The 41,765-nt window shown below is 71.4% G+C and carries 35 protein-coding genes and 1 pseudogene (1 of these 36 running past the window's edge); 13 read left to right on the top strand and 23 right to left on the bottom strand.

Translation table 11 applies throughout. The features are described from left to right. The first annotated feature begins 323 nt into the window (after positions 1–323). On the top strand, positions 324–1,664 hold the full coding sequence (locus ACFY2B_RS23515; protein WP_390765039.1) for a UDP-glucose dehydrogenase family protein: 1,341 nt from the start codon (positions 324–326) through the stop codon (positions 1,662–1,664). A gap of 91 nt (positions 1,665–1,755) precedes the next feature. Here the strand turns inward: ACFY2B_RS23515 and ACFY2B_RS23510 are convergent, their stop codons facing one another. From ACFY2B_RS23510 to ACFY2B_RS23500, 3 genes and pseudogenes are all read right to left on the bottom strand, one after another. Beyond that, complete coding sequence (locus ACFY2B_RS23510) at positions 1,756–3,021, bottom strand: hypothetical protein (RefSeq protein WP_390765038.1); 1,266 nt, start codon at positions 3,019–3,021, stop codon at positions 1,756–1,758. 350 nt (positions 3,022–3,371) lie between these two features. Beyond that, positions 3,372–3,440: pseudogene (locus ACFY2B_RS23505) on the bottom strand (CGNR zinc finger domain-containing protein); the annotation flags it as partial. 1,477 nt (positions 3,441–4,917) lie between these two features. Continuing rightward, positions 4,918–5,556 carry a hypothetical protein gene (locus ACFY2B_RS23500; protein ID WP_390765037.1) on the bottom strand — a complete coding sequence of 213 codons (639 nt, stop codon included), beginning with the start codon at positions 5,554–5,556 and terminating at the stop codon, positions 4,918–4,920. Between the two features lie 895 nt (positions 5,557–6,451). Here ACFY2B_RS23500 and ACFY2B_RS23495 point away from each other — a divergent pair. The 3 genes from ACFY2B_RS23495 (at position 6,452) to ACFY2B_RS23485 (ending at position 8,056) form a co-directional block, all read left to right on the top strand. Next, positions 6,452–7,288, top strand: a complete 837-nt coding sequence (locus ACFY2B_RS23495) for a Scr1 family TA system antitoxin-like transcriptional regulator (RefSeq protein ID WP_390765036.1) — start codon at positions 6,452–6,454, stop codon at positions 7,286–7,288. Then, complete coding sequence (locus ACFY2B_RS23490) at positions 7,285–7,494, top strand: DUF397 domain-containing protein (RefSeq protein ID WP_390765035.1); 210 nt, start codon at positions 7,285–7,287, stop codon at positions 7,492–7,494. Before ACFY2B_RS23495 ends, ACFY2B_RS23490 begins: the two co-directional genes overlap by 4 nt. A 142-nt stretch (positions 7,495–7,636) precedes the next feature. Further along, positions 7,637–8,056, top strand: a complete 420-nt coding sequence (locus ACFY2B_RS23485) for a VOC family protein (protein WP_390765034.1) — start codon at positions 7,637–7,639, stop codon at positions 8,054–8,056. Positions 8,057–8,165: 109 nt separating this feature from the next. Here ACFY2B_RS23485 and ACFY2B_RS23480 read toward each other — a convergent pair whose 3' ends face one another. Genes ACFY2B_RS23480 through ACFY2B_RS23470 form a run of 3 tightly spaced genes read right to left on the bottom strand, consistent with a single transcriptional unit; the run spans position 8,166 to position 11,034 of the window. Then, on the bottom strand, positions 8,166–9,344 hold the full coding sequence (locus ACFY2B_RS23480; RefSeq protein ID WP_390765052.1) for a dipeptidase: 1,179 nt from the start codon (positions 9,342–9,344) through the stop codon (positions 8,166–8,168). Between the two features lie 32 nt (positions 9,345–9,376). Further along, entirely contained in the window at positions 9,377–9,874 is a 498-nt protein-coding gene (gene purE, locus ACFY2B_RS23475; RefSeq protein WP_376537400.1) for a 5-(carboxyamino)imidazole ribonucleotide mutase, read from the bottom strand. Positions 9,875–9,894: 20 nt separating this feature from the next. Then, a complete protein-coding gene (locus ACFY2B_RS23470; RefSeq protein WP_390765033.1) occupies positions 9,895–11,034 on the bottom strand; it encodes a 5-(carboxyamino)imidazole ribonucleotide synthase in 1,140 nt (379 codons plus the stop codon). 175 nt (positions 11,035–11,209) lie between these two features. Here ACFY2B_RS23470 and ACFY2B_RS23465 point away from each other — a divergent pair, with 175 nt between their 5' ends. Further along, the gene (locus ACFY2B_RS23465; RefSeq protein WP_376537378.1) at positions 11,210–11,713 is read left to right on the top strand and encodes a GtrA family protein; all 504 of its coding nucleotides are present in this window, start codon (positions 11,210–11,212) and stop codon (positions 11,711–11,713) included. Between the two features lie 230 nt (positions 11,714–11,943). Here the strand turns inward: ACFY2B_RS23465 and ACFY2B_RS23460 are convergent, their stop codons facing one another. Both ACFY2B_RS23460 and ACFY2B_RS23455 read right to left on the bottom strand, forming a co-directional pair. Further along, positions 11,944–13,221: an ATP-binding protein gene (locus tag ACFY2B_RS23460; protein ID WP_390765032.1), complete on the bottom strand. Its 1,278-nt coding sequence runs from the start codon at positions 13,219–13,221 to the stop codon at positions 11,944–11,946. 31 nt (positions 13,222–13,252) lie between these two features. Continuing rightward, complete coding sequence (locus tag ACFY2B_RS23455) at positions 13,253–13,930, bottom strand: response regulator transcription factor (protein ID WP_018566970.1); 678 nt, start codon at positions 13,928–13,930, stop codon at positions 13,253–13,255. Positions 13,931–14,353: 423 nt separating this feature from the next. On the opposite strand from ACFY2B_RS23455, the gene ACFY2B_RS23450 reads away from it, so the two are divergent. Further along, on the top strand, positions 14,354–15,850 hold the full coding sequence (locus ACFY2B_RS23450) for an oligopeptide:H+ symporter (protein ID WP_390765031.1): 1,497 nt from the start codon (positions 14,354–14,356) through the stop codon (positions 15,848–15,850). 247 nt (positions 15,851–16,097) lie between these two features. Here the strand turns inward: ACFY2B_RS23450 and ACFY2B_RS23445 are convergent, their stop codons facing one another. From ACFY2B_RS23445 to ACFY2B_RS23415, 7 genes are all read right to left on the bottom strand, one after another. After that, entirely contained in the window at positions 16,098–17,405 is a 1,308-nt protein-coding gene (locus ACFY2B_RS23445) for a hypothetical protein (protein WP_390765030.1), read from the bottom strand. Positions 17,406–17,407: 2 nt separating this feature from the next. Then, positions 17,408–18,505, bottom strand: a complete 1,098-nt coding sequence (locus ACFY2B_RS23440) for a hypothetical protein (protein ID WP_390765029.1) — start codon at positions 18,503–18,505, stop codon at positions 17,408–17,410. Next, the gene (locus tag ACFY2B_RS23435) at positions 18,502–19,410 is read right to left on the bottom strand and encodes a hypothetical protein (protein WP_390765028.1); all 909 of its coding nucleotides are present in this window, start codon (positions 19,408–19,410) and stop codon (positions 18,502–18,504) included. The genes ACFY2B_RS23440 and ACFY2B_RS23435 overlap by 4 nt, the downstream gene beginning before the upstream one ends. Positions 19,411–19,607: 197 nt before the next feature. Beyond that, the gene (locus ACFY2B_RS23430; protein ID WP_390765027.1) at positions 19,608–20,330 is read right to left on the bottom strand and encodes an LPXTG cell wall anchor domain-containing protein; all 723 of its coding nucleotides are present in this window, start codon (positions 20,328–20,330) and stop codon (positions 19,608–19,610) included. 305 nt (positions 20,331–20,635) lie between these two features. Further along, entirely contained in the window at positions 20,636–21,217 is a 582-nt protein-coding gene (locus ACFY2B_RS23425; protein ID WP_390765026.1) for a hypothetical protein, read from the bottom strand. Positions 21,218–21,457: 240 nt separating this feature from the next. Further along, the gene (locus tag ACFY2B_RS23420; RefSeq protein WP_390765025.1) at positions 21,458–21,994 is read right to left on the bottom strand and encodes an ATP-binding protein; all 537 of its coding nucleotides are present in this window, start codon (positions 21,992–21,994) and stop codon (positions 21,458–21,460) included. A 215-nt stretch (positions 21,995–22,209) separates the two neighbouring features. Continuing rightward, positions 22,210–22,587, bottom strand: a complete 378-nt coding sequence (locus ACFY2B_RS23415) for an STAS domain-containing protein (protein ID WP_376537360.1) — start codon at positions 22,585–22,587, stop codon at positions 22,210–22,212. Positions 22,588–22,890: 303 nt separating this feature from the next. Here ACFY2B_RS23415 and ACFY2B_RS23410 point away from each other — a divergent pair, with 303 nt between their 5' ends. Beyond that, a complete protein-coding gene (locus tag ACFY2B_RS23410) occupies positions 22,891–23,766 on the top strand; it encodes an RNA polymerase sigma factor SigF (RefSeq protein ID WP_390765024.1) in 876 nt (291 codons plus the stop codon). Between the two features lie 203 nt (positions 23,767–23,969). Here ACFY2B_RS23410 and hutI read toward each other — a convergent pair whose 3' ends face one another. From hutI to hutU, 4 genes are all read right to left on the bottom strand, one after another. Further along, complete coding sequence (gene hutI / locus ACFY2B_RS23405) at positions 23,970–25,142, bottom strand: imidazolonepropionase (RefSeq protein WP_390765023.1); 1,173 nt, start codon at positions 25,140–25,142, stop codon at positions 23,970–23,972. Between the two features lie 155 nt (positions 25,143–25,297). Then, positions 25,298–26,671, bottom strand: coding sequence for a formimidoylglutamate deiminase (locus tag ACFY2B_RS23400; protein WP_390765022.1), 1,374 nt, complete (start codon positions 26,669–26,671; stop codon positions 25,298–25,300). Continuing rightward, positions 26,668–27,870, bottom strand: a complete 1,203-nt coding sequence (locus tag ACFY2B_RS23395; RefSeq protein ID WP_390765021.1) for an allantoate amidohydrolase — start codon at positions 27,868–27,870, stop codon at positions 26,668–26,670. Before ACFY2B_RS23395 ends, ACFY2B_RS23400 begins: the two co-directional genes overlap by 4 nt. A 221-nt stretch (positions 27,871–28,091) precedes the next feature. Further along, entirely contained in the window at positions 28,092–29,756 is a 1,665-nt protein-coding gene (hutU, locus tag ACFY2B_RS23390) for a urocanate hydratase (protein WP_390765020.1), read from the bottom strand. Positions 29,757–29,895: 139 nt separating this feature from the next. Here hutU and ACFY2B_RS23385 point away from each other — a divergent pair, with 139 nt between their 5' ends. Beyond that, a complete protein-coding gene (locus tag ACFY2B_RS23385) occupies positions 29,896–31,443 on the top strand; it encodes a diaminopimelate decarboxylase (RefSeq protein ID WP_390765019.1) in 1,548 nt (515 codons plus the stop codon). 315 nt (positions 31,444–31,758) lie between these two features. Here the strand turns inward: ACFY2B_RS23385 and ACFY2B_RS23380 are convergent, their stop codons facing one another. The 3 genes from ACFY2B_RS23380 to ACFY2B_RS23370 all read right to left on the bottom strand — a co-directional run bounded on the left by ACFY2B_RS23380 (position 31,759) and on the right by ACFY2B_RS23370 (position 34,915). Continuing rightward, positions 31,759–32,352, bottom strand: a complete 594-nt coding sequence (locus ACFY2B_RS23380) for a hypothetical protein (RefSeq protein ID WP_390765018.1) — start codon at positions 32,350–32,352, stop codon at positions 31,759–31,761. 215 nt (positions 32,353–32,567) lie between these two features. After that, positions 32,568–33,410, bottom strand: a complete 843-nt coding sequence (locus ACFY2B_RS23375) for a MurR/RpiR family transcriptional regulator (protein WP_390765017.1) — start codon at positions 33,408–33,410, stop codon at positions 32,568–32,570. Next, a complete protein-coding gene (locus tag ACFY2B_RS23370) occupies positions 33,410–34,915 on the bottom strand; it encodes an aromatic amino acid ammonia-lyase (RefSeq protein ID WP_390765016.1) in 1,506 nt (501 codons plus the stop codon). Before ACFY2B_RS23370 ends, ACFY2B_RS23375 begins: the two co-directional genes overlap by 1 nt. A gap of 434 nt (positions 34,916–35,349) precedes the next feature. Between ACFY2B_RS23370 and ACFY2B_RS23365 the strand changes: the two genes are divergently transcribed. Next, positions 35,350–36,033 carry a carbonic anhydrase gene (locus tag ACFY2B_RS23365; RefSeq protein ID WP_390765015.1) on the top strand — a complete coding sequence of 228 codons (684 nt, stop codon included), beginning with the start codon at positions 35,350–35,352 and terminating at the stop codon, positions 36,031–36,033. Between the two features lie 211 nt (positions 36,034–36,244). Beyond that, positions 36,245–36,676: a hypothetical protein gene (locus ACFY2B_RS23360; protein WP_390765051.1), complete on the top strand. Its 432-nt coding sequence runs from the start codon at positions 36,245–36,247 to the stop codon at positions 36,674–36,676. A gap of 576 nt (positions 36,677–37,252) precedes the next feature. On the opposite strand, the gene ACFY2B_RS23355 is transcribed toward ACFY2B_RS23360, so the two are convergent. Further along, on the bottom strand, positions 37,253–38,644 hold the full coding sequence (locus ACFY2B_RS23355; RefSeq protein ID WP_390765014.1) for a cystathionine beta-synthase: 1,392 nt from the start codon (positions 38,642–38,644) through the stop codon (positions 37,253–37,255). 160 nt (positions 38,645–38,804) lie between these two features. On the opposite strand from ACFY2B_RS23355, the gene ACFY2B_RS23350 reads away from it, so the two are divergent. The 3 genes from ACFY2B_RS23350 to ACFY2B_RS23340 form a co-directional block, all read left to right on the top strand. Beyond that, positions 38,805–39,842 carry an SGNH/GDSL hydrolase family protein gene (locus ACFY2B_RS23350; protein WP_390765013.1) on the top strand — a complete coding sequence of 346 codons (1,038 nt, stop codon included), beginning with the start codon at positions 38,805–38,807 and terminating at the stop codon, positions 39,840–39,842. Between the two features lie 191 nt (positions 39,843–40,033). After that, positions 40,034–41,254, top strand: a complete 1,221-nt coding sequence (locus tag ACFY2B_RS23345; RefSeq protein WP_390765012.1) for an acetyl-CoA C-acetyltransferase — start codon at positions 40,034–40,036, stop codon at positions 41,252–41,254. A 390-nt stretch (positions 41,255–41,644) separates the two neighbouring features. Beyond that, positions 41,645–41,765: the beginning of a hypothetical protein gene (locus tag ACFY2B_RS23340; RefSeq protein ID WP_390765011.1), read on the top strand. It continues 677 nt past the right edge of the window; 121 of the gene's 798 nt are visible here — the first part of the coding sequence; the start codon lies at positions 41,645–41,647; its stop codon lies beyond the right edge, outside the window.

Raw genomic sequence — 41,765 nt, 5'->3', positions numbered from 1 at the left:
ACCGCCGCGAACGGCGCGATCTTCGCCTCCACCAGCGAACGCACGGAATCACGGAGCATCCCATGCTCCTCGGACGGGCGGTACAGGTCGAAGTCAGCGGATCCGGCCACGGGCTCTCACGCTCCAAGGACGCAGGGGGTACGACGCGGGCGATGACGCTAATTACCGTTAAGTAACACAGATTTTAGGGGCTCGCCCACGGCACGCCCACGGCACGCCCACGTGAGCTTGACGACAGCGGGAAAGTTGCCCGCGTGAGCGCGCGAACGGCCCCCGGCTATGCTCGGCCCTCGCATCGCATCCGTACCCTTCTGGAGTCCCCCATGAGCCTGAAGATCACCGTGATCGGCACCGGCTATCTCGGCGCCACGCACGCCGCGGCCATGGCCGAGCTGGGCTTCGAGGTGCTGGCGCTCGACATCGTGCCGGAGAAGATCGATCTGCTGCGGCGCGGCGAGGTCCCGATGTACGAGCCCGGACTCCGGGAGTTGCTGCGCCGGCACGTGGCCGGCATCGAGGGCGCCACCGGGCGGCTGCGCTTCACCATGGACTGGGCCGAGGTCGCGGAGTTCGGCGATGTGCACTTCGTCTGCGTGAACACCCCGCAGAAGTACGGCGAGTACGCGGCGGACATGTCGTACGTCGACGCGGCGGTCGCCTCCCTGGCGCCCCATCTCACCCGCCCCGTCCTCGTCGTCGGCAAGTCCACCGTGCCCGTCGGCTCCGCGGAGCGTCTGGCCGCCTATCTGGCCGAGCACGCGCCCGCCGGGGCCGATGCCGAACTGGCCTGGAACCCGGAGTTCCTGCGGGAGGGCTTCGCCGTCGAGGACACCCTGCACCCGGACCGGATCGTGGTGGGCGTGCGCAGCGAGCGGGCGGAGAAGGTGCTGCGGGAGGTGTACGCGACGCCGGTCGGCGAGGGCAGCCCGTTCGTGGTGACCGACTTCCCGACCGCCGAGCTGGTGAAGACCGCGGCCAACTCCTTCCTGGCCACCAAGATCTCGTTCATCAACGCGATGGCGGAGGTGTGCGAGGCCGCGGGCGGCGACGTGGCCAGGCTGGCCGAGGCCATCGGCCACGACGACCGGATCGGCAAGAAGTACCTGCGCGCCGGGATCGGTTTCGGCGGCGGCTGCCTGCCCAAGGACATCCGGGCGTTCATGGCGCGGGCGGGCGAGCTGGGCGCGGACCAGGCGCTGACCTTCCTGCGCGAGATCGACTCCATCAACATGCGCCGCCGCGGCCAGATGGTCGAGATGGCCCGGGAGGCGCTGGACGGCTCGTTCCTGGGCAGGCGGATCGCGGTGCTCGGCGCCGCTTTCAAGCCCGACTCGGACGACGTCCGGGACTCCCCCGCACTCAATGTGGCGGGCCAGATCCACCTCCAGGGCGGCCAGGTGACGGTGTACGACCCGAAGGGCATGGGCAACGCCCGCCGCCTCTTCCCGACACTCGGCTACGCGGACTCGGCGCTGGAGGCGGTCCGGGGCGCGGACGTCGTCCTGCACCTCACCGAGTGGCGGGAGTTCCGCGAGCTGGACCCGGCCGCGCTGGGTGAGGTCGCGTCCACGCGGCTGCTCCTCGACGGCCGCAACGCCCTGGACCCCCAGGTGTGGCGCCGGGCCGGCTGGACGTACCGCGCGATGGGGCGCCCGACCGCGTAGCGCGACCGCCGTGGGCGGCCTGCCCGGCCCAACCGCCGTACACGTACGCCGTGGGGGCCGCATCCGGGCGTGCTCCGACCTCTGCGGTCCGTCAACGCGTCCGCTTGCTCCCCCGCGGTTGCGTCGGCCCCGGCTGGTATCCCGGCCGGGGCTGCGGTTGCGTCTGCCGCCGCTCCCACAGCCCGTGCACCTGCCGCTCCAGCACGGCCATCCGCCGCTCCTCCGCCGTCACATCAGACGCACCCGACCCTGCCCCCTGAGACCCCTGCCACTGCTGCTGTGGCACCCCCTGCTGCTCCTGCAGCCCGGCCACCCGCTGCTCCAGCTGCGCCATCCGCCGCTGGTACAGAGCCGCTATGCCCTGCTCCAATCGCTCCACCCTCACCTCGTCGGGCGTGCGCCGACCCGGCGCCGGAGTGCCGGGCCGGCTGGCCGAACTGAGCGGAGATGGATTTTCAGAGGCGGCATCGCCAATGAGGTCGTGAGACAGACTGCTTGGGCCGTATACGTCAGCGGGTTGGCCATACTCCATACTGGTTGGCGGTTGACCGAAGTTGCGGGACGAATCGCTTTGGCCGTGGTCCACAGGGGACGGGCCGTAGTCCATTCCGTTGAAACCTTGCTGAGGTGAGTAGCCCTGTGCGGTAGGGCCGTAGAGGATTTTCCGCCAATCGGGGTTTTCCATCATGAAATTCTCGACACCGATCGCGATCTGAGATTCCTCCGGAATGGCGTGGCCTGAAACGCCGATTCCCGCCTGACGGCCGGGCCCGGTGTTCATGCCTGCATCGACCCCATCCGGGAAGGCAACGTAATCCTCGATACTACGGGTCGAATTGACGGAAACAACCGGAACTTCCTGCACGAAACTATTGGGCGTGCCGGGGAGCACAGCCAAACCTTCATGCCCCAAATTTTCCTGCGCTACGCCCGGGCCGAAAAAATCCATTGGATCGCCGAAATCCTGATTCAAGGCTGCGAAATCAAGCCCCTGGAGATAACTAACCTGGTCGTCGGCCATCCCGGAGGCGGGGGTCATTACGTGGTCCTGTGTGCTGATTTCCGCCCAATAGCCGGACGCGGGGTTCAGATCTGCACCGGCCAAGCCGGACGAGTCAGGGATGCTCTCCGGTTCCACCCGAGCCCCCGAAGCCCGAGAGCTTTCCCCTCGCCCGTGGAAATTACCGAGTTGATCCGGGCCCCTTTGCTCTCCTGACTCGATGGGTACGATGCGATACCCTTCACCCAATTTTTCGGGTGTGTAGCCATGCTTCTTAAAACCTTCAACCAGGTCCTCCGAGTATTTAGGAAACCTCCCCCATGTCTTCTGTTCATCAAACCAGCGACCGAAATCCACAGCTCTGACTTCTTTACCTCCCCTCGCTCTACGTATCTCCAATGGGACGAGTTTACCCGATGGGGGCAAATTCCCTTTCTCCCTGCTCATGAGCATCCCAAAATAAGCGTCGTCGGGAATTCCCCGTGGCACAGAGCACCTCCTACAGGAACCGGCAGACCTGTCCCTGGTAACGGCTCCCGCTTTCCGATGGTTCACCAGAATGAGAGCGGGTTGCCGGGAGAAGGAAATAATCACCAGGCAAGCAGGGGAACGTGACGCCGGTTCGGCCGAGGCTCAGTCGGCCGAACCGGCGCCCATCCGCATTCTGCCCCGTCGTTCCGCGGCACGAGCGGCGAACCGCCCACGGCTCACGCTCCCTTGGCCCGATACCGGCGCATCTTCGCGCGCGCCCCGCACACCTGCATCGAGCACCAGCGTCACTTCCCCCCTCCCCTGAGTCCCCTTCAGCTGCCGAAGCTCCGCCTGCAGTCGCGCCAGCTCCTGCTCCTTCTCCGCCCGCTCCTGCGCCGTCATGGGCTGGTTCGCCGCATTGCTGCCCGCTCCGTAATTCCCGGATTGACCGACCGACCCGACCTGACCGGCCTGTCCGAGATCAGGCTGAGTTCCCCAGACGGAACCAGCGACAGAATTGTAAAGCGACGTGTTCTGGCCGTCACCCCCAGCGTATTGACCGTAGTCCATGCTGATCAGGGCTTGGTCGAAGTAGCCGTAAGGCTGGGCCGGAAAGGCGAGTGTGCTGAATCCCGCCTGGTTCCCGAAACCGGAGGCATGGCCGAAGGACACACCCTGAAATTCCTGGCTCTCGAAACCATAGGCCGAATCAGACACACCCATGGCCCCCTGGATCCCGAAATTCGGGGGGTGCAAGAGTTTCGTCGGATCATCCATCCCATAGATCCATTCCACGAAATCAGGATCCTGGTACTCATTTCCTTGGCCGTGGGCCGTAGAGGACGCCAGGGAGGGGATCGCGGAGGGGTACATGGCCTGGCTCTGTGCGCCGGTTCCCGCCTGATTGCCGGGGGTCACGCTCGCATCGGCCGATCCCGACCAGCCAGGGAAGCCGCCCGGTGCCCCCGGAGCGCGAGAACTTTCCCTCTCTCGCCCGCGGAAGTTGCCGGATTGATCGCGGTCCCTTTGTTCTCCTGGCTTGATGGGTACGATGCGATAACCCTCGCCATACATTTCGGGTTCGAAGCCGTGCTTCTTAAAACCTTCGACCAGGTACGCCGGGTATTTAATACGCCTCCCTTGCTCTTGCTGGGTCTCAAACCAATAACCGAACTCCACATCTATGGGCTTTTTACCTCCCTCCGCTTTTTTATCATTCACCTCCACCGGGACCCGAATTCCCAGTCTGGGCAATTGCCCTTTCTCCCTGCCCTTCAGTATCGCAGCATAAGCTTCGTCGGGAACTCTTCCCACGGAGGATCTCCTTCAGGAACTGGCAGACTTTTCCCTCGGTAACGGCTCCCGCCTGCCGATGGTTCACCAGGATGAGAGCGGGTTGCCGGGAGAAGGTCGCGGTCAGGCAGTCGGGGTGCATTCCTGCTGGCCGTGTGTGGCGGGGGTGGAGGCGGGGGCCGGAGGTCTGTCGTCCGCGGACGCTCCGTGGGTCATACCGTCACCTCTCCGCCACCGTGAACGCGGACAGGGGGAACGGGGCACCCGTCGTACGTGTACGGGTGGTCCACGCCCAGTGCGGCGAGGGCCGCCGCGCGTCGCACTCACACCCTCATCGATCAACGGCTCGGCGGCCTCCCCTGCTGCCCGTTCCCGCTTCCGTTCCAGTTCCCTGTGGTGAGACCTGCCGCGGCTGATCCGTCCCTTGGGTCCAGGATCGGCAGGGAATGCCCCGCTCGTTCAGCCGTTCCGCGACGCAGGCGCGGTCCATCAACGCCTCGGCGTCTTCCCCTTCCCGTTCCTCATCTCCCGCAGGTCCGCCTGCAGTTGCGGCAGCACCTCCCGCGCCAGCGCCCTCCGGTCATCGGCCGTCATGCCTCGGCCCGCCGCAGCGGCCTGGCCGGTCCGGCCGAGCGGAGGCTGAGTTCCCCGGACGTGCTCGGCGAAGCGATTGTCAGGCAGACTGTTTCGGTCGTATCCCTCTGCGGGGCGGCCGTAGTCCATAGCGGTCGGGGCTTGGCTGGGGCTGACGTAAGGGCCCAGTCCGCCCACCTGGTTCCCGTAACCGTAGACCGGGTGGGCGGGCACATTCTGGACTTCCTGGTACCCGTAACCGTAGACCGGACTGGCGGGCACATTCTGGGCTTCCTGGTTCCCGAAATCCGGGGGGTAGAAGAGTTCCATCGGATTGGAGACTTCCCGAAACCAGTCCATGAAATCAGAATCCGGGGAATGACCACTTGGATTGTAGGCCGCAGAGGGGAACATTCCCGTGGAAATATTGCTCTGCTCGTAGGCCGTGAAGACAGACTCCACCGGGGAAACGCTGCTCTCGCCGTACGCTGTGTAGGGAGTCGTGATGTGGCCCTGTGCGCCGGTTCCCACGTGATAGCCGAACTCGGGGTTCACGCGTGCAGCCGGTTCCGACTGACCGAGACTTTCTTCCTGCCCGCGAGAGTTACCGGTTTGACCTTGGCCCTCATCTACACTCGAAACGTTCCGCAGACGCTGACAACCCAAATGTTCTTCGGGCACATAGTCGTGCTTTTTGAGCGCTCGGGCCAGACTTTCCGAATATCCCCGACCCCTTCCCATACTCGTCTGGGTATAAATCCAAGAATGCCAGTAAAACTCTTCGGTTGCACCCCCCACAGTCACCTTGACCTTTGGATCACCCTTTCTGGGCAATTCCCCTTTTGGTGTCCTTTCAAGTAGATTTATGAGAGCCTCATCGGAGATTGCTACCACGGAAGACCTCCTTCAGGAACCGGCAGACTTCTTCCGTGGTAACGGCTCCCGGCCGCCGACGGTTCACACGGCCGGGAGCCGGACCGTCGCCTCGGCCAGGGCGCAGGGCCGGATGACCACTCGTCGAACCGGAGCGCCGGCCGGCCCGGGGGCTCGCCGTACGTGTCAGCCGGGCCTACGGCGCTGAGCGGGCGCGGTCACAGCACCTCACCCCCGACTGCGCGCGTTCGCACGGCGGTCTGTGCACGCAGCGGCTGTGCGGGGGCGGCGGGTTGTACGTCGGCCGGGTCAACGACCCATTCCCGCCCGCCCGTTACTGCGCAGATATATCTGAGTCCGTCAAACTCGCCATGAAATTCGGGGACTTGTTCGTCCGAGTCCACCAGAAGAGTGCCAAGGGACGGGAGAGCGGGGGTTTTGCCGCCCCGCGGGATTGATCTCACCGCACACGGCTGTTCCTCTCTGTAGCGTTATCACTACGGGGAGGTTCAAGCGTTACCCACGCCTTGGTGCCCTTCAAGCTGCTGGAACAGAACGAAAGGTTGGTGCACCGCCCTTGAATCGCAAGGAGTTGAACCCGGATGCCTCACCTCAGGCGGCCTACGGGGCGCGTTTACGCAGCTTGCGCGAGAAACGTGGGTGGACCCAGGAGGAACTGGGCACCCGTACGAACTATTCCAGCGTGCACGTCTCGGCTATTGAAACCGGTCGGAAGCCTCCGACTCTCCGCTTCTCGCGCAGTACGGACCAAGCCTTCGGCCTCGCGGGCAGAGCAGACGCTTTCGAACGCTGGTACCGCGAGATGAAGCACAGCGCGTTGCTGGAGGGGTTCCCGGAGTACGTCAAGCACGAGGCACGGGCCGTGGAGATCCGGCTGTTCGAGATCGGGATCATTCCCGGCTTGCTTCAGACACCGGCGTACGCACGCGCCCTGGCAGACGGCGATGCTGGACGGGGCACCATCACGCCTGACCAGGCCGCAGAACGCGTCTCGGTGCTGGCGGAGCGACAGGCGACACTGGTACGGACCCGGCCGCCCACCATGCTCGTGGTGATGGACGAAAGCTGCATCCGCCGCCCGGTCGGCGGCGCCGCAGTCATGAACGAGCAGTTCCAACGCCTCGCCGAGTTCGCCGCGTTGCCGAACTCCATGCTCCAGGTTGCTCCGTACGACATGGGCGAGCGACGACCGTTCAACCTGCCGCTCAACCTGCTGACGCTGCCGGACCGGTCCATGATGGCGTACGCGGAGTCCCAGGCCCGGGGACACCTGGAACGCGAACCTACGTTCGTCCTGTCCGCGTTGTCGGCCTACCATCAGTTGCAGGCCGAAGCGCTGTCACAGACCGAATCCGTGGCGGTGATCAACCAGTTGCGAAAGGGCACCCCGTGACGACCCAATCCCCTCGCTGGTTCAAGTCCTCCTACAGCTCCAACGGCGGCAACTGCATAGAGGTCGCCGTAAACCTCGCCACCTCCCACGACCAGGTCCCCGTCCGCGACTCCAAGAACGCGGACGGCCCGGTCCTCGACCTCCCCACCCATGCCTTCACCACCTTCGTGGCAGGCGTCAAGGCCGGAGACTTCGGCACCGTCTGACCGCCCAGCGGGACCGTCCGACCACCCGGCACCAGGACCCCGCCGCGCCGTGCCTGAACGTCCGGCGCGGCGGGGTCCTGGAATGCCCCCTGCGGGGCCAGCATGGGGCCGACCTGGTCCCGTCCCGGAGGAGGGCACCCCCATGACAGACGTAACACCCCTGAAGCCACGAGAACCCTTCGCACGGTTCCGCTCCGTCGTGCTCGACTGCGCCGACCCGGTGCGGCTCGCCGAGTTCTACGCGGCGATCGTGGGCGGCGTCCCGCGCGTCGAGGACGAGGACTGGGTGGTCCTGGAGGCACCCGGCGCCCCACGGATCGCCTTCAACCGCGAGCCGGAATACCAGCCGCCGGCCTGGCCGCGCGAGGGCGGCAACGCGCAGCAGGTCCACCTCGATCTCGACGCCGGACGGACCTGGGCGGAGGTCGACGCGGCCCACGCGAAGGTGCTGGAGCTGGGCGCCCGGCCGCTAAACCTGGCGGACCGGGAGACGAAGGACTTCCTGGTGTACGCCGACCCGGCCGGCCACCCCTTCTGCCTGTGCCGGATCGACCACACCTGAGGCCTCCTTCAGGAACCGGCAGACTTCTCCCGTGGAAACCGCTCCCCGCCTGCCGACGGTTCACCAAGGTGGGAACGGGTTATGGGAAGGCCACGGTCAGGCCGCGCGGTCAGCCGTCCAGCGACTCGATCGTGGCGTTGGACGGCGCGCGCGTCGCCTGAAGCTCGCGGGCCACGTCCTCCGCCGCGCCCAGCACCCGTACCGCGTTCTGCCAGGTCAGCTTGGCCAGGTCGGCCTTGGACCAGCCGCGGTCCAGCAGCTCGGCGATCAGGTTCGGGTAGCCGGAGACGTCACCGAGGCCGTCCGGGGTGAAGGCCGTGCCGTCGTAGTCGCCGCCGATGCCGAGGTGGTCGATCCCCGCGACCTCACGCATGTGGTCCAGGTGGTCGGCGACGGTGGCCACCGTGGCGACGGGACGCGGATGCGCCTCCTCGAAGGCCCGGTGGACCTTCATCGCCTGCTCCGTCGTGTCGAGGTGGTGGAAACCGTGGACGCGCATGTTCGCGTCGGCCGCGGCCGTCCAGTCCACCGCGGCCTGGAGGACGAACTTCGGTACGAACGTCACCATCGCCACGCCGCCGTTCGCGGGCAGCAGTCCGAGGACGTCGTCCGGGATGTTGCGCGGGTGGTCGCAGACCGCGCGGGACGAGGAATGCGAGAAGATCACCGGCGCGGACGTCGCCGCCAGCGCGTCCCGCATCGTCGTCGCCGCCACATGGGAGAGGTCGACGAGCATGCCCAGGCGGTTCATCTCCCGCACAACCTCGCGGCCGAAGGCGGACAGGCCGCCCACGTTCGGCTCGTCCGTCGCCGAGTCCGCCCAGGGCACGTTGTCGTTGTGGGTGAGCGTCATGTAGCGCACGCCCAGGCCGTACAGACCGCGCAGGGTGCCCAGCGAGCACGCGATGGAGTGGCCGCCCTCCGCGCCCATGAGCGAGGCGATACGGCCCTCGGCACGCGCCGCCGTCATGTCGGCCGCGGTCAGCGCGGGCGCCAGGTCCTGCGGGTAGCGGGCCAGCAACTGCCGTACGCAGTCGATCTGTTCCAGGGTGGCCGGGACCGCGTCGGGCAGGTCCGAGCGGACATACACCGACCAGTACTGCGCGCCGACCCCGCCCGCGCGCAGCCGCGGCAGGTCGGTGTGCAGGTGGGCGTTCTGGTGGCCGGCGATGTCGCGGGCGCCGAGGTCGTAACGGACCTGCTCGCGCAGGGCCCAGGGCAGGTCGTTGTGCCCGTCGACGACCGGGAAGTCCCGCAGCAGCGCCCTGGCTTCGTCCAGTGAGGTCATACCTGTCACGTCCCCTCCCTCGCTTGCTTCCCTCACTTGCCGAAGCCGAAGCCGCCCGACCCGTCCACCTTGGCGCGCAGCCGTTTGCCCTTCTCGGTGGCCTGGTCGTTCAGCTCCCGCTGGAAGTCCCGCATGCGGGCGAGCAGCTCCTCGTCGTGCGCGGCGAGGATGCGGGCCGCGAGGAGACCGGCGTTGCGTGCGCCGCCGACGGAGACGGTCGCCACCGGGACACCGGCCGGCATCTGCACGATCGACAGCAGGCTGTCCATGCCGTCGAGGTACTTGAGCGGGACCGGGACGCCGATGACCGGCAGCGGGGTCACGGAGGCGAGCATGCCGGGCAGATGGGCGGCGCCGCCCGCACCCGCGATGATCACCTTCAGCCCGCGCTCCGCCGCCTGCTCGCCGTACGCGATCATCTCGCGGGGCATCCGGTGCGCGGAGACGACGTCGACCTCGTGGTCGATCTCGAACTCGTCGAGGGCCTTGGCCGCGGCCTCCATGACGGGCCAGTCGGAGTCCGACCCCATGACGATGCCGACAAGAGGACTCATTCGGTGATCGTGCCCCTCAGGTATCCGGCTGCGTGACGGGCGCGCTCCAGCACGTCGTCCAGGTCGTCGCCGTAGGTGTTGACGTGGCCCACCTTGCGGCCGGGCTTCACGTCCTTGCCGTACATGTGGATCTTGAGCTGCGGGTCGCGGGCCATGCAGTGCAGGTACGCGGAGTACATGTCGGGGTAGTCGCCGCCGAGCACGTTGACCATGACGGTCCACTTCGCGCGCGGGCGGGGGTCGCCGAGCGGGAGGTCGAGGACCGCGCGGACGTGGTTGGCGAACTGCGAGGTGATCGCGCCGTCCTGGCTCCAGTGGCCGGAGTTGTGCGGGCGCATCGCCAGCTCGTTGACGAGGATGCGGCCGTCGCGGGTCTGGAACAGTTCGACGGCGAGGTGGCCCACGACACCGAGTTCCTTGGCGATGCGCAGCGCCAGTTCCTCGGCCCGCACCGCGAGCACCTCGTCCAGGCCGGGGGCCGGGGCGATCACCGTGTCGCAGACGCCGTCGACCTGCCGGGACTCGACCACCGGGTAGGCGACGGCCTGGCCGTGCGGGGAGCGCACGACGTTGGCGGCCAGCTCACGGACGTAGTCGACCTTCTCCTCCGCGAGGACCGGCACGCCGGCCCGGAACGGGTCGGTGGCCTCCTCGGCGGTCTCCACGACCCACACGCCCTTGCCGTCGTAGCCGCCGCGCACGGTCTTCAGGACGACCGGGAAGCCGTTCCCCTCAGCGGCGAAGCGGACCACGTCCTCCTGGTCGGCCACGATCCGGTGCCGCGGGCAGGGGATGCCGATGGCGTCGAGCCTGGCCCGCATCACCCCCTTGTCCTGGGCGTGCACCAGCGCGTCCGGGCCGGGGCGGACCGGAATGCCCTCCGCCTCCAGGGCCCGCAGATGCTCGGTGGGCACGTGCTCGTGATCGAAGGTGATCACGTCACAGCCCCGCGCGAACGCACGCAGCGTGTCCAGGTCGCGGTAGTCGCCGATGACGACATCGCTCACGACCTGCGCCGCGGAGTCCTGGGGAGTGTCACTGAGAAGCTTGAACCTGATGCCGAGCGGGATGCCTGCCTCGTGTGTCATACGAGCGAGCTGGCCCCCGCCGACCATGCCGACTACCGGAAACGTCACGCCCCCAGGGTATCGGCCACGCCACGGCGGCCGGATTCCGCTCCTCTTCGCCCGCGTCTCACCCGCTTTTTCCCCGTCTCTTGCCGACCTATGGGCCGATACGGAGGCGGGGAGGGGAGGCGCTGGTTAGCATGGCTGGGTTGACGGAAACCTACGGACAGGAGCCTGCACGACCATGGAACCCGGTTCCTCGGGGCTGCGAAGGCTTGTGCACGAGGTCGCCAAGTTCGGCGCCGTGGGCGGTGCCGGACTTCTCGTCAATCTCGGCGTGTTCAATCTGGTACGGCACGTCACCGACCTTCCGGTCGTCCGGGCCAGCATCGTCGCCACCGTCGTCGCGATCGTCTTCAACTACATCGGCTTCCGCTACTTCGCGTACCGGGACCGCGACAAGAGCGGCCGTACCCGGGAACTCACCCTGTTCCTGCTGTTCAGCGTGGTGGGCCTGGTGATCGAGAACGGCGTCCTGTACGCGGCGACGTACGGGTTCGGCTGGGACAGCCCCTTGCAGAGCAACGTCTTCAAGTTCCTCGGCATCGCCGTCGCGACCCTGTTCCGCTTCTGGTCGTACCGCAGCTGGGTGTTCCGGGCGCTGCCCGCCCGGGAGACGGTCGCCGACACGGAGTCCTACCTCGCGACGGAGCCGGCGACCGACTCCCCGCGCCAACGAATCCCCTGACCCCCGGCCCACCAAGGGGCACGAGGAACCCACGCCCACCGATGGGCCCGGGAAACCACGCCCGCTGAAGGGGCGCGAGGAACCGCGCACGGCACCCGAACCAACGGATCTCCTGGGCACGGGCCCACCCCGTCAAGGGGCGCGAGGAACCGCGCACGGCAAGCACAAACCACCCGCGCACCCCGGACCAACGGTCCAACCCCCCAAGCCCACCCCAGCGGAGCGAACCGTCAGCGGACGGTCGGCTGGTCCCCCCCGTCCGGCTTCTTCAGCAGCGGCGTACGGGACAGGAACAGGCCGAACACCGGCGGCTGGGACTGGAGCAGTTCCAGCCGCCCACCGTCCGCCTCCGCGAGATCGCGGGCCACGGCCAGGCCGATCCCCGTCGAGTTCCGCCCGCTGATCGCCCGCTCGAAGATCCGCGCGCCGAGGTCGGCCGGGACCCCGGGCCCCTCGTCGGTGACCTCGACCACGGCCTGGTTGCCGGTGACGCGGGTACGCAGCGCGACCGTGCCGCCGCCGTGCATCAGCGAGTTCTCGATCAGCGCCGCCAGCACCTGGGCCACCGCGCCCGGTGTGCCCACGGCCCGCAGATGGCGTTTGCCGGAGCTGACGATCGCCCGGCCCACGTTGCGGTAGGCGGGACGCCATTCGGCGAGCTGCTGCTGGATGACCTCGTCGAGGTCGAAGCTGACCGCGGAGCCGGTGCGCGGGTCGCGGGCGTTCGTCAGCAGCCGCTCCACCACGTCCGTCAGCCGCTCGACCTGCGTCAGCGCCACGTTCGCCTCTTCCTTCACCGTGTCCGGGTCATCGGTGAGGGTGATCTCCTCCAGGCGCATCGACAGCGCGGTCAGGGGCGTGCGCAACTGGTGGGAGGCGTCGGCGGCGAGCCGCCGTTCGGCGGTGAGCATCCGGGCGATGCGCTCGGCCGAGGAGTCCAGCACATCGGCGACCCGGTCCAGCTCGGGCACCCCGTACCGCTTGTGCCGGGGGCGCGGGTCACCGGAGCCGAGCCGTTCCGCGGTCTCCGCGAGGTCGGTCAGCGGGGAGGCGAGGCGGTTCGCCTGGCGCACCGCGAGCAGGACCGCGGCGACCACCGCGAGCAGCGCCACCGCGCCGATGATCAGCAGCGTCCGGCCGACTTCCCGGGTCACCGCCGAACGCGGCTCCTGGACGGTGACCCGCTCGCCCTCCTCGCCGTCGGCGCTGGACTGGATCACATCGCCCTGCGGCGGCTTGGTGCCCACCGTGATCGGCGGCCGGTTGGGCATGCGGATGATCGCGTACTGGTCCTTGCCGACCTGGTTGCGCAGTATGTCGGCGGTGACGTCCTCCGCGCCGAGGATGCGGCTGTCCACGATGCTGGCCAGCCGCAGCGCCTCGGAGTCCACCCGCTCCTGCGCGCTGTTGCTGATCGTCCGGGTCTCGACGATGACGAGGGACAGGCCGAACACGGCGATCACGACGAGCACCACGGCGAGCGTGGACTGGATCAGTCGGCGGCGCATGTCCTCTTACCCGGAGAACCCCCGACGGGGCTCAACTCTTCTCGAAGCGGAAACCGACTCCGCGGACGGTCGCGATGTACCGGGGGTTCGCCGCGTCGTCACCGAGCTTCTTGCGCAGCCAGGAGATGTGCATGTCGAGCGTCTTGGTCGACGACCACCAGGTCGTGTCCCAGACCTCGCGCATCAACTGGTCGCGGGTGACGACCCGGCCGGCGTCCCGGACCAGGACCCGCAGCAGGTCGAACTCCTTGGCGGTGAGCTGGAGTTCCTCGTCGCCCATCCAGGCGCGGTGCGACTCGACGTCGATCCGCACACCGTGGGTGGCCGGGGGCTGCTGCGGCTCGGCGGCGCCGCGGCGCAGCAGGGCACGGACGCGGGCGAGGAGTTCGGCGAGCCGGAAGGGCTTGGTGACGTAGTCGTCGGCGCCCGCGTCCAGGCCGACGACGGTGTCCACCTCGTCGGCGCGCGCGGTCAGGATGAGGATGGGAACGGTGTGGCCTTCGGCGCGCAGCCGGCGGGCGACCTCCAGGCCGTCCATGCCGGGCAGGCCCAGGTCCAGCACCACCAGGTCGACGCCGCCCTGCATTCCGGCGTCGAGCGCGGTGGGTCCGTCCTCGCGCACCTCGACCTCGTAACCTTCCCGGCGCAGGGCGCGGGCCAGCGGCTCCGAGATGGACGCGTCGTCCTCGGCGAGCAGTACACGGGTCATGGGGTGATGGTAGTCCGCCCGGCCGTCGTGCCGGGGTGTGATCGCCTCCCGGGATTCTTACCTTGGGTCACAGCGGTACGAACCCGGGGGCGCAAGGCCCCGTCGGGGGCGGGGCCTTCGAAACGGGGCGCCGGATTCCGCCGACACCTCTGATCCAATTCGTAAATCATCCCATATCCGACACTATCCTGTCGTATGGTGACCGGAGAATACCTGTCGGTGACGGCGACCTTTGGCGCGTATTCGACGCTGGGGGTCTCTTTTGTTGCGGGACGTGGATCCCGGTGGTCGCGGTCGCTGCCCCGCGGTCCGGGGCGGGTACCCCGTGGGCATGGGGGCGCGCGGCCCCGCCGCCGGGGCCGGCCGCACCCCCCACCGGGCGCGCGACACCGTACGGCGCGTCCCGACCAGCGAGGAACGACCATGGCGTCCAGCCTGACGAAGGACCCGGTGCAGCCGGACACGCCCGGCACCGGGAAGACCTTCTTCGGCCACCCCCGCGGACTGGCCACCCTCTTCATGACCGAGACGTGGGAGCGCTTCTCCTACTACGGCATGCGGGCCCTGCTCCCGCTCTACCTGGTGGCCCCGGCGGGGCTGCACCTCGACGCGGCCACCGCGACCGCGGTCTACTCGGTGTACCTGTCCCTGGTGTATCTGCTCGCCCTGCCCGGCGGCTGGGTCGCGGACCGCGTCCTCGGCCCGCGCAGAACGGTCGCCGTGGCCGGTGCGGTCATCATGCTCGGCCATCTCACCCTGGCGCTGCCGAGCGCCGGCACCTTCTACACGGGGCTCGGGCTGGTCGCGATCGGCTCCGGTCTGCTGAAGGCCAACATCTCGACGATGGTCGGCCACCTCTACGACCGCCCGGACGACCCGCGCCGGGACGGCGGCTTCACGATCTTCTACATCGGCATCAACCTGGGCGCCTTCGCCGCTCCGCTGGTCATCGGCACCATCGGGCAGAAGGTGAACTGGCACCTGGGCTTCGCGCTCGCCGCGGTCGGCATGGCGCTGGGCCTGGCCCAGTTCCTGCTCGGCGGCCACCGGCTGAGCCCGCGCTCGAACGTGGTGCCGACGCCGCTGTCGGCCCGGGAGAAGGCCGCCACGCTGCGCAGGGCGGGCCTGTGGGCGGCCGTCGCGGTGGTCTTCTACGGCGTCGCCGGACTCTCCGGCGCCTTCACCCTGAACTGGGTGATGGTCCCGATCATCGCCGCCGGCCTGGTCATCCCGGTGGTGGTGCTCGCCCGGATCAAACGGGACCGGGACCTGGACCGCGCCGAGCAGTCCCGGATGTCCGCCTACCTCTGGTTCTTCGTCGCCGCGGCCCTGTTCTGGATGATCTACGACCAGGGCGGTTCGACACTGTCGATCTTCGCCTACCACAAGGCCGAGAACAGCGTCTTCGGCTGGAGCTTCCCCGTCTCCTGGTACCAGTCGGTCAACCCGGTCATGATCATGGCGCTGGCGCCGGTCTTCGCGGTCATGTGGACCGTGCTGGCCCGGCGCGGCAGGGAGCCGAGCACGGCGGCCAAGTTCGGCCTGGGCCTGATCCTGGTCGGTGCGTCCTTCTTCGTCTTCCTGGCCCCGCTGGCCATCGCCGGGAGCGGCCACAAGGCCGCCGCACTGTGGCTGGTGGCGATCTACTTCGTGCAGACCATCGGTGAGCTGCTGCTCTCCCCGGTCGGCCTGTCGGTCACCACGAAGATGGCGCCCGCGAAGTACGCCTCCCAGATGATGGGTGTCTGGTTCCTGGCCGTCACCGCCGGCGATGCCACGACCGGGCTGCTGGGCGTGGCGGGCGTCGACCTGGACCGGATGGACATCGTGGTCGCGGAGGCGGTCCTCGCGGTGGCCGCCGGTACGGCGGTGTGGATGTACCGCGGCAAGGTACGACGGCTGATGGGCGACTTGCACTGACGGGTGACGGGTGACGGGCGCTGGCAGGCGGCGGGCGCTCGCGGGCGGGCGGCGTGAACAGCTGACGGGCGGCGGGCACGGGGCACATCGGCCTCGCGCCCGCGCACCCTCACGCCCGCGCACCCGCGTCCTCGCACCGGAGGGCCGTCGCACGCTGTGGTGCGGCGGCCCTCCGGGCGTTCGAGCGGCCCTCCGTCCGGTGGCCCGCCGTCAGGCAGGCTCGCCTTTCAGACGGCGTTCCCGGCGCTCACCGGGTCCTGCGGCGCGGCATGAAGGTGAAGACCGCCGCGCCCAGCAGGATCGCCGTGCCCGCCACCAGGCCCAGCGCCTTGATCGCGCCGTGGTCCTCGGAGCCCGTCGCCGCGAGGCCCCCGCTGGTGCCGCTGCCGCCGGCCGCCGAGCCGCCCCCGGACCCCGAGGACGACGAGCCGCCCGCGGCGCCGCCCGGCTGCGCGGTGGTGTCGAGGGTGAGCGAAACCGCCGTCCTGGTGGGGGTGCAGGTCGTCGTCGTCCCCAGGGCCTCGACCGTCAGGACGCCCGGCGACAGCGTGGAGGTGCCGCTCGCGCCCGGCTTGTAGGTGCCCTTCAGGTCGGGGATCTCGATCGGGTCGCCCGACTTGATCGCGGCGGAGTTCATCGGCCCCTCCACGTGCACGGTGCCCTTGTCGGAACCGCCCAGGACCACCTCCATCGACGGCTTGACCGAGCCCTTCGGGATGTCGGCGGGGCTGTCCATGACCGACTTCTTGAACTGCACGGTCAGGTCGTAGCTCCCGCCGTTCTTCTTGGCGTCGATCTGCACCGGCGAGGTCGCGTTCTTGTCCCCGATCGGCGTCTTGCAGGCGTAGGGCACCTGGATTTCCTTGCCGGTGAAGTCGGTCTGGCCGCCACCGGTGCCGTCGCTCGCCGAGGTGGTCGGAGTGGCCGTGCCGGTGGGCGGCGGCGAGTCCGGGTCGGACGGCGTGGGTGACGTCGTCGGCGTACCGCCGCCCCCCGCCGTGACCTGGATGGTCGCCGCCTTCTGCACGGTCTGGGACGGGGTGCACTTGGTGTCCGTCGTCATCGCGTTGACCGTGTACGCGTCGGGCGTCAGCGTCACCTCGCCGGGCGCCGTCAGCTTCAGCGAGCCCTTCATGTCGGACAGCACCATGGCGCCGCCCTTGGGGATCGCCGGGTTCTCGCGCGGCCCCTGCATCGCGATGTCCGCGCTCTGCGCACCGGCCGCCTTGAGGGTGCCGGACGGCTGCACCGAGTTGGCGGGCAGGTCGATGATGTCGGGGTTCTTCGAGGCGGCCTGCACGAACTTCCAGCCGACGTCGATCGTGTCGCCGACCTTCGCGGTGGCCGGCGCGGTGATCTCGACCTGGGTCGTGCCGTCCACCGGGTCGATGCCCGCGGGCGGTACGCAGTGGGTGGCGAACGACACCTGGGCGGCCTGCGCGGGCGTCGAGGCCGCCCCCAGCAGGACTCCCGCCCCGCCGAGGACCAGCGCGGCCACCGCCGCGCCCGCTCTGCGTCCGCCGACCGGTGTGACCGGTGTGACTCTCCTTCGCATGCTCACGTGGGTCCCTTCGGAGTGGGAGTCGTAGGACTCGTCGGGCTGTCGTCGTGCGGTGCGGAGAGCCGGCCGGCCGGGTCCGGACCGGAGTCCGAGCTGAACCACGGCAGGGTCGGAGTCGGGGTCGGTGCGGTGCCTTCGGTACGCGCGCGCGGCCCGGCCGGGCGCAGCACGGGCCGCGGCAGGCGGAACGCGGGCCGGGACAGCCCGCGCCGGCGTACGCCGCCCGGCCCGCGCGGTCGTACCCGGTCCACCACGGCCAGTCCGATACGGAACACGCCGGCCGGTACGACCAGGCAGAGCAGGATCCAGAACAGCGTCACGCCCCAGGGCCTGCCCACCCCCCAGGGCTGCTCGGCGAGCACCTTGCCGCCGTACCTCAGGGAGACGCTGTAGTCGCCGTGTGCCCCGGCCGTGAGTTCGACGGGCAGCTTGACCTGCGCCTTCTTGCCGGGTCCGAGGGTGCCGCGCCACTGCTGCTCGTCCCACTGCGGGGCGAAGACGCCGTGCGCGGTGCCGACCTGGAACACCGGGTTCTCGACGGTCGTCGTGCCGAGGTTGCCCACGGTGAAGACCAGCGTGCGGGAGGGCGGCGCGCCGAACCAGGTGAGCACCCCGCTCGACCCGTCGAGCCGGGTGTCGGTGAGGACGGCGAGACGCCCCGCGGCGGATTCGGCGGGCAGCGGCTCGACGGCGTGCCCGGCGACCTGGAACTCCGCGTCCGCGTCGGCCTTCGCGCCGGTCACGGTGGCCACGTGCACCACGCACGGGCAGGGCACCGGCGGCTCGGCGACCGGCAGTTCCTTGCTGAAGCCGCCCTTGGCGTCCGTGGTGACCGCCCGGCCGTCGCCGTTGGCGCAGGAGTTGGTGCCGCCGATCACGCCCCGCGCGGGCGTGGCCCGCCCGCAGATCAGCAGCATCAGCAGGGTGTCCGGCCGCCAGCCGCTGCCGCTGACGGTGATCGAGCCTCCGGTGCCCGCCTGGGACTCGGACAGTTCGACGGCGGGTCGCGGCGCCGCCGACGCCGGGCCCGCGAGCGGCAGCAGGAGCAGCGCGAACACCGCCGCCAGCACCGGAATCCGCAGCCTGCCGCTCACGTCATGACTCCCGTCAACTCGACCTCCGTACCAGGGACTTCGGCCTGTGCGTCACGCCTGCGACGACGACGGCGGCGACGGCGTACCGCGAGCGCGACCGCCGCGCCGGCCACCAGGGCGACCCCGCCGCCCAGCGCGCCCCAGGGCACGAACCGCGCCGACGTGTCCGCGGTGGCGTGCGCCCCGCCCGCCGCCGTCACGGTCAGCCGCACGTCGACCGCGTCCAGCGCGGGCGGGTCGGACCACGGCTCGCTCAGCCGCAGTCGCTGCCCCGGTGCGAGGTGGACGGCCAGGGTGCGCGGGGCGCGGTCCAGGACCCGGCCGAAGACACCGTCCGCGCGCACCGCAAGACGCGGTACGAGGACGGTCGTACCGCGGTTGACCAGCTCGTACGTGATGCGCCCCGCGTGCACGGCCGGCTTCTCCACGGTCAGGGCGGACAGCGCGGGGCCGCCCACGCGCAGCCGGATCGGTACGCTCTCGGTCCGGCCGTCGCCGTCCTCGGCGACGATCGTGCCGGAGCTGTCACCGGGCGCGGCCCCGGCCGGCACGGCCACCGTGAAGGGGACGTCGGCGCGGGTGCGGGCCGGGACCCGGAGGCCGGTCTCGGCGAAGGTGATCCGGACGCCGGTGCCGTGCAGCCGCAGCGTGACCGGTCCGGCGCTCCGGTTGGCCACGGACACGGTGTCCTGCTGGACGGTCCCCGGGGTGCCCTCGGCGTAGAACGACGGCCGTCCGCCGCCCGCGGGCGCGAGGGCCCAGCCCCCGGACCCCGTGGCCGCCGGGGGCGGGGTACCGGACGCCGCCGCTGCCCCCGGGGAGGCGGCGAACAGGGACAACGGGACGAGCAGGCCCAGCCACAGCGCACGGGTGAGCATGGCCAGGCGGCGGGCAGGAACGAGCACGGACCGGCAGTGGGCAGGAGCCGACACGGACCGGCTCCGCACACGGGCGAGTACGGACGGACAGCCGACACGAGCGGACACGGACCAGTTCCGCACACGGGTGAGCACGGACAGGCTCCGGGCGCGCGTGGGCAGGGACGAGCGCGGGACACGGGCGGCGGTCGGCATCGGCGGCTCCAGCGGGTCGGGCCCGGGGTTCAGCGGCGTACGGTCTGGTTCCGCCGCGTCACCCACAGGACGCCGCCGAGACCGGCGAGCAGGACCGTGCCGCCGAGCGTCCCGAGGGCGATCGCGGAGTCCTCGGGGCCGGTCTGCGGGAGTTGCCCGGCGGCGTCGCCGCCCTGGGAGGACCCCGACGAACCCGAAGAACCGGAGGAGGAGCCCCCGGACGAACCGCCCGAGGACCCGCCGGCCGCCGTGACGTCGAGGGTCAGCGAGGGCTTCGGGGTGTTGCTCGGCGTGCAGGTCGTCGTCGTACCGAGCGCCTTGATGGTGAGGATGCCCGCCGTGAAGGTGACCTTGCCCGACTTCTTCGGCGTGTAGGTGCCGCTCAGATCGCTGATCTTGATCGGGGTGTTGGCCGGGATCGCCTCCGCGTTGGCCGGGCCGGACACCGCCATCGTGCCGCTGTCGGCACCGCCGAGCTTGATGGTGGCGCTCGGACTCATGGCGCCCTTGCCCAGTTCGACCGGGCTGGAGGAGACGCCCTTCTGCCACGACATGGTGATCTTGTAGCCGCCGCCGCTCTTGACGCCCTTGATGTCGATGGGCGACACCGCGCTCTTGTCGCCGATGGGCGTCTTGCACTGGTAGTTGACGTCGACGACATCCGCTCGCGCCGCGGGCGCGGCCAGCAGCACCACCGAGCCGGCCAACGCCGCGGCGGACGCGAGCGTGGCGGTTCGCTTCGGGTACGACACGGTCCACCCCATTCCTGACGGCACATCAGATTGGCCGTCAAGGTACGCCCGGGGGGATGAGGAGGGAAGAGACGGTGCGCCCCGGAGTTGTGACGATCCGGCGCGCGCGGGTGGCGGCTCGGGTGAGGGCTCGGGTGGAGGGAGTGCCGCGAGTGACAGTCAGTCGGGCGGCGGGGCCGCTTCGGGCGGGTCGGGCGGCAGGAGGCCGCGGCCGGCAGGGGCCGAGGTCGTGATGGCGACTCTTGGTCCTGATGAGAACCCGTGGTCCTGACCAGAACCCGTGGCCCGGATGAGAGAAGGAGCTCTTACCTGCCCTTGCCGAGCTTGCGGGGGGCGACGTTGCGATAGCCACGGCCCCAGGGGCGGCGAGCCGCTGCGTTCCCGTCCGCCCTTGCGGGTCGGCCACCGGTCCCGGGGGGCAGGAACCGCCAGACGGCCGCCGCACGCCGACCGGCTTCTTCGAGGTGCCGAGCCTGCGACTGGAGGATCTCCTGCCGTGTCTGTTCGCCGTCCAGTCGCTGAACCCGCACGTCGTCGTGCAGGTTCACGGCTTCGATGTAGGCATACCGCCAGTCCTCCATCTCGTCGAAGGACTGGCGGTATGCCTCCGCGACCGCGTCCTGCGCGGCCGGGTCGCCGAGGGGACCTGCCGCGTACACGTTCCTCAGCTCATTCCCAAGGGCCGCGGTCTGGTTTTTCAGGAGGGTGTACTCACGCCCTGTCTCGTTCTCGGCCTCGGCCAGCCCGCTCAATTCCGAGCCCACGCTGTAATCGAGGGCACCCGCGAATTCCCCTGCGAGCAGGGCGTTCTGCTCCCTCCTTGCCACCGCCCTCGCCGTTGCTTCCTGTGCTTCCCGCGCCCTTTCGAACCCCTCGTCCTCGGCCAAGTCGCCTCCTCTGTCGCGGGCTCCTCGAAGCCCCGGTCGGTGCCGGGCACCCCTCGTACGACACCTTGCCGTCGGCACCTTGCCGTCCGGTGGTCGGAGGAGGTCAGGCCCGGCTCTGCCAGGAACGACAACGGCCCCCGTGACGCCCCTGGTTCATTCGAGGACCCGGGCCCGTGCGGGGCCGAACGCCCCTGCCGACACGGCCGAGGCAGGGCTTGATCCGCCGGGCGTCCGCCTCCGTCAAGCCGGTGCGCCCAGCTCGGCCCAGACCCTCTTGCCGGACACGCCCGGGGTCCGTACGACACCCCAGTCCAGGCAGAGCCGCTGCACGATGAACATGCCGTGGCCGCCTGGGCGGCCCGCGCGGTGCGGGGTGCGGGGGGCCGGCTGGCCGCTGCCGCGGTCGGAGACCTCGACGCGGATCACCTTGTTGTCGCGGGCGAGGAAGAGTTCCTCGGGACCCTCGGCGTGCAGACAGGCGTTGGTGACCAGTTCCGAGACGACGAGCAGGACGTCCTCGGCGGCGGCCCGCTGGTCGGCGGAGGAGGCGGGCAGCCAACCCCACGCATACAGCGCCTGACGGGTGAAATCACGGGCGAGCGGCACGACACCGCTCTCCCCGTCCAGACGGATTCGGCGGGTCTGTGGACCCTCCGGCGGTACGGCCGCTGCCCCCGTGGACGCGCCGTCGCCCGGCGCTCCCCCCTCGGACGCCCCGGAAGCACCGCTGGGCTCCGGGCCGCGGTCGCCCGGCGGGTAAGGCCGGGTGGTGCTCATCAGCGCTTCACCTCACCGATTCACCAGTTCACGTTTGAGCGGTCAGCAGTCAGTAGCGGTCGGTACCTGTCGGCACCCGTCGATACAAAGTCGTACGCAGGCGGTTCGTCGGTTCCGTATACCCCCGGGGCCGACCGGTCCAGCATCTCTCCTGCCCGGCTGACCGGGTGAAACACCCCCCGATCCGGGACGGCCCGGAACCCCCGCGGCAGGGCTCAGCCGGTCTCGTCGGCCAGGGCCGCCTCGACGGAGTCATGCACGGTGAAGACCGCCTCCGCCCCGGTGATCTCGAACACCCTGGCGACCACCGGCTGCATGGCCGCGAGATGCACCCCACCCCCGGCGGCCTCCGCCTTGAGGCGGGCGCCGAGCAGCACGTTGAGTCCCGTGGAGTCGCAGAACTCCAGCCGTGAGCAGTCCACGACGAGTCGCGAGAACCCTTTGTCGTGAAGATCGTCGAGCGGTTCGCGCAGCAGATCGGCGGTGTGGTGATCCAACTCACCTGCCGCGGCCACCACCGCGCTGGAGCCCTCTTCCCGCACCTCCACCAGAAGCCGGCCCGACTGTGCGCTGCCGACCGTCCCGCGGTCCATGCCGTCTGTCTCCCGAGGTCGTGGCTGCTGACTGAACGCTCCGCCGATGCCCACTCACGCTCTGCACAGGTACTTCCGGGGCTCGTACGGTGACCTCGAACACTACGCCTTCCGTACGCGCTCCGACACCCGAACAACCGCACACAATCGGACATATGGCAACAAATGACACTTGCCACGGGCTCGGTGAAGCGGGTAGGGCTAAGAGGACACACAAACCGACTCGGCCGGCTTTGGAGGCGCCGCACACCGCAGTGCACGCATGGCTTCGGCAGCCCAATGCCGAGAACGATGGAGGACACCATGTCACCCCGGCTCGACGCATCGCATACCCCGACCGCGACGTCGACACCCCCACCGGAACAGCTGGATCCCATCGCGGGGCTCCCCGAGATCCCCCCGTACGACGAGATCGGCCCCGTCGACGCGCGGGCCCTGTCCAAGACCCTCTTCGAGCGGCTGGAGTCGCTGGAGGAAGGCACCCACGAGCACGCGTACGTGCGCAACACGCTCGTCGAGCTGAACCTCGCGCTGGTCAAGTTCGCCGCCTCCCGCTTCCGCTCCCGCAGCGAGCCGATGGAGGACATCGTCCAGGTCGGCACGATCGGCCTGATCAAGGCGATCGACCGCTTCGAACTGTCCCGCGGCGTCGAGTTCCCGACCTTCGCGATGCCGACCATCATCGGCGAGATCAAGCGCTTCTTCCGCGACACCTCGTGGTCCGTGCGAGTGCCGCGCCGGCTCCAGGAGCTGCGCCTCGACCTGGCCAGGGCGAGCGACGACCTGGCCCAGCAACTGGACCGCTCGCCGACGGTGGGCGAACTCGCCGACCGGCTCGGCATCTCCGGTGACGAGGTGGTCGAGGGCATGGCGGCCTCGAACGCGTACACCGCTTCCTCCCTGGACGCCCAGCCGGAGGAGGACGACGCCGAGGGCGCGCTCGCGGCCCGCATCGGCTACGAGGACCACGGTCTTGAAGGCATCGAGTACGTCGAGTCGCTGAAGCCGCTCATCGCCGAACTCCCGTCACGGGACCGCAGGATCCTCTCCCTCCGCTTCGTCGCCGGACTGACCCAGTCGGAGATCGGCGAGGAACTCGGCATCTCGCAGATGCACGTGTCGCGGCTGCTGTCGCGGACGCTCGGCCGGCTGCGCGACGGCCTGACCGTGGAGGAATGAGCCCGGCTTCCACGGGCCCCGGCTCCCCGGCGGAGCCCGGACGGCCCGAACGCCTCTCGGGTTACCCGAAGTAACACCTGTTCCCGGCAGCCTTCCCGCCCCCTGCGGGCGCCCCGCCGGCCGGTACGTCGACGAGGACGTGCCGGCCTTCTGGTGTGTGTGGGGGCACCGGACGGCTCCGGGGCCCGCGGCCGGGTGCCGGTTCAGCGGACCCGGGTGCCGCGCCGCCACACCCCGGTGACCAGGGGTACGCCCGGCCGGTAGGCCAGGTGCACATGGCTCGGGGCGTCCAGGAGGAGCAGGTCGGCGTAGGCGCCGGAAGTGAGGCGGCCGATGTCGGTGCGGCGCAGCGCCGCGGCACCGCCCGCCGTCGCCGACCACACCGCCTCATCGGGGGTCATGCCCATGTCCCGCACGGCCAGCGCGACACAGAAGGGCACCGAGGACGTGAAGGACGAACCGGGGTTGCAGTCCGTGGACAGCGCCACCGTGACGCCCGCGTCCAGCAGCCGGCGGGCGTCGGGCCACTCGGCGCGCGTGGAGAACTCGGCGCCGGGCAGCAGCGTGGCGACCGTACGGCCGCTCGCGAGGGCGTCGACGTCCGCGTCCGTGAGGTGGGTGCAGTGGTCCGCGCTCGCCGCGTCCAGCTCGACGGCCAGCCGGACGCCGGGGCCGTACGAGAGCTGGTTCGCGTGGATGCGCGGGTGCAGCCCCTTCGCCCGGCCCGCGGTGAGGATCGCCCGGGCCTGGTCGCCGTCGAAGGCGCCCTGCTCGCAGAAGACGTCGATCCACCGGGCGTACGGCGCGCAGGCGTCCAGCATCTCGCCGGTGACCAGCGCGACATATCCGGCCGGGTCGGCGGCGTGGTCCGGCGGCACGATGTGCGCGCCGAGGTAGGTGACCTCGTCGGTGTGGGCGGCGGCGATGCGCAGCGCCCGTGCCTCGTCGGCGACCGTCAGGCCGTACCCGGACTTCGTCTCGAACGTCGTCGTGCCCTGCCGCAGCGCCTCGGACAGGTAACGGGTGAGGTTCGCCTCCAGTTCCCCGTCCGTGGCGGCACGGGTGGCCGCCACCGTGGTGCGGATGCCGCCCGCCTGGTAGGGGCGGCCGGACATGCGGGCGTTGAACTCGGCGGTGCGGTCGCCCGCGAAGACCAGGTGCGAGTGGGAGTCGACGAAGCCCGGCAGCACCGTCCGGCCGTCGGCGGAGACCCGATTGTCAGTGGCGGGTGCTTTGCTGGATTCACCGGTCCAGACGACCCGGTCGCCGTCGATGACGACGGCCGCGTCCTGGACCAGACCGAGGGGGGATCCCCGTCCGAGGGAGGGGTCGTTGGTGACCAGCGTGGCGATGTCGGTGATGACGGTGCTGCTCATGGCGTCCTTGGTGGGGTCCTGGGCGGGGTCCTGGAGAAGGTCCTCGGCGGGGGCGGCCTGCAGATGGTCCTCGGCGGGGGTCTTCAGAAGGTCCTCGGCGGCGTCCTTGGCAGTTGTCCGGTCGGCGAGCGGACGGGGCGAGCGGGGCGGGGGCGTCAGGCGCGCAGCGCTTCCACCGCCGCCGCCAGCGCCCGCGGGACATCGGGGACGAGCGTGTGCGCCCCGTCGCGCACGACGTGCCGTCCCGCGACGACCGTGTGCCGCACATCCGCCGCGCTCCCGGCGAATACGGCGGTCTCGGCACCGAGTCTGGGCAGCGGCCCCGCGGTCCTGACCGAGTCGAGCGCGATCGTCGTGAGGTCGGCGAGCGCGCCGGCCTCGATGGTGCCCGCCTCGTCCCAGCCGAGCGCGGCGTGCCCGTCGGCGGTGGCGGCCCGCAGCAGGGCGGCGGCCGTCCAGTGGCCCCGGGTACGGGTGCGCAGGCGCTCGTTCAGCTCCATGGCGCGCGCCTCTTCGAGCAGGTCGACGACGGCGTGGCTGTCGGAGCCGAGGCTGAGCGGGGAGCCCGCGCGTTGCAGGGCCGCCGCGGGGCCGATGCCGTCCGCCAGGTCCCGCTCGGTCGTCGGGCACATGCAGGTGCCGGTGCCGGAGCCGCCGAGCAGGGCGATGTCCTCGGCGGTGACATGGGTGTTGTGCACGCCGGTGGTGCGCGGGCCGAGGACGCCGTGGTCGGCGAGGAGCCGGGTGGGGGTGCAGCCGTGTGCCTGGAGGCTGGCCTCGTTCTCGGCGGTCTGCTCGGACAGGTGCACGTGGAGCGGGGCCCGCCGCTCCTCCGCCCAGCGCGCCACCGTCGCCAACTGCCCCGCGGGCACGGCCCGTACGGAGTGGACGGCGGCTCCGATCCGTGCGTGATCCCGCTCCTTGAGAACTGAACAGCGTGCGGCCCAGGCTTCGGCGGTGCCGTCGGAGAAGCGGCGCTGGTGGGTGTCGGGCGGGCTGCCGAAGCCGGCGGAGAGGTAGCAGGTGTCGAGGAGGGTGATGCGGATCCCGGCTTCGGCGGCGGCGGCGATGAGCGCTTCGCCCATGGCGTTCGGGTCGGCGTAGCGGGTGCCGCCGGGTGCGTGGTGCACGTAGTGGAACTCGCCGACCGCGGTGACGCCCGCCAGCACCATCTCCGCGTACACGGCGCGGGCCAGCGCGTGGTAGGTGTCCGGGGTCAGCTTGTCGGCGACGGAGTACATGACCTCGCGCCAGGTCCAGAAGGTGCCGGAGCCCACCTGGACGGTGCCGCGCAGGGCGCGGTGGAAGGCGTGGCTGTGGGCGTTGGCCAGGCCGGGGAGGGTGAGGCCGCGCAGGATCTCGGCGCCGGACGGCGGGGTGGGGACGCCGGTGCGGACGGCGGCGATCCGCCCGTCCCGCACGTCCACGGCCACGCCCGGCTCGACGTGGGTGTCGAGCCAGGCGTGCTCCAGCCAGTACGTCCGGGGGTGGTGGGTCTGCCCGGACTGCGGTTGCTGCGTCGGCGTCACCTGCGGACCAGCCCTTCCAGTACGTCGGCGAGCGCGGTCACCCCGGCCGTGCAGTCGTCCTCGGTGGCGGACTCGGCCGGGGAGTGCGAGACGCCGGTGGGATTGCGCACGAACAGCATGGCGGTCGGGACGCTCCCGGACAGGATTCCCGCGTCGTGTCCGGCGCCGGTGCCGAGGACCGGCACCTTCAGTTCCGTCTCCGTGCCGAGGATGCGGGCGAGTTCGTCGCGCAGGGCGTGGTCGAACTCGACGACGGGCGTGAAGGACTCGCGGACGATGTCGAAGTCGACGCCGTGCGCGGCGGCGTGGTCGCGGGCGGCCCGCTCCACGCCCGTGACGACCGTGTCGAGGGCCGTCTGGTCGGCGGCACGGGAGTCGAGCCAGCCGCTCACCAGGGAGGGGATGGCGTTGACCCCGTTCGGCTCGACGGCAATCTTGCCGAAGGTGGCGACGGCGCCGGCCAGCCGTGCCTCGCGGCGGGCGGCGAGCACGGTCTCGGCGTACGGCAGCATCGGGTCCCGCCGGTCCGCCAGCCGGGTGGTGCCGGCGTGGTTGGCCTCGCCGCGGAAGTCGAACCGCCACCGCCCGTGCGGCCAGATGGCACTGGCCAGGCCGACCGGGTCACCGGACAGGTCGAGCGCCCGGCCCTGCTCGACGTGGAGTTCGACGAACGCGCCGATCCGGGCCAGCCGCTCGTGGTCCGGGCCGATGGCGTCGGGGTCGTGTCCGGCGGCCTCCATGGCCCGGGGCAGGGTGATGCCGTCGCCGTCGGTCAGCCGGTGCGCCTGCTCGACGGTGAGCTGTCCGGCGGTCAGCCGCGAGCCGACGCAGGCGAGCCCGAACCGGGCGCCCTCCTCGTCGCCGAAGTTCACGATGGCGAGCGGCCTGGTGAATCGCGTTCCCCTGCGGCGCAGTTCGTCGAGGGCGGCGAACGCGGACACCACACCGAGCGGCCCGTCGAAGGCGCCGCCGTCGGGCACGGAGTCGAGGTGGGAGCCGGTGACCACGGCGTCCGACGCGGCCGGGTCGCCCAGCCAGGCCCACTGGTTGCCGTTCCGGTCGACCTCGTGGGTGAGCCCGCGGGTCTCGGCCTGCGCACGGAACCAGGCCCGGCACTCGGCGTCGGCCGCGGTCCAGGCGTGGCGGCGATAGCCGCCGGTGCCGGGGTGCCGCCCGATGGGCAGCAGCTCGGCCCACATCTCCTGGAAGGAGGGCGTGGTCGTCTCGCGAGGGGCGAATGTCGATGTCCCCCCTGAATCCGGGCCGGCCGGAGCTTCTCGGCGGAGGGTGGGCACGGCCGAGCCCCTGGCCGACGACGAAGGCGCCGAGCCCGCGGCCAGCGACGCCGCCGCCGGACCCGCGGCCGACGACGGGGCATCGGCCCCCGCAGGAGAGCCGCCGTGCCCGCCCGGATCCCGGCTCACGCGTCGTCACCCTCGCGCATCGGCACCCGTACCCCGCGCTCGCCCGCCACCGACTCCGCGCTGTCGTAGCCCGCGTCCACGTGCCGGATGACGCCCATGCCCGGGTCGTTGGTGAGCACCCGGCGGATCTTCTCGCCGCCGAGCTTCGTGCCGTCGGCCACCGTCACCTGGCCGGCGTGGAGGGAGCGGCCCATGCCGACGCCGCCGCCGTGGTGGATGGAGACCCAGGAGGCGCCGGAGGCCACGTTGACCATGGCGTTCAGCAGCGGCCAGTCGGCAATAGCGTCGGAGCCGTCGAGCATGGCCTCCGTCTCGCGGTACGGAGAGGCGACGGAGCCGCAGTCGAGGTGGTCGCGGCCGATGGCGAGGGGGGCCGCCAGTTCTCCGGACGCCACCATGTCGTTGAAGCGTTCACCGGCCTTGTCGCGCTCGCCGTAGCCGAGCCAGCAGATCCGGGCGGGCAGGCCCTGGAAGTGGACGCGCTCACCGGCCAGTTTGATCCAGCGGGCCAGGGACTCGTTCTCGGGGAACAGCTCCAGGATCGCCTTGTCGGTCTTGGCGATGTCGGACGCCTCGCCCGACAGGGCCGCCCACCGGAAGGGTCCCTTGCCCTCGCAGAACAGCGGGCGGATATACGCGGGGACGAAGCCGGGGAAGGCGAACGCCCGCTCGTAGCCCGCGAGTTGGGCCTCGCCGCGGATCGAGTTGCCGTAGTCGAAGACCTCGGCGCCCGCGTCCTGGAAGCCGACCATGGCCTCCACGTGCCGGGCCATGGACTCGCGGGCGAGGGTGGTGAAACCGGCCGGGTCCTTGGCGGCGGCGGAGGCCATGTCCTCGAAGGCGACGCCGAGCGGCAGGTACGCCAGCGGGTCGTGGGCCGAGGTCTGGTCGGTGACGATGTCGATGGGGGCGTTCATCGCGAGCAGCTGCGGGACCAGTTCGGCCGCGTTGCCGAGGACGCCGATGGACAGCGGGCGGCGGGCGTCGCGCGCCTCGACGGCCAGCCGCAGGGCGTGGTCGAGGGAGTCGGCCCGGACGTCGAGGTAGCGGTGCTCGATGCGGCGTTCGATGGCGCGCGGGTCGCAGTCGACGCAGATCGCGACGCCGTCGTTCATGGTGACGGCGAGCGGCTGGGCGCCGCCCATGCCGCCGAGCCCCGCGGTCAGGGTGATCGTCCCGGCGAGGCTGCCGCCGAACTTCTTCGCGGCGACCGCGGCGAAGGTCTCGTAGGTGCCCTGGAGGATGCCCTGGGTGCCGATGTAGATCCAGGAACCGGCGGTCATCTGCCCGTACATGGTCAGACCGAGGGCCTCCAGGCGGCGGAACTCCTCCCAGTTGGCCCAGTCGCCGACGAGGTTGGAGTTGGCGATCAGGACGCGCGGGGCCCACTCGTGGGTCTGCATGACGCCGACCGGCCGGCCGGACTGGACCAGCATGGTCTCGTCCTGCTTGAGGGTCCTCAGGGTGCGGACCATAGCGTCGAAGGAGCGCCAGTCGCGGGCGGCCTTGCCGGTGCCGCCGTAGACGACGAGCTTGTCGGGGTGCTCGGCGACCTCGGGGTCCAGGTTGTTCTGCAGCATCCGCAGGGCGGCCTCCTGCTGCCATCCCAGGGCGCTCAGTTCCGTGCCGCGCGGCGCTCGTACGGCGCGAGGTCCTGACATGGTCTGCCTCCTAGCGGGTTGGTCCCGGCGGGTTCCTACTGCCTGTTAACACCTCTATTCACATCCTTGCCTGATGAATAGAGCTAGTCAATACAGGGGCGGGCCGCCACGGGCGCGTCGCGGATGTTTGGCTGGATGCATGAGCTCAGGCAACGACTGGACGGTGGGCGCCGTGGACACCGGCGAGGACAGACACGCGGGCGGGGCGTCCGGCGGGACCCGCGAGGGCACGTACGGCGAGGAGCTCGGGGACGGGCGGTACGGGGACGATCCGCAGAGGGACGGTGCCGGGCGGGACGGTGCCGAGCGGGCCGCCCGGCGGGACCGGGCGGTGCGGGCCGCCGTGGCGCAAGGGCTGGTCGGGCCCGCGGCCCCCGTCGTCGGGCTGCTGGACGTCACCGGCATCCGGGACTCGGCGGCCGCGCTGCGGGCGGCGTTCGACGCGGTGGTGGCCCCCGGGACGCCGGTGCTGCACGCCTTCGCCGTGAAGGCGACCCCGCTGGTCGCGGTGGTGCGGCTGCTGGACGGCGAGGGTATCGGCGCGGAGGTGGCCAGTCCGGGCGAGCTGGCGCTGGCGCGGACGGCCGGGGTGCCGCCCCGGCGCATCGTGCTCGACTCGCCCGCCAAGACCCCGGACGAGCTGCGTGAGGCGCTGGCGCTGGGCATCGCGGTCAACGCGGACAATCCGCAGGAGCTGGACCGTATCGACGCCCTCGTGCACCCGCACGGCCCGAACGGCGCCCAAGGCCCCGCGGCCCCGGTCGGATCCCCGGTGGGCATCCGGGTCAATCCGCAGATCGGCGGGGGTTCCATCGGGGCCACCTCGACGGCGACGGCGACGTCGAAGTTCGGGGTGGCACTGCGCGACGAGGGCGCGCGGGAGTGGGTCATACGGGCCTTCCTGGACCGTCCGTGGCTGACCCGGCTGCATGCGCACACCGGCTCGCAGGGCATTCCGCTGGCGCTGCTGACGCGGGGCGTGGCGGAGACGTACGCGCTCGCCGAGGAGATCAACGCGCGGGTCGGGCGGCGGCAGATCGACACCGTCGACATCGGCGGCGGTCTGCCGGTGAACTTCGACTCGGACGCGATGACGCCGACGTACGCGCAGTACGCGCGCGTGCTGCGGGAGGCCGTGCCGGGGCTGTTCGACGGGCGGTACGGGCTGGTCACCGAGTTCGGGCGGTCCCTGCTGGCCAAGCACGGCACCGTGGTGGCGCGGGTGGAGTACGCCAAGAACGCCGGCGGACGGCGGGTCGCGGTGACGCACGCGGGCGTACAGGTGGCGACGCGCACGGTCTACGCGCCGGCGGCGTGGCCGCTCAGGATCGCCTCCTACGACGCCGGGGGGCGGCCCAAGTCCGGGCCCGGGGTGGTGCAGGACGTGGCGGGACCGGCCTGCTTCTCCGGCGACCTGCTGGCCGAGGGCCGCACGCTGCCCCCGCTCGACCAGGGGGACTACGCGGCGGCGCTGGACACGGGGGCGTACTACTTCGCCCACCACTACTCGTACAACTCCCTGACCCGGCCCGGGGTGTACGGCTTCGTGGCGGACGGCCCGGACGGGGTGGACGGGGTGGCCTTCGCGACGGTGCGTTCGCCGCAGACGGTCGAGGAGGTCGTGGCCGAATCCGGCGGGGCGCACGCCGCCGCGCTCACCGGCCTCCGGCCGCCCGAGCGCCCCTGACACGGCCCGGGGTGGGACGGCCGGCCCGCCCTGCCGCACACCGTGCCCACGCCGCCGCCCCTCGCCCGGAAGCCCGGCATCCCGGAGTTCCAGCTTCCCGGACCGACGGTCCGAGGGAACCGGCCCGGACCGGCCACCGGGCGGGCGGCGTCGGCCGCCGTCTCACCGGGCCGGCCCGGTACGGGGCCGGCATCCGAGCCACCGTCCTCGCCCGTGCCCCCGCCGCCGCTCGTGCCCCCGCCCTCGGTCGTGCCCCCGCTCGCGCCCGGCCCGTACCTGGGCCCGTCCCTCCCCGCCCGGCCGTCCTCGCCGGGGTCAGACGAGTGCCGCGGTGTGGCGGCGGGATCCGCCCGGGGCCGCGTCGCCCGCCGCGATGCCCGTGCCGCGGTAGGCCCGGACCGCCTTCCCCGCCGGACGGCCGGCGCGCCGGTCGAGCCAGTCGACGCGCACCCACAGCAGCGCGTCCCCGGCCCGCTCGCGCCGTCCGAGCCAGGCGGCCTTGAGCCGCAGCCCGGTGCCGGTACCGGCCAGCAGCATGCCGCCCGCGGCGGGCACGGCGAGCGAGCTGCCGAGCGCGACGACGAAGGCGAGCAGCAGCCACCAGCGGTGGCCGCGGCGCCAGTTGCGGACCGTCACCGCCCGGTCCTGGAGCACATCGTGCTTGCCCGCGCGGGCCGCGGCACCGGCGAGGGCCGTGTAGCGCCGCCGCCGGGTGCCGGCCACGACGGCGGCGCCGACGATGAACAGCGCGGCCCCGCCCATGACGCCGATCCTGCGTCCTGTCATCCCGGGCAGGAACACTCCGATGCCCGCCGCGAACACCCCGAGCCACCACAGCGGCGCCGCTCCGGCCCGCATGACGACGGCCACCCGGGCCAGTCCCTGTCCTCCGCGTCCTCCGCGTGCCACGTCCGACCTCCCGTGCCCGGCTCCTTCGACTGCGAGCAGGCACGTTAACGCCGCAACGTGAGACAAGTCTGAGAGCGCCCGGTCACCCCGCGCCGCACCACCTCAACGGCGGGCCCCGCCCGGTCACCTCGCGCCGCACCACCCCGACGGCCCCGCCGCCGGTCACCACCCCTGGTCACCGTCCCTGGTCACCGTCCCCCGTCACCACCCCCGGCTCACTCCACGAACAGCCCGCGCGCCGCGGCCCTGGTGTCGAACTCCTCCAGCCGTGCCTGCGCGTCCGGCAGGTCGTCGCACATCGCTTCCAGCAGCACCCGCCCCAGCAGCATCGGCGCGCACACGGTGTCGAAGGCGAGCCCGGTGCCGACGGCGGCGGGCAGCAGCAGGTCGGAGTGGCGTGCGACGGGCGCGAACGCCGAGTCGGCGACGGTGACCACGGTCAGCCCGGCCTCCTTGGCATGCGCCAGGGTGTCGACGACCTCCCGCGGGTGCCGCGGCAGCGCGAAGCACAGCAGCGCGCTCGCCCCCGCCCGGACGGCCGCGTCGATCCGGTCGTGGATCATGGAGCCGCCCTCGTTGAGGAGCCGTACGTCCGGGTGCACCTTGGCGGCGAAGTACGCGAATCCGTACGCCTGCGAGGCGGCGGCGCGCAGCCCCAGCACCAGCAGCGGCCGGGAGGCGGCCAGGGTCCGGCCCGCCTGCTGCACCGGCCGCGGGTCGGCCAGCACCTCCGCCAGATGCCGGAGGTTCTCGATCTCGGCCTCCACGGCCTGCTGGTACTCGTTGGACGACGCCGCGTCCACGGCCGGTTCGGCGGGCACGACGTCCCGCAGGTGCCTGCGCAGGGCCGGGTAGCCGTCGAAGCCGAGGGCGACGGCGAAGCGGGTCACCGACGGCTGGCTGACCCCGGCCAGTTCGGCCAGCTCCACGCTGGACAGGAACGGCACGTCGGCGGCCCGCCGCACCATGCTGTGCGCGATGCGCCGCTGGGTCGGCGTGAGCCGGTGTCCCTCGAAGAGCGTCTGCAAACGGGTCGCAGGGCTGTCGGTCACGCTCATCACGCCTTCCCCCTCCAGATGTCCGTCAACCGGTCGAGCAGGCCGGCCGCCGCCGTCACGTCGTCCGTGAGCGGCCGGTCGGCCGGGTCCTCGTCGAGCACCGGTTCGGCGAGCGCCAGCGCCCGGCCCACCGGCAGGTCCGGATCGGGCCTGAGGCCGCGCTGACGCAACGCCCGTACGGCGGCGACGAGTTCACAGCCCACCACCAGACGGTACGCACGGCAGGCGCGCAGTGTCTGGCGCGCGGCGAGCGAGGCGAAACTGGCCTGTTCCTCGACGCCTCGGGAGAGTACAGCGTGGCCGAGTGACGCGGGTGCGGAGAAGGCCCGCAGATCGCCGAGGGCGGCCCCGGCGGCGTACTCCAGGATCATCACTCCGGAGGAGGCCGGCTCGGGGTCGGCGAGGAAGGGGCGCAGCCGGGTGTAGGCGGGCTCGTTGAGGGTGGACAGCCGGGAGGTGGAGAGCCGGGCGACCTGGGTGAGGGCCAGCCTGAACTGGTCCAGGGCGAGGACGAGTTGGGCCTGGTAGAAGCCGCCGTGGTGATAGGCGGTCAGGTCGGCGGGCGAGATGAACGGGTTCTCGGCGGCGGCGTTGAACTCGACGTCGAGGACCGCCTCCAGCGAGTCCGCCGCGTCGTGCGCGGGCCCGTGTATCTGGGGCAGGCAGCGGAAGCCGTACGGGTCCTGGATGCGGCCGAGCGGCGGTGTCGGCCGGTCGGCGGCCCCGATCAGCTCCCGCATCCGGCGGGCGACCTCGACGCTGCCGCGGTGCGGACGGGCGGCGTGCACGGGGGCGGCGTACGCCTCGTGCGAGCCGTCGACCGCGAGCAGGGAGAGCGCGGCGACGACCTGGGTGGCGGCGATGAGGCCGCGCAGTTCGTGCAGGGCGAGCGCAGACTGTCCCAGGGTGAGCGCGTTGCTGCTGATCAGGGCGAGGGCGTCGTTGTTGTCGAGGGGCTGGGGCGCCGGGGCGCCCGACCCCCGCCAGGGATGCTCCCCGGCCAGGGCGAGACCGAGCTGGGCGAGCGCCGCTATGTCGCCGGTGCCGACCGAACCGAACTCGTTGACGACCGGGTGGGCACCGTTCTCCAGCGCCTCGCACAGCGCGGTGACGACACCGGGCCGCAGTCCGGCGCCGCCGGCCAGCAGTTGATTGGCGCGGACGGCGAGCATCGCCCGTACCTGCCGGGCCGGGAGTTCGTCACCGATGGCGCCCGCGTGGCTGCGCAGCAGGCGCAGGCCGTGACCGGCGGCGGTCTCGGTGGGCACGTCCTCGGTGCGGTTGGCGCCCACGCCGGTAGAGCGGCCGTAGACGCGTCCGGTGGCGGCGATCTTCCGGGCCGCGTTCCAGGACTCCTCCGCGCGCCGCATCGCGTCGGTCCCGGGGACGGGCCGCGCGGTCCCGTCGGCGAGGCGTACGACGTCGTCGACACCGAGGCCGACCCCGTCGAGAATCACCAGGCCGCTGTGCACGGCCCCCGGCACATCGACGATCCGGGACGACATCACGCTCAGACTCCCCTCAGACCAGGACAGTCGATCTCGGCCTTCGGCCGTCCGTTGCCGCGGACCGCCGCTGAGGCATCGACAACATCGACAACATCGACAACACGACAACATATTCAGACACGAAGAACTCTGCATGATGCTATACAGCCGGGCAAGGGACTCCTCGCCGGAGATGTCGGAGGGGGCGCGGCGGCACGGTCCGGCGGAGGTCCGGAAGTGATCCGGCGCCCCGGCCCGGCCCGCCGCGCGGCGCCGCGCGATCCGTACGCCGGGGCGGAGGACGTCCGCGCCGGTGACCGGTCAAGAGGCGGTATCGCGGTGGCGACGATGCACCGACGAGTCGGCCAAGGATCCTTAAACGACCACTCAGAGTCATCATTCGCATGCATAACGTGAGCAGGCGCTGCAAGCACGATCTCTGAGGAAGCGTCATGGTCCCGAACCGCAGGGCCTTCCTGACGGCCACCGCCGTCGGCGCGCTGGCCGCCGCCTCCGCGACAGCGGCGGCGGCCACGCCCGGCCCCCTGTCTCCTCCCCCGCCCACCACGCCCACCGCGCCCACCGCCCTGGACGAACTGCTCGCGGGCAACCGGCGGTACGCCACCGGCCGTCCCCGCCACCCGCGCGAGGACCGACGACGGCGCCGGGTGCTGGCCGCCGAGCAGCACCCCATCGCGGTGGTCGTCGGCTGCGTCGACTCCCGCGTACCGCCCGAGCTGGTCTTCGACCAGGGGCTCGGCGACCTGCTGTGCACACGGACCGCCGGCCAGGTGCTCGACGAGGCGGTGCTCGCCTCCGTGCAGTACGGCGTGGAGGAACTGCACATCCCGCTGGTCCTGGTGCTCGGGCACGAGCGCTGCGGTGCCATCGCCGCCACCCTGGAGCACCTGCGGACGGGCGCACCGGTACCGGGGCACCTGCGGCTGCTGGTCGACGAGATCACCCCCGCGGCCCGCCGGACCCGGTCGGCGCCCGGCGACTGGGCCGAGCAGACCATGCGCGCCCACACCGCCTGGGTGCGGGACGCCATCCGCGCGGACCCGGCGTTCGACCCGGCGCACATCGCGGCGGCCCGCTGCGACCTCGACACCGGGGTGGTCTCACTGCTGCCGTGAGGCTGCCCCCTGAGGCCGGGCGCTGAGCCCGCGGCCCCGCGGGTCCGCGGTCCGCGCCGCCCGCGCACGGCGCCGCGTGCCCGCCGACCGCGCCGGCGTCCCGACCGCGCCGACATCCCGGCCACTCCGGCGGAGGGCGTCCCGGCGGCAAAGGGGGGCTAGCCCCAGTGCGACCGGCCCGCCCGATCCCTACCGTGGCCGTATGACCGGAATGGAAGCGCAGGACACCGACCTGAAGAAGGAACTCGACGCCACCCTGCACGCGCGCAGGGAACTCGGCGAGGACTACGAGTCCGCGCTGGTCGATTCCTTCCTGGAGAAGGTCGAGCAGCGCATCGACGGCGCGGTGGAGCGGCGGGTGCGCAGGCAGCTGGCCGAGCAGCAGTTGCAGGTGGCGCGCGGTTCCCGGTCCCCGAAGGCGACCGACTCCTGGGGAGAGCGGTTCGGCTTCGGCATCGTCTCGCTGGTGCTCGCGGTCCCGCTGTCGGCGATCGGCGGTGGCGTCGCCCATCTGCCCGGTCTGATCGTGGCCTGGGCGGGCATCGTCGGCGTCAACGTGGTCCAGGCGGCACGCACCGCGCCGGGTCTGTTCGGCCGGCTGCGCCACGGCGCACGCTCCGGGGGCGACGACTGGGAGGAGTGACGGCCGCGGGCCGGTCCCCGCGGCCGGAACCGCGGCGCGGGGGAAGGAGATCGCCGAGACCGCGGCGCCCGGGAAAACCGCCGGAACCACAGCGCCCGGACAGCACCGGCGCCCACCCCCGCGCCGGGGAGAGAAGCGCAGCGCGGCTGCGGCGCCTTGTTCGCCTTGAGGGCGTTGCTGAGGGTGCTGCAGTGGTCGTTCGCGCAAAGGGCGGAAAAGTAACGCGCGGGGACCGCCGCACCCCCGTTGCCGGGGGGCGGGACGACGGCGGTCCCCGCGAAGGACGCGGGCCGGGTCAGGGCCGGGCTTGCGCGTCCATGGCGTCCATGGAGGTCCGGGAGCCGCTCCGGAGGTCCTGGGCGCCGTTCGGGCGCCGGCCGGGGCGGAGAGCCTCCCCCAGTGCTCCATGCCTGGGAGGTGGTACCCCCGTCGCCCTGCCGACACCCACCAATGTGCCGGACGCGTGTTAAGCGGGTGCTGCGCGCACGTGACACGCTCGTACACCTTCCGGGACGGCTCCGAAGGCGCAGGACACCGCGAGTTCGCCGCCGCCCCGGTCCGTTCACCGGGGTGTCGCTACTGCTTTCCGCCCCTGGCGAGGAAGGCCAGCAGGTCCTGCCGGCTGACCACGCCGGTCGGCTTGCCCTCGACCAGGACGATCGCCGCGTCCGCCGCTTCGAGCACCGACATCAGGTCGGCGACCGGCTCCCCCGAACCGACCTGGGGCAGCGGGGCGCACATGTGCTTCTCCAGCGGGTCCTCCAGCGAGGCCCGGTTGCTGAAGAGGGCGTCGAGCAGTTCCCGCTCCACCACCGAGCCCACCACCTCGGCGGCCATCACGTCGGGGTGCCCGGCGCCCGGCTTCACCACCGGCATCTGGGAGACCCCGTACTCGCGCAGCACGTCGATGGCCTGTCCGACGGTCTCGTCCGGGTGCATGTGGACGAGGGACGGGATGTGGCCGCCGACCTTGTCCCTGAGCACGTCGCCGACGCGGGCGCTGGGACCGGTGTCCTCCAGGAAGCCGTAGTCGGCCATCCACTCGTCGTTGAAGATCTTGCTGAGGTAGCCGCGCCCGCTGTCGGGCAGCAGGACCACCACGACGTCGTCGGGACCGAGGCCCTCGGCGACCCGCAGCGCCGCCACCACCGCCATGCCGCAGGAGCCGCCCACCAGCAGGCCCTCCTCCTTGGCCAGCCGGCGGGTCATCTGGAAGGAGTCCTTGTCGGACACGGCGACGATCCCGTCGGCGACGGTCCGGTCGTAGGCGGTCGGCCAGAAGTCCTCACCGACGCCCTCGACCAGGTAGGGCCGCCCGGAGCCGCCGGAGTAGACGGACCCCTCCGGGTCGGCGCCGATCACCTTGACCCGGCCGTCGCTGACGTCCTTCAGATAGCGGCCGGTGCCGGAGATGGTGCCGCCGGTGCCGACGCCCGCCACGAAGTGGGTGATCCGGCCCTCGGTCTGCGCCCACAGCTCGGGCCCGGTCGAGTGATAGTGCGAGAGGGGGTTGTTGGGGTTGGAGTACTGGTCCGGCTTCCACGCCTTGGGCGTCTCGCGCACCAGCCGGTCGGAGACGTTGTAGTACGAGTCCGGGTGCTCGGGTGCCACGGCGGTCGGGCAGACGACCACTTCGGCGCCGTACGCCCGCAGCACGTTGATCTTGTCGGTGCTCACCTTGTCCGGGCACACGAAGATGCAGTGGTAGCCCTTCTGCTGGGCCACGATGGCCAGACCCACACCGGTGTTCCCGCTGGTCGGCTCGACGATCGTGCCCCCGGGCTGGAGCTCCCCGCTCTGCTCGGCGGCCTCGATCATGCGCAGGGCGATGCGGTCCTTCACACTGCCGCCCGGGTTGAAGTACTCGACCTTGGCCAGGACGGTCGCCCTCAGGCCCCTGGTCACGCTGTTGAGCCTCAGCAGCGGGGTGTTGCCGACGAGGCTGATCATCGAGTCGTGGAATTGCACCGTTATCTCCGGTTGCTTGCAAAAAGAGTGGTCGTCGTGGTGCCGTCAGCCTAAGGCCGCAGGCCCGTACGAGAAGGTCGTTCACTCGCTGTTGGGATTGGCCGACGGGCGGTACGGGGCAAGGTCTCGATGAACGGCAAGGAGGAGGTGACGGCGTCGTATGACGAGCATGTCGAGGGCGAGGGTGGCCCGGCGGATCGCGGCCGGCGCGGCGTACGGGGGCGGCGGGGCCGGGCTGGTCGGGGCGGCCGCCGTCGGTCTGCTGCTGGCCGAGGTGCAGCTGGCCAAGCGCCATGTCGGCAACGGCACGGCCGACCGGGTCCCGTCGGCGGAGGGGCTGTACGGCCGGGCCTACGCCGTCCCCGGCGAGCCACCACTGCGGCTGATCATGCTCGGCGACTCCACGGCGGCGGGCCAGGGGGTGCACCGGGCGGGCCAGACGCCGGGCGCGCTGCTCGCCTCCGGTCTGGCGGCGGTGGCGGAGCGCCCGGTGGAGCTGCGGAACGTCGCCCTGCCGGGCGCGCAGTCGGACGACCTGGACCGTCAGGTGGCGCAGGTGACGTCCGGGGGCGACCCGGTGCCGGACGTCTGCGTCATCATGATCGGCGCGAACGACGTGACCCACCGGATGCCGCCGACCCGCTCGGTGCGGCATCTGTCGGCGGCGGTCCGGCGGCTGCGTACGGCCGGCGCCGAGGTCGTCGTGGGCACCTGTCCCGACCTGGGCACCATCGAGCCGGTGCAGCAGCCGCTGCGCTGGCTGGCCCGCCGGGCCTCCCGGCAGCTGGCGGCGGCCCAGACGATCGGGGTGGTGGAGCAGGGGGGCCGCACGGTGTCCCTCGGCGACCTGCTGGGCCCCGAGTTCGCGGCGAACCCGCGCGAGCTGTTCGGCCCCGACAACTACCACCCCTCGGCCGAGGGGTACGCGACGGCGGCGATGGCGGTGCTGCCGACGGTGTGCGCGGTCCTGGGCCTGTGGCCGGCGGACGAGGAACGTCCGGACGTGTCGCGGCACGAGGGCTTCCTGCCGGTCGCCCGAGCGGCGGCGGAGGCGGCGTCCGAGGGAGGTACGGAGGTCACGGCGGCGATGCCGACGGGTCCCCGGGGACCGTGGGCGCTGCTGAAGCGGCGGCGCAGGCGGCGGGTCAACGAGCCGGAGCCGGCCTCCGAGCCCTCTGCGTCGGCGCAGCCTTCGTGACGGGAGCCGTCGCCCCCGGCGGGCGGGCCCGCCGCTCCTGCGGCGGGCCGGCCGGGGGCCGCCCCGACAGCGGAAAAGCAAGCGCTTAGAAAACTGCGGCCAGGGTCACACCGCGCCGCCGGTGACCGCGACGGTACGTACGGGTAGCTTCGCAGGAAGCCCTGTCCCCGCCCGATCGCCCTGGAGCCGTGATGCCCGAAGCCGTCATCGTCTCGACCGCCCGCTCCCCCATCGGCCGCGCCCGCAAGGGCTCCCTGACCGAGCTGCGCGCGGACGACCTCACCGCCACGGTCATCCAGGCCGCCCTGGCGAAGGTCCCCGCACTGGACCCGAAGGACATCGACGACCTCATGCTCGGCTGCGGCCTGCCCGGCGGCGAGCAGGGCAACAACCTCGGCCGGATCGTCGCCGTACAGATGGGCATGGACCACCTGCCCGGCTGCACGATCACCCGCTACTGCTCCTCGTCCCTGCAGACCAGCCGGATGGCCCTGCACGCCATCAAGGCCGGGGAGGGCGACGTCTTCGTCTCGGCCGGGGTCGAGACGGTGTCCCGGTTCGCCAAGGGCAGCTCCGACAGCTGGCCGGACACCCACAACCCGGTCTTCGCCGAGGCCGAGGCCCGCACCGCCGCGGTCGCCGCCCAGGAGGGCACGACCTGGCACGACCCGCGCGAGGACGGTCTCGTCCCGGACGCGTACATCGCGATGGGCCAGACCGCCGAGAACCTGGCCCGCTGGAAGGGCATCACCCGGCAGGAGATGGACGAGTTCGGCGTCCGCTCGCAGAATCTCGCCGAGACGGCCATCAAGAACGGCTTCTGGGAGCGCGAGATCACCCCGGTGACACTCCCCGACGGCACGGTGGTCGCCAAGGACGACGGCCCCCGCGCGGGCGTCACCCTGGAGAGCGTCCAGGGCCTCAAGCCGGTCTTCCGCCCGGACGGGCTGGTCACCGCGGGCAACTGCTGTCCGCTGAACGACGGCGCCGCCGCGGTGATCATCATGTCCGACACCAAGGCGCGCGAGCTGGGCCTCACCCCGCTCGCCCGGATCGTGTCGACCGGGGTCTCCGCACTGTCCCCGGAGATCATGGGCCTCGGCCCCGTGGAGGCGTCCCGGCAGGCGCTGCGCCGGGCCGGTCTGACCATCGACGACATCGATCTGGTCGAGATCAACGAGGCGTTCGCCGCCCAGGTGATCCCCTCCTACCGCGAACTCGGCGTCGACCTAGACAGGCTGAACGTCAACGGCGGCGCCATCGCGGTCGGCCACCCCTTCGGGATGACCGGCGCCCGCATCACCGGCACCCTCGTCAACTCGCTCCAGTGGCACGACAAGCAGCTCGGCCTGGAGACGATGTGCGTCGGCGGCGGCCAGGGCATGGCGATGGTCCTCGAACGCCTGAGCTGACGGCATGCCTGACCCGACGGCGCCCGGGGCCGGCCGCCACGGCCCTGGGCGACGACCGGCCGTCACCGCCCGCACGGCGACCGACCACCGCGGCGCCCGCCCCGGCGAACGTCGCGGTCCCGCACGGTGACCGTCGTGGGACCCGACGTGACCGTAACGGCCCGGCGTTCGCAGCAGAACCGAACGCCGGGTCGATTTGTGATCCAATCTCCCCCAGGATGTGACCTATCTCCCTTCCGGGAGATATCCCGCAGGTCAGAGCGGTTGTGGAGGTAAACCCCAGGCCCAAAGTCCTGTCCGTTTCGTGACGTTACGCACTGACAGCTGGTTAGTCCGCCCTTCAAGCTGATGTAGGAAGTCGGGGGTCGACTTTGAACCGGGAGTACGTCAGTGAGCGCCATGCCGATCGCCTTGCTGCTCACCACGGCCGCCACGGGCGCCGTGGGCGTCGCCGTCCTGCGCACCGTTCTCGTGCTGCGCCGCCAGGTCACGGCCCTGCACACCCAGCTCG

The sequence above is a fragment of the Streptomyces sp. NPDC001270 genome, assembly GCF_042896695.1.
GTDB lineage: Bacteria > Actinomycetota > Actinomycetes > Streptomycetales > Streptomycetaceae > Streptomyces.
The sequence above is the reverse complement of the archived record's forward strand: the minus strand, read 5'-3'. Positions and strand labels throughout refer to the sequence as shown.

Excerpts from the sequence above, each read along its gene's own strand:
- ACFY2B_RS23450 (WP_390765031.1), top strand. The coding sequence starts at position 14,354 with ATGGCGTCCAGCCTGACGAAGGACCCGGTGCAGCCGGACACGCCCGGC.
- ACFY2B_RS23480 (WP_390765052.1), bottom strand. The coding sequence starts at position 9,344 with ATGACCTCACTGGACGAAGCCAGGGCGCTGCTGCGGGACTTCCCGGTC.
- purE (WP_376537400.1), bottom strand. The coding sequence starts at position 9,874 with ATGGGGTCGGACTCCGACTGGCCCGTCATGGAGGCCGCGGCCAAGGCC.
- ACFY2B_RS23445 (WP_390765030.1), bottom strand. The coding sequence starts at position 17,405 with ATGCGAAGGAGAGTCACACCGGTCACACCGGTCGGCGGACGCAGAGCG.
- ACFY2B_RS23515 (WP_390765039.1), top strand. The coding sequence starts at position 324 with ATGAGCCTGAAGATCACCGTGATCGGCACCGGCTATCTCGGCGCCACG.
- ACFY2B_RS23485 (WP_390765034.1), top strand. The coding sequence starts at position 7,637 with ATGACAGACGTAACACCCCTGAAGCCACGAGAACCCTTCGCACGGTTC.
- ACFY2B_RS23465 (WP_376537378.1), top strand. The coding sequence starts at position 11,210 with ATGGAACCCGGTTCCTCGGGGCTGCGAAGGCTTGTGCACGAGGTCGCC.
- ACFY2B_RS23415 (WP_376537360.1), bottom strand. The coding sequence starts at position 22,587 with ATGGACCGCGGGACGGTCGGCAGCGCACAGTCGGGCCGGCTTCTGGTG.
- ACFY2B_RS23455 (WP_018566970.1), bottom strand. The coding sequence starts at position 13,930 with ATGACCCGTGTACTGCTCGCCGAGGACGACGCGTCCATCTCGGAGCCG.
- hutI (WP_390765023.1), bottom strand. The coding sequence starts at position 25,142 with ATGAGCAGCACCGTCATCACCGACATCGCCACGCTGGTCACCAACGAC.
- ACFY2B_RS23420 (WP_390765025.1), bottom strand. The coding sequence starts at position 21,994 with ATGAGCACCACCCGGCCTTACCCGCCGGGCGACCGCGGCCCGGAGCCC.
- ACFY2B_RS23385 (WP_390765019.1), top strand. The coding sequence starts at position 29,896 with ATGAGCTCAGGCAACGACTGGACGGTGGGCGCCGTGGACACCGGCGAG.
- ACFY2B_RS23365 (WP_390765015.1), top strand. The coding sequence starts at position 35,350 with ATGGTCCCGAACCGCAGGGCCTTCCTGACGGCCACCGCCGTCGGCGCG.
- ACFY2B_RS23345 (WP_390765012.1), top strand. The coding sequence starts at position 40,034 with ATGCCCGAAGCCGTCATCGTCTCGACCGCCCGCTCCCCCATCGGCCGC.
- hutU (WP_390765020.1), bottom strand. The coding sequence starts at position 29,756 with ATGTCAGGACCTCGCGCCGTACGAGCGCCGCGCGGCACGGAACTGAGC.
- ACFY2B_RS23460 (WP_390765032.1), bottom strand. The coding sequence starts at position 13,221 with ATGCGCCGCCGACTGATCCAGTCCACGCTCGCCGTGGTGCTCGTCGTG.
- ACFY2B_RS23370 (WP_390765016.1), bottom strand. The coding sequence starts at position 34,915 with ATGTCGTCCCGGATCGTCGATGTGCCGGGGGCCGTGCACAGCGGCCTG.
- ACFY2B_RS23375 (WP_390765017.1), bottom strand. The coding sequence starts at position 33,410 with ATGAGCGTGACCGACAGCCCTGCGACCCGTTTGCAGACGCTCTTCGAG.
- ACFY2B_RS23410 (WP_390765024.1), top strand. The coding sequence starts at position 22,891 with ATGTCACCCCGGCTCGACGCATCGCATACCCCGACCGCGACGTCGACA.
- ACFY2B_RS23360 (WP_390765051.1), top strand. The coding sequence starts at position 36,245 with ATGGAAGCGCAGGACACCGACCTGAAGAAGGAACTCGACGCCACCCTG.
- ACFY2B_RS23350 (WP_390765013.1), top strand. The coding sequence starts at position 38,805 with ATGACGAGCATGTCGAGGGCGAGGGTGGCCCGGCGGATCGCGGCCGGC.
- ACFY2B_RS23395 (WP_390765021.1), bottom strand. The coding sequence starts at position 27,870 with ATGTGGGCCGAGCTGCTGCCCATCGGGCGGCACCCCGGCACCGGCGGC.